Consider the following 55426-nt stretch of genomic DNA (forward strand, 5'->3'; position numbering starts at 1 on the left):
CGCAGTGGGCCGGGCACCGTGGACAGTACCCGGCGGCGCCGCTCGCCCTCCACGTCGCGCAGCAGCCACGAATAGTACGGTCGAAGACCGCGTAAACCGATGCGGCGGCGCATCTCTCGGTCCAGCAGTGACCATTCTCGATCGTTGATCAACGGCAGTGTTTGCTGCTCTTCGTGCTGCAGGTGGTTGTGCAATAGCTCCGACAATGCCACCAGCGTCGGTCGCGCGGCTTCCGGTCCTGCGGTGTCGAAGGCCCGATTCGCTTGGGCCAGTAGGGGATCGATGCGGTCGTGTTCGGCGGCCATCGCCTCGACCAGCTGCGCGTCCACGCCTCGGCGGCGCAGGCTCGGCCAGAGCACGACGTCCTCCGCGGTGTGGTGGACCGACAGTTGGGTTCGGAACTGCGTCCAGCGTTCATGATCCGGGGTGGTGGACAGGGCGCGGAGGTCGCGCCGGAACGCATCGTGTGCTGCGTACATCATGGTCATATCGCGTTCGGACATCTGCCTGGCCCTTCGTCGTGCGGGGTGATCCGCGTCTTGGATCAATTACATCCGCGTGGGAGGAGGCAGAACATCGTTCATTCGCCCACAGACATGCGTGAGCGTCTCTGGGCATGAGTTGACTGTCGTCAGCGGGTAGGCGGCACCGAAATACCGCGCGCAAGAGGGCATTCTTCGACAAGCTGGTGCTGCCGACGACCTGAGAATCAGGGGAGGTGGCGAGGGTCGACTTCGACAGGACGTTCGCTTCTCCATTGTCGGACAGTGGTGACCGTTTCGACATCGAACGATTCGGCAGCGTCGCGGACTGTCGCGACGACCTGATCGAGTCGGCGAACCTGGGTGAACAGGCCGGGTACCTCGGGAACCGAGATGGCCCACCATCCACCGCTGCGGGAGGCGTGTGCGGTGACGTCCATAGGGTTAACCCTACGTTCGGCAACCGCAAGCGTGGCGTGCTGTGAGTTTTGCGGTGGGGGATTTGCCTGATTCGAACGGCTGTTCGAAAATTGATAGTCTCGCCGCATGATCAGCTCATCGCATGAGGCGATGCACGGGATCTTCACCTACGACGCGGCCGCAGTCGGACGCGCCTTCCGTGTGCTCCGTCTTCCGTTCCCCGATCCCATTGCCGTGGAACAGATTTCGGTCGATCTCACTACGACGGCACCGGTCGAGCGGCGTGCGGACACGATCTTGCGGGTCACGACCGCGGAGGACGAGTTCCTGCTGATCGTCGAAGCGCAGTCGTGCAGGGATCTCACCAGGATCGCCGCGTGGTCGTATTACGTGACGTTCCTGCACAACAAGTACGAGCTGCCGGTGGTGTTGGTGGTGGTCTGCCATGACAAAGAGACCGCCGCGTGGGCGAGTAAGCCATTGACGCTGACCTACCGGGGCTGGACTACCTTCACCTTGCAGCCGATGGTTCTCGGGCCGCACAATGTGCCCGCGATCACTGACCCCGCGGAGGTGCTCGCCGACCTGCCGCTGGCCGCGCTGTCAGCGATTACTCATGCCCGCGAGCCGGAGATCAATGCGATACTGGAGGCGATCATCGTGGCTTTCCGGAGACGGGGGTCCGATGATGAGACCGAGTTCTACGCCGAACTGATCGAACAGGGAATCTCGCACACCGACGCTGCCCAGCTCTGGAGGGACAAAATGGACATGGATCTGGCGTTCTTCCGGTCGGAGTCTGCGCAGCGGTTGCGGGCTCAGGGGCGTGAGCAGGGTCGTGAGGAAGGGCGCGCCGAGGTGCGAGTCGAGGAAGCTGCACGCGCTGTGGTGACCGTGCTGACCGGCCGTGGAATCGAGCTTTCCGTCGCCCAGCGCACAGTGCTTGCCGAAACTGTCGACGTCGATCAGCTTCATGCATGGCTGCTGCAGGCCGTGACCGCGACTTGCGCGGGCGAACTGTTCGACTGACGATCGGCCGTCATAGGGTGCCAACCCGCGATGATCACACCCCCGTCTGCATCCGAGGATCCTCGGTGGGGTCGGAGTATTGCGGTGGGCAGCCGTCGGTGATGGCTTCGGGGCGCAGTTCGTAGTGCCAGGGTTCGTTGTCGTAGATCTGGCACAGGCCGTAGGTGGCGCGGCACCGAACGCGTGCGTACCCACCACACCGGCGACGGACTCGGCCTGGCCATCGTCAACAGCATCACCCGAGCCCACGACGGAACTCTCACCTTGACCCCGCGCGAGGGTGGGGGGTTGCGGGTGACTGTGCGACTGCCGTCCGGCGGGGCTTTCCTGCGCAACACTGAAATGATCCGCTGAGCGGGTGCCTTGCCTCCACAATGGGTACATGAATTCCGTTGTGCAGCAGTTGATTACCGTGGCTGGGGTCCTTCTGGGGGCGGGGGCGACGTTCGCGGGGGCGGCGTTGACCGAGCGGTCGAAGTGGCGGCGTTCGCAGCGAAGTCGGTGGGATGATCGGCGGCTGGTGGCGTACAGCGAGTTCGCTCATGCGCTGAAGCACTTCTCGGTGGTGTCGCAGCGGATGGCGGCGTCGAGGGGATTTCCTCATGCGGGACAACCAATTTCAGCTGAGGATGGTGCGTTGCTGCTGGCTGACGCGGATTCCGAGAAGACGTTGAAGTGGGAGATGGTGCTGCTGCTCGGGTCACCGGAAGCGGTTGCGGCGGCGCGGGTTTGGAACAAGGCTGTGTGGGAGCTGAGTCTGGTCGCGCTGGGTGAGGAGATGAGCCATGCCGACTACCTCAGCGCATACGAGGGCACGGGTCACAAGCGGAACGCCTTTTACGAATGCGCCCGCAAAGACCTCGGGGTTCGGAGTGGGGAGCTGCCGTTCGGTGATGGACCGTGGTTGCCGCGGAGTGTGCAGTTGACGCCTGGAGATGTTGATGTTCCAGCGACAACAGGGTCGGGTCGCTGTGAGGATCCCGGCTACTCGGCGGCCGTCCGTTCGTTCGGCAACGGTTCCATCACGCGAAACTGGTACGAGGTACGCGACTGCGGATCGTTGTCAGCGACAGCCTGGAACTCGTATCCGCCTGGGGGCGTAGGCATTCCTGCCGGAATCTGAACCGCGAATTGGATCCGGACGGATTCGTACTCTGCCAGATCGTCGGCGCGGCCACCGTCCAATCCGACGTCGACGCGGATCACCTCCTCGTCGAGATCTCCCCTGAACGGGTTGCCCGCGCCGTCGCAGAGAGTGATCACTATTTTGTGTGGTCGGTCCGCTTCGTCACGCCCGAGCTCGGCGAAACCTAGGACGACGAATCCCCGGACTGGGTGAGATATCCGTGTCCAGCCGGCGCCGAGCGCGCTGATCTTGCCGTTCGGCGCGTCTTGAGCCGCATCGGCGAGCAGGATCGTCAACTTCACCGGAGCCCTCCGGTCGACGTTGTGGTGTCGTTCGTGTGTGCGGGTAGGTGTCCGCGCAACGGCACCCAATGGTCGGCGATGTGGCGGTTCGTGACCGGCTCATCCGTGGAGCGAGCGTTGCCGCGGCGTCGTCGGTGGGAGCTCTGGGGATACGACGGCGTGCCGTCCTCGATAGGCGTCAGGGTAAGGCTCAGCGTGTAGCCATACGCACGCGCATACTTTGCCAACGCGGCCACAGTGACGTTGCCGTCGCCGTTGAGGACCTGTGAAACGCGACCTTCCGACACTTTCAGCAAGTCGGCGATCTGCTTCTGTTTCGGGCCTGACCTCGTGCTCAGCCAGCGGAACAGTCGAGACACCTCCGCTGTCGCAGACGCTGCCGCCAGTTCGATCGCGCCCTGTGCCGTGGCCGCGTACCGCGCGTACTCGGTGTCATTGTTTGTCATGACCGAGGTCCTCCGTCCGTACTTTTCGTGCGAACCCGATGTCGCTGGGCTTCGCGAGTCTGCCCTTCTTCGGCCAGCCGTTACACAGTCTGATCTGTGGATCGAGGTCTGGGATGAACCAGGTCGCACTGTCGGGATAGGGGGCGCTGTCTCGATCGCGAAGCTTTCGCTTCGGGGTGTGTGACCCGTCGCCGGGTGTGTCGTAGAAGGCGATTCGAGCTCGACCGGCTTTGAACTCGAATATGCCGTCTTCGAGTCCGTTCATCGACTCGCTTCGGTCGCCTTCGCCGTGCTCGGCGTAGTACTGCATCGTGTGCATCAGTTTGGCGTAGGTGTCGACTTGCTCGTCTGCGTGCATCCCATTTTCCTCGCCGCCTGCCCAGGTTCCCTCGCTGAGGTACGACATCACCTCCTTGGCGGGTGCCGTTGTTCCATCCGTACGCACTGCGTACGAGATGCGGCACCAATTGCCCTCGCAGACGGCCTCGCGCTCGAGCGGAACTTTAGTCAAGGCTAAACCATTTCTGCACGATTTCGCACGATCGTGACGAGATCGACCCGTGCCACCGCGCGCCTAGTTGTGTGAGTGTTCTGATCTTCAGCTTGCGAGTGCGGCGAGTTGGCCGACGCTGCCGCCGAGTAGGTGGCGGGCGCGGACCATATGGTCTGCGGCGGCGACGATTCGGTCGTGGTACGTGGTCGTGTCAGGAATTCCGTAGTGCTCGGCAAACCATCGGGCGACTTCGGTCCATGAGTACAGCGAGTAGCCATCGCCGCTCATCGGTGCAGGGAAGCCGCCGGGCCCGCGCTCTCCTTGTGCGAGGCGGCGGACGCCTTCGTATGTGCGGGCGGTTCGGCCTGCGATGGTCTTCAGGGCGACCAGGTTCTCTGTGCGGACGCCGACAACGGTGAAACCGGCAGCCTCGGCTTGGCTGATCGTGCTGACGATGGCCGACGCCAAAGAGTCGTCGCTGCGGTGAATATGCAGGACCGGGACGGTTCGGGGGCCGAATTCGGGTGTCGAGTCGTCGAGTCCGGCATCGTGCAGTGAGTCGAGTTCATCGTCGGTGGGTGTGCGATCGAGAACCAGGGTGAATTCATGGTCGCTCATGTGGTGTGACTGTACACCAGATGGTGCATAGTCACACCACATTGCTCTACTGGGTCACACCACCTTCGCGAAGAAGTCGCGGATGTCCTGGGCCAGTAGGGCGGGGACCTGGTAGGCGGCCCAGTGGCCGCCTGCGGTGTATTCGCGCCAGTGGACGAGGTTGGTGTGGTCGCGGTCGGCGAATTTGCGGGGTGGGGTGAAGTCGTCGCCGAAGGCGGCCAGGCCGATCGGGACGGTGGTGGGGGTGGTGGGGGTGGGGGCGTGGGCGCTTTCGAAGTAGAAGCGGGCTGAGGAGGCTGAGGTGTTGGTGTGCCAGTAGAGGGTGGCGTTGGTGAGCAGGGCTTCGTCGGAGACGTTGTGGGCGAGAAGTTGTGCAAGCCAAGCGAGTTGGCCCGCGGGGGAGTCGGATAGGGCGTGGGAGAGGGTGTGGGGTTGGGCGCGTTGGGAGCTGTCGTGGATGGCGCGCTGGAGGTAGTTCTGGCCGAATTCCAGGGCGGCGTAGTCGTCGGGGCCCAGGTCGTCGAATTCGCCGGGGGCGCCTACGGGGAAGGAGAAGATCTGGTCGACGTGGATGCCGATCACGTTTTCCGGTGCGCGCCTGCCGATTTCGGGGGCGATGATGGCGCCGGCATCGTTGCCGTGCACGCCGTAGCGGTCGTAGCCCAGGCGTTCCATCAGGGTGGTCATCGCGGCGGCCATCCGCTGGGGGTTCCAGCCGCTTTCGGTGGTCGGGCCGGACAGGGGGAAGCCGGGGTAGGACGCGATGACCAGGTGGAAGGCGCAGGACGGGTCGAGGTCGGCGGCGCGGGGGTCGGTGAGTTCCGGGATGAGATCCAGGAATTCGACGAAGGAGCTGGGCCAGCCGTGCAGCATCAGCAGCGGTACCGCGTCAGGCTCGGGTGAGCGCACGTGCGCGAAATGCACTGTCTGGCCGTCGATTTCGGTGACGAACTGCGGCACGGCGTTGAGGCGCTGTTCTACTGCGCGCCAATCGAATTCGCGCCACTTGTCCAGCAGTGGTCGCAGGTAGGCGACGGGGACGCCGTATTCCCAGCCTGCGGGGATGGGAATACCGACATCGACGGCGGCGGGGTCGGGGATGTCGCTCAGCAGGCGCGTGTTGGCGAGGCGCCGGGTCAGGTCGTGCAGGTCGGCGTCGGGGATGTGGAGGGTGAAGGGGGTGATGTCGGTAGTCATGGGACAACGGTGCGCCGGGGGGAATTCTCGAACAACGGGCAGAACCGTTGCGTGGGGATCACTTTCGCTTATCGGTGCTCTTCGCGAAGGTGCCGGCCCGCTCCATCGCCTCGTCGGCGTCGGGCAGAATCGACCAGAACGCGTGGAAAACGTGCTCTTCGGCGGCATAGGTTTCCAAGGTGATGTCGACGCCGCACGCGGTGGCTCGCTCGACCAGGGTGCGGGTCCGGTGACTGTGGATGTCGCCGCTGGCGATCTGCACCAGCAGCGGCGGCAGGCCCGTCAGGTCGGCGGTGATCGGGTCGTCGCGCTCCCATTGGGTGCGGTCGGCGCCGAGGTAGGCGGCTGTCGTTCGAAGGTAGAGGCGTTGCTCCCAGGACAGTTCGGCGGAATCATCCTGTTGCGCAACATGTCCCGCGGCTGGACACAAAAGAATGGCGGATCGGGGCATCTGCCCGCCCGACGCGGCGATGCGCAGCAGGGTCGACAGCACCAACGCCCCACCGGTCGAATCACCCACCAGCACAATGTCATCGGGGTCGGTGCCGCGTTCGCACACCCACTCGTACGTGCGCACAGCGTCGTCGAGTCCCGCCGGAAACGGGTGCTCGGGGGCGAGCCGGTAGTCGGGGACGATGGCGGTGGCGTCGGCTGCCACTGCCAGGCGACCGGCCAGGCCGCGATAGCCGTACGCGGAGCCGAAAACCATTCCGCCGCCGTGCAAGTAGACGATCGTCAAGCCGGTGCGCCGCGCGGGGCGCAGCTCGACGCCGGGCACGCCGCCCGCGTTCACGGGGCGAATTTCCACGGAATCGGGTGGGGGATAGTGCGCGTAGATGCGCTCCAGCTCCGAGCGGATTCGCGAGAATTCCGCGTCGGCTTCACACATTCGCGCGATCGGCTCCCACAGTTGCCGCACGAGCACCGCGGCTTCGCCCGCGGCATCGCGCACCGCCGAGACCGCGGTATCGAGATCGGCCAGGACCAAGCGGGCGTGCGGCAGCAGGGCATTGCCTGCGGCGGTCATGCTCACGCTGTGGCTGTCACGGGCGAACAGTTGCGTGCCCAGCAGGCGCTCCAGCTGCCGGATCTGCCTGCTCAGCGAGGGCTGCGTGAGGTGCAGGCTGCGCGCGGCTCGGCCGAAATTGAGCGCTTCGGCCACCGCGATGAATGCGCGCAGGTGACGTAATTCGAGGCCGGAGGGGGTGAACATCGTGGGCACCGCCGTTTCTGGAATGGCCGAACGCTATCACCGTAGACGGCTATACGCGCGGCGTATCGCAACAGTGCGCGATCGGAACTTCCTGCACGTCGCGGTCGGTGCGACAGTGGAGAAGACAAGGGAGCACACGATGGAACTACGCGATATCGAGATCCTGCTGACGCTGGCCGAGGAACTGCATTTCGGCCGCACCGCAACGCGATTGCACCTGTCGCAGGCGCGGATCAGCCAGTCGGTGAAAAGCCAGGAACGACGGATCGGCGCACCACTGGTGGACCGGGTCAACCCGCGCGCGGTGGGGCTCACGCCGCTGGGAATCCAGCTGGTCACCGAACTGCGACCCGCCTACCACCGCATCGTCCGCACGATCGACCACGCCCGCCTGACCGCGCACGGCGTCACCGGGGTGTTGCGGATCGGGTTCCAGCCGGGCGCCGAATACGAACATTCACCGGCCGTGATCGCGGACTTCACCCGTCGAAATCCGGCGTGGCAGGTGATGCTGCGGCAGGTGGGGTTCGCTGATCCGATCGCCGCGCTCGAGGCAGGCGAGGCGGATGTGGTGTTCGCTCGGGCGCCGTTCGAACGGCAGCAGCACTATCGCGTGACAGTGGTGGCGACTGAACCGCGGTGGGTGATTCTGCCTGTCGGACACCGGCTTTCGACCGCACCGTCGGTGCCGTTCACCGAACTGCTCGATGAGGCGTTCGTCGCGCTGTCGCGCGAGACCGGGTGCGCGCGGGCGTTCTGGTTGGCCGAGGCCGACCGTGGGCGCGCGCCGGTGCGGGTGGCCACCGAGGTGAACGGGATCGGGGAGCTCGTCGCGGCGGTGGCGCACGGGGCGGGGATCGGGCTGACCGCGGAGTCCACGCGACTGTTTCATCGTGATCCCGGGGTGGTCTTTCGGCCGGTCGACGGGATCGGGCCGTGTGAGTTGGTGGTGGTGTCGCGGCCCGCGGACGATCGGCCGGTGGTCGCGGATTTCCTCGGGGCCTGTGCGGGAGTCAATGCCATGGAGATCACGATCTGAGGCGTTGGTCGGGCGATTGTGATCGTTTGGGATGTCGGCGATCGACCCGATCTCTCCTAGTCTGGTTGACGGTTCACCAAGTAATCAGCCTGGGTCGGGACTAGGACTGAAAGCAATGCGGAATCTTCGGAAAACGCTGGTCATCGTGGGTTTGTCGGCCGCGCTCGCTTCGCCTGCGGCGGCTGTGTCGGCCTTGCCGTTGCCCATTCCGATTCCACCGTTCGGGTCGGCGGGAGCGGGGTCGGCGGGTGCTGGATCGTCGGGGTCGGCTGATCAGATGCCGCCTGGGTCGGCGGAGGAACCACAACAGCCGATGGCCGTGCAGGACGCGGGGACCATGCGTGCGCAGGTGCTCGGCCTCGTTAACGCCGAACGTGGGCAGCACGGGTGTGCGCCCTTGCAGGAGGACTCCCGGTTGGCGGCCGCGGCGCAGGCGCACGCCGATGACATGGCCGCTCGGGGGTACTTCAGTCACAGCTCACCGGAAGGTCTCGCGGCCGCGGATCGGGTCGCGGCCGCTGGTTACGCGCCCGCGCAGATCGTCGCGGAGAACCTGGCGGGTGGACAACAGACTGCACAAGACGTGGTCGCTACGTGGATGGGCAGCGTCGAACACCGCGCCAACATCGTGAACTGTCAGCTGGTCGACACCGGTGTCGGCGTGGGATTCGGTGCGCAGGGCCCGCAGTGGGTGCAGGACTTCGGCACGCTCTAGGGCTGCGCCTCGCGGACCTTGATCGCGTCGCGGGAGATGTAGACGTCGTACTCGCCGGGGGTGGCGATGACGGCGTTGCCGTAGGCGGAGCGGATGAAAGGGTTGGTGTACCAGCGGTTTTCGTTCATGTCCTCGAAGAAGTCGCGGTCGCCGCCGTTGAGCAGGACGTGGTCCTGGTTGGTGGCCTTGCCGTCGGTGCGTTGGCCGTAGAGGCGGCTGATCTTGTAGCCGGAGTGGAAGCCCAGGGCGTTGACCCAGGGTTCCAGTTCGACGATGTTGGACTGCAGGGTCCACTGGTCGCCGGTGATGCGGTGGGTGGACTGGGTGGTGGTGCCGTCTTCGTTGAACTGGGTCAGTTCGATGTCGAGTTGATGATCTTGGCCCGCAACGGGTTTCGCGATCACGTGCGCGGCTTTGATTTCGCCGGTCAATCCGAGATAGGTCTGCAGCAGGGTGGCGATCCAGAGCAGAACCACCGCCACCAGCAGCAGGGCGAGGCCGGGAAGTGCGCGGCCCGCAACAGCTTTGGGGCCGCGGCGGCGGGCGGACACGGCCATGATCAGCAGGGCGACGGCGAGGACGATCAGTGCCAGGAGACCGACCTGGGCGAACCCGAAGGACACCGGGAAACTCATGATCTGGGTATACCCGAAAACAGCTGTCGCAGGCGCGGTCTCGCCGTTCCGGGATGGTCGATTCGGCAAGGAGGGTTACGGCTGCGGTGTCGCGGGGCGGTGGTGCATCAGCGACCACACCGCGATCGCGCAGCCCAGCGCGACCACCATCGCGACCGCCCCGGGGCCGAATCCGCGATCCACCTCGGAGGTGCGGTACCACGACGAGGAGTAGGCCAGATGGCCGAAATCGCTGTCGCTGAGCGCGACTCCCACCGACGGCACGAACAGGGTCGCCAGGCCCACGACGCCCGCGGTGGGACTGATCGGCACCGACGTGCCCAGGCAGTAACCGGCGACCGCGCCCAGTGCCAGGCAGCCCAGCGCGGCGGTCAGGCCCGCGTGCGGGTGGACGATGTCGGTGGCGAACACGAAGCAGGCCAGGGCGAACACGCCGGCCGCGGCCACCAGCGGACGGGGCGTGCGGATGCCGAACCAGAGGGCGACGGCGGTGGTGGCCAAGGTGGCCAGGTCGATCCAGCCCGAGCGCGGCAGCGTGACGACCAAGCTGCCCGCCACCGAGAAACCGCTCATCAACAGCAGCAGAATGCCGTCACGGCCGGGCAGGATCAGCGCGGCCACGACCGCGGCGGCGATGACCACGATCGAGGCGATGATCAGATACGGGGCGCTGGTCTTGTGCGCGGCCACGGCCAACGCGGTGACGATAGTGGTGGTGAAGGCGATCAGGGCGGCGAAAACCGGCGCCAGCGGGATGGCGTTTTCGGCGGTGGTGCGGGGTGGTGCCGGGGTGGTGAGCGCGAAATAGGCCAGGGTGAGCACGCTGGCCGCGATGAACCACAGCGGCATCGTGCCGCCCAGTGCGCCGCTCAGACCGTCGGAGTCCGCGTCGGTGGGGGACTGGGTGAGGTCACCGAGGATGGTGGCGCCGAGCATGGCGAAGATGTGCACCGTGCGCAGCAGCGGCTCGCCCCACACCGCCACCGCCAGCGCGCCCACGACGATGCCCGCGAGCAGGGCATCGATGAAATTCAGAGTGGGCAGCGACAGCCCGTCGAGGCCGTCGGTGCTGCTGTTGGCCAGGGTCAGGTGGTTCAACAGGATGCAGGCAAGGGCCAGCAGCGCGGTCCAGCGGGCCGTGCGCACCCCGCCGATCGCCACGGTGACCGCGCCGGTGATCACCGCCATGAACGCACCGCCGGTCATCGCGCGCGGAACATTGAACACCAGCAGATCCACGTGCACCGACGACGCCAACGACGCGAAACTGATCGGCAGCATGATCGCCAACACGGCCACCGACGTGGCGACGAAGATCGTCACGGCCTCCACGGCGCAGCGAACGGTCGAAGGGCGCACCGAATCTCCGTTCTCGCGCAGACCCGGTCCTGCGTGGACCGTACTTCGAGCTTATCCAGTGCGCGACCGGGGACAACGCTGTCGGCGATCCCCGGTCTTTCGTGTCGGACGCCCCGACGTGCGACGATGGACGAAACAGGCTGGCAGGCACAGGAATCGGAAGGTCGGTTGATGCCAAGCGGGGTCGTGACCTGGTTCGACAGCGGCAAGGGGTTCGGTTTCATCACCCCCGACGCCGGTGGTCCCGACGTGTTCGTCGAGTACACCGAGCTCGTGGGCGAGGGTTTCCGCACGTTGCGCGACGGTCAGCGGGTGGAATACACCGTCACCGAGACCCGGCGCGGCCCGGAGGCGCACAACGTGCAGGCCGGTTAGTTCTGGCCGCTGGGCCAGAAGCGGCTCGCGCGCTGACGGTGGGCAGGCCTTGTCAGGCTGGGGTCCTCGGCTTCGGTGATGCCGACCTGCATCAGCAGGATCATCGTGATCATGCTGATGCAGATGATCAGTGGGGTCAGCAGCTGCGCGGCGGTGGCGCCGGAAGCGTGGTTGACCGTGGCGGTGGTGTGCGCGCTCATCGAGAACATGCCGGTGTAGTGCATGCCGCACACGGCCACGCCCATCAGCAGCGCGGCGGCGACGGTGGCCAGGATGCCGTGCACGTGCAGGGCGAACCACAGCGCCGCGGTGGAGGCGACCACCGCGATCACCATCGACACCGCGACCACGAGCGGGTCGTAGACGATGGCGATGTCGGTTTTCATCGCGTACATGCCCGAGTAGTGCATCGCGCCGACGCCCAGTCCGGTGATCGTGCCGCCCACCGGCAACGCGGCGCTGTCCCAGCTGCGACGCACCACGATCGACAGTCCCAACCACACCACGCCCATCGCCACCGCGGCGCTGAACAGGGTGACCGGGACGTTGTAGCGGATGGTCGCGCCGTGCACGGAAAAACCGAGCATGGCAATGAAATGCATGACCCAGATACCGGTTCCACCCAGTGCGATCGCGGCGGCGGTGAGCCAGCCTCCGTGGCTACCGGAAGCGCGCGAGCGAACCATGCAACGTAGCGCCAGCATCGACCCGATGACCGACATCAGATAGGCCAGCAGGGGCGTTACCCAGCCGTAAGTGAAATGGTTGATATGCAGCACTGTCAGCTCCTAGCGTGATTTTCCGTGAGCCGTGCGATCCCTCACGAACTCGGAAAATACGCTGGTAGAGAATTTGCCGTACTGGGTTTCTGGAAAATGTAAAGGGCCGCTGACGATGATGCGTCACTAATGCATAGGTTTCTCGATGGTGAAGCGTGCCAGTCGGTTTGGTGTGTGCGGCCGGCTAATCCGGCATCCGGGGAGCAACTACCTCGGCATACGCCCAGCATCCACCTCCATAGCGAGCTGGGTCACCTTCTGTGACACCTCCAGCTGGCAGCATCTGCGGGGGTTGCCTTGCTCACAGTTCGCACACTTTGCACAGTGGGATGTGGAGGAATTCGCAGATTCGTGGCAGAGTGGTCATCGAGACCAGGGCCGGACTATTAGGACCTAGCTCATCTACAGAAGGTTTTTGAAATGGCACAGGGTGTTGTTAAGTGGTTCAACGGCGAAAAGGGCTTCGGCTTCATCGCACAAGACGGAGGCGGCCCGGACGTCTTCGTGCATTACTCCGCGATCGGCGGCTCCGGCTTCAAGTCCCTCGAAGAGGGCCAGCGCGTGGAGTTCGAGGTCGGGCAGGGTCAGAAGGGCCCCCAGGCTCAGGACGTTCGCGCCATCTGATTCTGCGCTGAACAGCGTACGAATGTGAAGCTCCGCACCTGTTGGTGCGGAGTTTCTGCTTTGTCGGGGTAGGTCTACTACCTCAGCGCCTCCGCCCGGAAGAACTCGTCGGTGATCGCCCTGGCCGCAGTCAGGTCACGCGGACCGCGCGAGGCGAACTCCGCGGTCGCCCGTTCGAACTCGTCGGCGATGAACGCCGCGATCACCGCGGGCGGTTCCGCCATCCCCATCTCCCTGGTCCGTGACTTCAGCTCGGTCAGGTCGGCGATCGCGGCGACCAGATCGGCGGGCAGCTCGCACTGTGCGAGCAGCGTCGGCAGGTGCATCGGCGCCACCGCGGCGCCGGGATGCTCGTGCAACCAGCGCAACGCCATCGCCGGACGCAACGAATAGAACACTTTCTTCAAGCCGCCCTTCTGTGCCTGCAGTGCCCACTGGCGCATCCCGAGGTGCAGGTAGTGCCGCGCGATGCGGTCGCGGTCGGCCACCTCGGTGGCTACTTCGCGTAGTCGGGTGCGAAACGACTCGTCGCCGCGGTAGACGATCGGCGACATCAACCACTCCACCAGCACGGCGTTGCCCGCGACCAGCAGACGCAGGGCCTTGGCCAGATCCCAGCCGTTCACGTCGAGCAGGCCGATCAGCGGGGTTTCGATGACATCGCGGGTGCGCCACGGCGACAGGTAGGTTTCCAGGCCTGCCACATAGACGAAACGGCAGTCGTAATCGGAGTCCGGGGAGGGGAAACCCCAAGCGCGACTGCCACTTTCGATGGCCAACCGCACAGTCACGTTGTGCTGCGCGCACACCTGGTCGAGCACGGTGTCGACGGCGGCCACCACGGCCGGATCCATCGAGTCGGGGACAGTGCGCAAGGACATGAGGTGAGGTTAGCGGCGACAGGGCCCAGCGTTCACCCGGTTTTCGGGCAGGGGGGTAAGGACAGCCTGCGGTGGGCGACTATTCTGGGCGGCGGTAACTGCCGACCCCTCTCTTCACCAGGAGTACCCCACTGTGAGCCAAGCAGGCCGTCCAGTAGTTCTGATCGCCGACAAGCTCGCCCAGTCGACCGTCGACGCACTCGGTGACGGTGTCGAGGTTCGCTGGGTCGACGGCCCGGACCGCGCCGCCCTGCTCGCCGCGGTGCCCGACGCCGACGCGATTCTCGTGCGCTCCGCCACCACCGTCGACGCCGAAGTACTCGAAGCGGGCAAGAAACTGCAGATCGTCGCACGTGCGGGCGTCGGCCTGGACAACGTCGACGTGCCCGCCGCCACCGAGCGTGGAGTGATGGTCGTCAACGCGCCGACCTCCAACATCCACACCGCCGCCGAGCACGCGGTCACGCTGCTGCTCTCGGCCGCGCGGCAGATCCCCGCCGCCGACGCCACCCTGCGTGAGAAGACCTGGGCGCGAAGCAAGTTCAACGGTGTCGAGATCTTCGGCAAGACCGTCGGCGTGATCGGCCTCGGCCGCATCGGCCAGCTGTTCGCACAGCGTCTTGCCGCCTTCGAGACCAAGATCGTCGCGTACGACCCCTACACCTCGCCCGCGCGCGCCGCCCAGCTCGGCATCGAGCTGCTGACCCTGGACGAGGTGCTCGAGCGCGCCGACTTCCTGTCGATCCACCTGCCCAAGACCCCCGAGACCAAGGGGATGCTCAACGCGACCACCCTGGCCAAGACCAAGCCGGGCGTCATCATCGTCAACGCCGCGCGCGGTGGCCTGATCGACGAGCAGGCGCTGGCCGACGCGATCAAGTCCGGCCACGTGCGTGCCGCCGGCCTGGACGTGTTCGAGACCGAGCCGTGCACCGACTCGCCGCTGTTCGACCTGCCGCAGGTCGTGGTGACCCCGCACCTGGGCGCCTCCACCTCCGAGGCGCAGGACCGCGCGGGCACCGATGTCGCCAAGTCGGTGCTGCTGGCACTGGCCGGGGAGTTCGTGCCCGGCGCGGTGAACGTCACCGGTGGTGCTGTGACCGATGAGGTCGCGCCGTGGCTGGATGTTGTGCGCAAGCAGGGTGCGCTGCTGGGTGCCATCGCCAACGAGCTGCCCGTCAGCGTCGAGGTGCAGGTGCGCGGCGAGCTGTCCTCGCAGGATGTGGGCGTGCTGGAGCTGTCCGCGCTGCGCGGGGTGTTCTCGGCTCTGGTCGAGGACCAGGTCACCTTCGTCAACGCGCCGGCGCTGGCCAAGGAGCGTGGGATCACCGCTACGGTCACCACCGCTTCGGAGAGCCCGACTCACCGCAGTGTTGTCGACCTGCGTGCGGTGTTCGGCGACGGGTCCACGTTGAATGTGGCCGGCACCCTGACCGAGCCGAACCTTGTTGAGAAGATTGTCAACATCAACGGGCGTAACTACGACATGCGTGCCGAGGGGTTGAACCTGGCGGTGCTGAACTACAGCGACAAGCCGGGTGCGCTGGGCAAGATCGGCACGCTGTTGGGTGAGGCCGAGATCGATATTCTGGCTGCGCAGTTGAGCCAGGATGTGGATGCCGAGGGTGCGACCGTGGTGTTGCGCGTGAACGCCGATGTTCCGGCCGCGGTGCAGACCGCGATCGCCGAGGCTGTCGGTGCTGCCAAGGTCGTTCTCGTAGACCTGGTCTGAGTTGTTCGTCCCGGTCAGCCGGGACATCGGCAGCTGCGCGCCGTCACCTCACGGTGGCGGCGCGCACCTGTATCCCGGCGCGGCATCGTCCGCCCCGACTTCGAACGGAGCTAGTTCATGAAGCTTGCAGTTATCGCCGGTGACGGCATCGGTCCTGAGGTTATTGCTGAGGCGCTCAAGGTGCTCGATGTGGTGTCGCCGGGGGTTGAGCGGACCGAGTACGACCTTGGTGCGGCTCGCTACCACCGGACTGGGGAGATTCTGCCCGAGTCGGTGCTGCCCGAGTTGAAGCTGCACGATGCGATTCTGTTGGGCGCGATCGGTGATCCGTCGGTGCCCAGTGGCGTGCTCGAGCGTGGGTTGTTGCTGAAGACGCGTTTCGCGCTGGATCACCATGTGAACCTGCGGCCGTCGAAGCTGCACTCGGGCGTCACCAGTCCGCTGGCCGGCAACCCGGATATCGACTTCGTGGTTGTGCGTGAAGGTACTGAAGGTCCGTACACGGGGACCGGTGGTGCGATTCGGGTCGGCACGCCGCACGAGGTGGCTACCGAGGTTTCCAACAACACTCGCTTCGGGATCGAGCGGGTGGTGCGGTACGCGTTCGCGACCGCGCAGGCTCGTCGTAAGCATCTGACGCTGGTGCACAAGAACAATGTGCTCACGTTCGCCGGGTCGCTGTGGCAGCGGACCGTCGACGAGGTCGCGGCCGAATTCCCTGATGTGACAACGGCTTACCAGCACATCGACGCCGCCACCATCCACATGGTGACCGATCCGGGTCGCTTCGATGTGATCGTCACCGACAATCTGTTCGGCGACATCATCACCGACCTGGCCGCCGCGGTCAGCGGTGGTATCGGCCTGGCCGCCTCGGGCAATATCGACGCCTCGGGTGTGAACCCGTCGATGTTCGAGCCGGTGCACGGCAGTGCTCCCGATATCGCGGGCCAGTCCAAGGCCGATCCGACCGCCGCGATCCTGTCGGTGTCGCTGATGCTGAACCACCTGGGTAACACCGAGGGTGCGGCACGCATCGAGTCCGCTGTCGCCAAGGACCTGGCGTCGCGCACCGGCACCGCCTCCACTGTCGAGGTCGGCGACCGGATCGCCGCTATCGTCTGATCCTGTACGTCAAAGGCTCGCTCCGGCTGAACGTCGGGGCGAGCCTTTGTCGTTCGCGGGTATCTCTGCGAATTGTCTTCGGCGAGTATCGAATACGGGTATTCAGCTGTGCTGGAGAGGATTTCGGATGGGGTGATGAAAGTAGTTGGTGGGCAGCTACTTTCGTGGGCTGCGCGGTACCAGCGGGATCGCGGCCGCGGCGCCCACCGCAGCCAAGGCGTAGACGGTGGGGAAGCCGGTGGCGGCGATGACGGCGCCGAAAACTGGTGGGACGAAGGCTATTGCGAGGTTTTGGCCGGTGTTCTGGATGCCCAGGCCTCGGCCGGACCAGAAGGGGCCCGCGATTTCGGCTACGGCGGTGAAGGCTAATCCGTTGTCGGAGACCGAGATCACCGAGGCGGCGACCATCAGGGGGACCGCGGCCCACCACCAGTCGGTCCAGGTGGTTACTGCCAGGGCGGCCATGGTGATGGCGGCGGCGATCGCTACCTGGCGCAGGGGAGTCAGGCGGGAGCCGACTCGGTCGGACCAGGCGCCCGCGCCGATTCTTCCTGCGGCGCCCAGGAATTGGGTCACCGTCATCAAAGCGCCTGCGGCGGCCAGTGACCAGCCCAGGTCGCTGTGCAGCCACAGCAGACCGAAGGTCCACAGGGTGCCCTGGGGGATGACGAGCAGGATCGAGACGGCGTGGATGCGCCACAGGGTGGAATCGCCGCGGTAGGGATTGGCGCGATCGGCGGCCTTGGTGGGTGGGCGGGCCGGGTCGATCACGCCGATCAGGCAGCCGATCGCGGCGAGGCCGCCCATGATCGCGGGGACCAGCAGCGCGGACGAGATGCCGTGGTGTTGGGCGACCCACGGGATGGTCATCGCGCCGATGCCGACGCCCAGCGGCTGCGCGGCCTGGCGGATTCCCATGGCCACGCCGCGTCGGTCCGGCGGGAACCAGCCCACGATCAACCGGCCGCTGGCGCTGTTGGAGCTGCCGGCGCCCATACCGCCCACGAACAGCAGCGCGGCGAAGGCGATCGGGCTGTCCACCAGGGCCGCGCCGATGCCCGCGACGCACATCAGCAGTGCTCCCGCCACCAGCGCGACCCGTTCGCCGATCTTGTCGACCACGTACCCCCAAGCGATCAGGGTGCAGACCAGACCCATGGTCGGCAGCGCCACCAAAGCCCCCGCCGACGCCAGCGAATCACCGCGAGCGGTCAGTGCGGGCAGCAGGAAGGGTGTGCCGTGGATGAAGATCGAACTCGAGGTCTGCGCGAACACGCCGAGCGCGAGCATCAGCCACCGTCTGGCATCACGGATCTGCGACACGTCCACGATCATCACCTCGCTGAATTGCACGATTGCGTCTCAATATTTGAGATTGCAGTCTCATTGGCTGAACATCGATGCTCACGGTACACCGATGACCCGTGGATGTGTCGCGTGCCCGAGGTGTCTGACAGGTCACACTGCGCGGTGCGCGAATTGCGTAGGCGGGCAGCGTCTTCGAATCACATCGGTGTGAGCTTGCCCGCACCGCGCGTGCGTCGCTATCGACCGTGCCGTGTCCCGTCGCGGGCGCGTTCGGGCAGGTAGTCGCGCCTCGATAGACTCCCTGCCATGCGCTTAGGTCGAGTAGCCAGTCCCGATGGAGTCGCGTTCGTCAGCATCGAAGGCGACGGAAGCGATGCCACCGCCAAGGAGATCGCCGAACACCCGTTCGGCTCGCCGACGTTCACCGGACGGAGTTGGCCGCTGGCCGACGTCCGCCTGCTGGCGCCGATCCTGGCCAGCAAAGTGATCTGCATCGGCAAGAACTACGCCGCCCACGCGGCCGAAATGGGCGGTGTGGCACCGGTGGATCCGGTGATCTTCATCAAGCCCAACACGTCGATCATCGGTCCCAACGCGTCGATCATCCTGCCGCCCAGCTCATCTCAGGTCGACTACGAGGGCGAGCTGGCCGTGGTGATCGGCCGTCCGTGCAAGGACGTGCCCGCTGCCAAGGCCGCCGAGGTGATCCTGGGTTACACCGTCGCCAACGACGTGACCGCCCGCGATCAGCAGCGCCACGACGGTCAGTGGACGCGGGCCAAGGGCTACGACACGTTCTGCCCGCTGGGCCCGTGGATCGAAACCGCCCTTGACCCAACCGATCTGGAGATCACCACCGAAGTCGACGGTGAAGTTCGTCAACGCAGCCGCACTTCGCTGTTCCTGCACGACATTCCGGAGATCATCGAGTGGATCAGCTCGGTGATGACGCTGCTGCCCGGTGACGTGATCCTCACGGGCACACCGGAAGGCGTTGGTCCGTTGCAGGCCGGTCAGAGTGTGTCGGTCACCGTCGAGGGCATCGGCACCCTCACCAATCCTGTTGCCACCAAGCGCTGAATCCAGCGGAGAAGGAAGTCATGACTGAAGTTCGCGTCCGTTTCTGCCCGTCGCCGACCGGCACGCCGCACGTGGGCCTGGTCCGCACGGCGCTGTTCAACTGGGCGTACGCGCGCCACCACGGCGGCAGCTTCGTGTTCCGCATCGAAGACACCGATGCCGCACGCGATTCCGAGGATTCCTACCAGGCACTGCTGGACGCGCTGCGCTGGTTGGGACTGAACTGGGACGAGGGCCCGGAGGTCGGTGGCCCGTACGAGCCGTACCGGCAGTCGCTGCGCCGCGACCAGCACCTGGACGTGGTGCGCAAGCTGCTCGAGGCGGGCGAGGCCTATGAGGCGTACTCGACACCGGACGAAGTCGAGGCCAGGCACCGCGCGATCGGTCGCGATCCGAAACTGGGTTACGACAATTTCGACCGCGATCTCACCGCCGAACAGATTGCCGCCTATAAAGCCGAAGGACGCCCCGCGGTGGTGCGTTTGCGGATGCCCGACGAAGATCTCGGGTGGAACGATCTGGTGCGCGGAGAAACCACGTTCAAAGCCGGAACCATCCCCGATTTCGCGCTCACCCGCGGCAATGGCGACCCGCTCTATACCCTGGTCAATCCCGTCGACGACGCCATGATGCGGATCACTCACGTGTTGCGCGGCGAGGATCTGCTGTCGTCGACGCCGCGTCAGCTGGCGCTGTACGCGGCGCTGCAGCGCATCGGGGTGGCCGAGTTCACGCCCGAGTTCGGTCATCTGCCGTTCGTGATGGGCCAGGGCAACAAAAAGCTGTCCAAGCGCGATCCGGAATCGAATCTGTTCCTGCATCGCGACCGCGGATTCATTCCCGAGGGTTTGCTGAATTACCTCGCGCTGCTGGGTTGGAGTATCGGCGAGGACCGCGATGTCTTCTCGATGGCGGAAATGGTCGCGGCATTCGATATCTCGACCGTGAATTCCAATCCCGCGCGTTTCGATCAGAAGAAGGCCGACGCGATCAATGCCGAGCAGATCCGTCTGCTCGAGCCTGCTGATTTCGCGGAACGTTTGCGCGAATATCTGACCGCGCAGGGTCACATCGGCGCCGACATCGACGAGAAGAGCTTCGCGGTTGCCGCCGATCTCGTGCAGACCCGGATCGTGGTTCTGGGTGACGCGTGGGGCCTGTTGAAGTTCCTGTTCGTGGCGCCCGTGGAGTTCGCGATCGATCAGGCGGCAGGCAGCAAGAACCTCGGTGCCGAAGCCGACGCGGTTCTCGACGCCGCTATCGCTGCTGTGGAGCCCTTGGGCGAGTGGACCACCCCTGCCCTAGAGGAGGCGCTCAAAAAGGCGCTCATCGACGATCTGGGGCTCAAGCCGCGTAAGGCCTTCGCGCCGGTGCGGGTGGCGGTGACGGGTTCGCACATCAGCCCGCCGCTGTACGAGTCGATGGAACTGCTGGGCCGCGAGGCTTCGCTGGAACGTCTGCGGGCCGCCCGTGGTTGGGTGCCTGCCGCGCAGTAGCTGCGGGAGCGGGTGCGGCGAGTGCGTCGCATCCGCTCGGATGGCCCGAAAACGGCCGAAAAGGGCCTTCTGACCAGGCGATTTGTAGTTTACCCCCTAGTGTTTGGTAATCTTCTCATCGCCGCGGAACACGGCCTCGCAACACCGACAACCACTCGGTGGAGATTGCAAGGTGGGCGTTTCGGTCTTTGGGGTATGGTGTAATTGGCAACACAGCTGTTTCTGGTACAGCCATTCTAGGTTCGAGTCCTGGTACCCCAGCAAGGTTTCACACTCGGTTAGATTTGTGAGATCGTCCTGGCCCCGTCGTCTAGCGGCCTAGGACGCCGCCCTCTCAAGGCGGTAGCGCGGGTTCGAATCCCGTCGGGGCTACAAAGCAAAGTAAGGCCCCCGGTCGAATCCGACCGGGGGCCTTCTTCGCGTTTACAGTCGCTTGTGCAGTGCCTCGGCCGCCGCGACCAGATCCGCCGCCCAGCGCGCACCCGGCCGGCGACCCATCCGGTCGATGGGTCCCGAGACCGACACCGCGGCCACGATCGCCCCGTTGGCATCGCGCACCGGCGCCGAGACGCTGGCCACACCCTGCGCGCGCTCGGCCGCACTTTGCGCCCAGCCGCGCTTGCGCACCTCGGCCAGCGCGCGATCGCCGAACACGGCGTCGGCCAGGACGGTTCGCTGCAGTTCCGGATCGGCCCACGCCAGCAACACCTTCGCGGCCGAACCCGCGGTCAACGGCAGTCGGGAACCGACCGGCACCGTGTCACGCAGGCCGACCGGGGGTTCCAGCGCGGCCACGCAGACGCGGGCGTGCCCGTCGCGGCAGTACAGCTGCACGCTCTCGCCGGTGATCTCGCGCAGGCGGGGCAGAATGACCCCCGCGGCCTCCACCAGTGGATCGGCCGCCCCCGCCGACAACTCGGTGAGCGCGGGACCGGGACGCCACAATCCGTTGCCGTCGCGGGCCAGCAGCCGATGCGTTTCCAGCCCGACCGCCAGCCGGTGCGCGGTGGCGCGTGGCAGGCCGGTGCGGGTGCACAGGTCGTTGAGACCGCATGGTTCGTCGGCGACGGCGTAGAGCACCGCCACGGCTTTGTCGAGAACACCGATACCGCTATGCTGTCTCATAGAACGATACTAACGTCTCAAATGCTGAGATACCAAGTATGCCCGTCGAAAGGTGATCAAGCAATGGCCGAGCGCGCTCGCACACTGGCCGAGAAGGTGTGGGAACAGCACGTCGTCGTCACAGGCGAAGGCGAGGGTTCTTCCCGCGAACCTGATCTGATCTACATCGATCTGCACCTCGTGCACGAGGTGACCAGCCCGCAGGCCTTCGACGGGCTACGCGCGGCAGGCCGTCCGGTGCGCCGCACCGATCTCACCATCGCCACCGAGGACCACAACGTCCCCACCGCCGATATCGACAAGCCGATCGCGGATCTCGTGTCGCGCACCCAGGTGGAAACGCTGCGCCGCAACTGCGCCGAATTCGGCGTGCGGCTGCACTCGATGGGCGATGTGGAACAGGGCATCGTGCACGTGGTCGGCCCGCAGTTGGGTCTTACCCAGCCCGGTATGACCGTCGTCTGCGGTGACAGTCACACCTCCACGCACGGCGCGTTCGGCGCGCTGGCGATGGGCATCGGCACCAGCGAGGTCGAGCATGTGCTCGCCACCCAGACGCTGTCGCTGCGCCCGTTCAAGACCATGGCCATCACCGTGGACGGCGAATTGGCGCCCGGCGTCACGAGCAAGGACCTGATCCTGGCCGTGATCGCCGAGATCGGCACCGGCGGCGGCCAGGGCTATGTGCTGGAGTACCGCGGCGAGGCCATTCGCAAGCTGTCGATGGAAGCGCGGATGACCATCTGCAACATGTCCATCGAAGCGGGCGCGCGCGCGGGCATGATCGGCCCCGACGAGACCACGTACGAATTCCTGAAGGGCCGCCCGCACGCCCCGCAGGGGGCCGACTGGGATGCCGCAGTGGCGTCCTGGGACGCGCTGGTCACCGACGAGGGCGCGGAATTCGACGCCGAGGTCCACATCGACGCCTCGACGCTGACCCCGTTCGTCACCTGGGGCACCAACCCCGGACAGGGTCTGCCGTTGGGCGCGAACGTGCCCGACCCGGCGCAGATCGTCGACGAGAACGAGCGCGAGTCCGCCGAGAAGGCGTTGCGCTACATGGACCTGACGCCGGGTATGCCGCTGCGTGAGGTGAGCGTGGACACGGTGTTCGTCGGTTCGTGCACCAACGGCCGGATCGAGGATCTGCGCGCGGTGGCCGACGTGCTGAAGGGCCGTCAGGTCGCCGACGGCGTGCGCATGTTGGTCGTGCCCGGTTCGATGCGGGTGCGCGCGCAGGCGGAAAAGGAAGGTCTGGGCGAGATTTTCACCGCCGCGGGCGCGGAATGGCGGCAGGCAGGCTGCTCGATGTGCTTGGGCATGAACCCCGATCAGCTGGAGCCGGGGCAGCGGTGCGCGTCGACGTCGAACCGCAATTTCGAAGGCAGGCAGGGCAAGGGCGGTCGCACGCACCTGGTCTCGCCGCTGGTCGCCGCCGCCACGGCAGTGCGAGGAACCCTGTCCTCGCCCGCTGATCTGGCCTGAGTCACCGATCACCGACAGATCGAAAGGGAATCGTTATGGAAGCCTTCACCGTTCACAAGGGCATCGGTGTACCGCTGCGCCGGTCCAATGTCGACACCGATCAGATCATCCCCGCCGTTTACCTGAAGCGCGTGACCAGAACGGGTTTCGAGGACGGCCTGTTCGCCGGATGGCGTGCCGACCCGCAGTTCATTCTCAACACGCAGCCGTACAGCCGGGGCAGCGTGCTGGTGGCCGGACCGGATTTCGGCACCGGCTCTTCGCGTGAGCACGCGGTGTGGGCGCTGTCGGACTACGGATTTCGGGTGGTCATCTCGTCGCGTTTCGCCGACATCTTCCGCGGAAATGCTGGCAAGGGTGGGCTGTTGGCCGCGCAGATGTCACAGAACGATGTCGAAATGTTGTGGAAGTTGATCGAGGAACAGCCGGGTCTGGAATTGGTTGTTGACCTGTCCTCGCGCACCGTCACAGCGGGAACCGTCGTGTTGCCGTTCGATATTGACGACTACACCCGCTGGCGTCTGCTGGAGGGTTTGGACGATGTCGGCCTCACGCTGCGCCGCGCCGACGAGATCGGTGAGTTCGAAAAGGGAAGGCCGTCATGGAAACCCGTGACGCTACCGGAGCCTATTTCGCAGGCGTAATCACCTGCGGTGCGCAGTCGCTGTTCGGCGTTCCGAGGTAGCTGGACGTGTGCTAAACCACATGAATTTTGGCGTGGCACATAGACTCTTGCTCAAACTGGGTTTACCGTGGTACCTAGTCGGTCCGACGACGGGCCATTAGTCTGCGGAGGATTCAATGAACAAGGCGGAACTGATCGACGTTCTGACCGAAAAGTTGGGTACGGACAGGCGGACGGCTACCGCGGCTGTCGAGAATGTTGTCGACACCATCGTCCGTGCCGTGCACAAGGGTCAAAGCGTCACCATCACCGGATTCGGTGTGTTCGAACAGCGCAAGCGTGCTCCCCGGGTCGCTCGTAACCCGCGCACCGGTGAAACCGTGAAGGTGAAGGCCACTTCGGTGCCTGCCTTCCGACCGGGCGCACAGTTCAAGGCGGTCATCGCGGGCAAGCAGAAGCTGACCGCGTCCGGGCCTGCCGTCAAGCGTGGCGCGAATGCCCCGGTGGCGGCGAAGAAGGCGGCAGCCAAGAAGACCGCGGCGAAGAAGACCGCGGCCAAGAAGGCGACGCCCTCGAAGGGTCCGGCCAAGACCACGGCCCGCAAGGCCGCGACCAAGGCACCCGCCGCCAAGAAGACCACGCCGGCCAAGAAGGCCACGGCGGCAAAGAAAGTGACGGCGGCCAAGAAGGCGCCTGCCAAGAAGGTGACCGCCGCCAAGACCACGGCGGCCAAGAAGACCACAGCTGCGAAGAAGGCTCCTGCAAAGAAGACTGCTGCTAAGAAGACTGCCGCCCGTCGTGCTCGTTGATCCTGCCGCAGCGGGATCAGGTCGGGGAATGTGCATGTAAGCATCACCCACCACTGGACCGAGAACGGCCCCGGGAATCCCGGGGCCGTTTCGGCTGTTTCGAGGCTGATCGCCGGGGTCAGGTGGTCACGATTGCTGTCGACAGCGCCCGGTCCATATGGTTCGCCGCGACTAATCGGTCGCCCACGAACGACAATGCCCACACGCTGCCCTTGCGATTGCGCACCGAGGGCAAGGTGAGGTCGCCTTCGGACGCCAGCCACTGCATCAGATCGGGAATCACCCCGCCCTGACTGCACACCACCGGCACGCCGGTATCGGTGACCAACGACAGAAAACGTTGGCGCGCCGCACTTTTCGCGAATTCGTAACCTTGCTCGGAAAACAGTGGCTCGCAAATGATTTCGGTATCGAGCTGTTCCGCCAGCGGGGTCATCGTTTGGACGCAGCGCAGTGGATCGGCGGAAAAGATCTCAGATGCGCCGAACGCCAACAGATTCGGCGTCAATGCCTTGGACTGCTGTTGCCCGTCGGCCTCGAGTGGGCGCAGCTCGTCGGGGCCGTCGAAGTGGCCGCGCTTGCCCGCCTTGGCGTGGCGCACCAGCAGCACGGTGCTGGTGCGGGCGGGCAGGCGCGCGAAGATCCGCACGACCTGGCGGTCCATCGGATACGACAGCTGGTCCATCACCTGCGACAGCGGGATCCAGCGCAGATCGTCGACCTCGTCGTTGATCGCGAAATCGCCCTCGGGGGCCTCGGCGGCCCAGTAGTCCACCCGCTTGAGCTGACGGTGCCCGGGGATCGGATAGGTGACGTGGCCCAGATAGCGCCCCAGCGTGGCAGGCAGGCCGGTTTCCTCGCCTACCTCGCGCACGGCCGCGACCACCGGGGTCTCGCCCGGATCGAGCTTGCCCTTGGGCAGCGACCAGTCACCGTATTTCGGGCGGTGGATCACGCCGATCTCGGGTCCGTCGGCGCCCTCGCGCCACAGAACCGCCCCTGCCGCATGGATATTGGGTCGAACTCGCGGATCGCGCAACGTCTCCCGCCCCTTCGCGTTCACGGCTGATCGGGTCGACGCAGTCGCATGAGGAAGGTTTGGTGATCGCGCACCTGATCGGCCTCGGCGTCGGTGGGACTGGCCTGCCAGGTCCCGTCGGGCAGCAGGATCCAGCAACGCGTCATCGGGTCCAGCGCGGAATCGAACATCTGCGCCAGCTGATCCACCAGCTTGGGATCTTTCACCTGCACCATCACTTCGACGCGGCGGTCGAGGTTGCGGTGCATCATGTCGGCGCTGCCGATCCAAGTCTGTTGCTGCGCACCGAATTCCATCACGCGAGAGTGCTCGAGGAACCGGCCCAGGATCGAGCGCACCTCGATGTTCTCGCTCAGGCCGGGCACGCCCGCGCGCAGCCCGCAGATACCGCGCACCACGATCTGCACCGGCACGCCGGCCTGGGAGGCGCGGTAGAGGGCGTCGATGATCTGCTCGTCGACGATCGCGTTGGCCTTGATCCGAATCCGCGCGTCCAAACCCTGTCCGGCCAGCTCGATTTCGCGATCGATACGCTCGATGATGCCCGCGCGCACACCAAGTGGCGCGACCATCAGGTTGCGGTAGTCGTCCTTGCGGGAGTACCCGGTCAGCGAGTTGAACAGGTCGGTGAGGTCGGCGCCGATTTCCGGTGCGGCAGTGAACAACCCGACGTCCTCGTACAGGCGCGCGGTCTTGGGGTTGTAGTTGCCGGTGCCGATGTGGCAGTAGCGACGGATCGTGGAACCCTCGCGGCGCACCACCAGGCAGGTCTTGCAGTGAGTCTTCAAGCCGACCAGGCCGTAGACCACGTGCACGCCCGCCTGTTCCAGTTCGCGCGCCCACTTGATGTTGGCCTGCTCGTCGAAACGAGCCTTGATCTCGACCAGCGCCACGACCTGCTTGCCCGCCTCGGCGGCCTCGATCAGTGAGTTGATGATGGGGGAGTCGCCGGAGGTGCGGTACAGGGTCTGCTTGATCGCCAGCACCTGCGGGTCGGCGGCGGCCTGTTCGATGAAGCGCTGCACGCTGGTGGAGAACGAGTCGTAGGGGTGGTGCACCAGCACGTCGCCCTCGCGCAGCGCGGTGAACACATTGCGCGGGGTCTCGCGCTCGCCGAACGCGGCCGGGGTGGCCGGAACGTACGGGGCGTCCTTGAGTTCGGGACGGTCCACGCCGTAGACCTGCCACAGGCAGGACAGGTCCAGCAGGCCGGGGACCTGGATGACGTCGGCGGGGTCGACCTCCAGCTCACGTAACAGCAGTTCCAGCATGTGCTCGGTCATGTCGTCGGACACCTCGAGACGCACCGGCTTGCCGAAGCGGCGGCGCGCGAGTTCGCGTTCCATGGCCTGCAGCAGGTCTTCGTCGCGGTCCTCGTCGACCTCGAAATCGGCGTTGCGGGTGATCCGGAACGAATGTGTCTCCACCACGGTCAGACCGGGGAACAGCAGGTCCAGGTGGGCGGCGATGAGGTCTTCCATCGGCAGGAAGGCCGCGATCGCCGACGGTGCGTCGGTGCGGCGCACGCGCACGAACCGGTCGACGTTGTCGGGGACCTTCACGCGGGCGAAGTGTTCGCCGCCGGTGCCGTTGTCGCGCACGGTCACGGCCAGGTTCAGGCTCAGGCCGGAGATGTACGGGAACGGGTGCGCGGGGTCAACGGCCAGCGGGGTCAGGACCGGGAAGACCTGGTCGGTGAAGTAGCCCGAAAGGCGTTCGCGCTCAGTGTCGTCCAGATCGTTCCAGCCGATGATGTCGATGCCCTCGGCCGACAGAGCCGGGTTCACCTCATCGATGAAGACCTTCGCGTGCCGCTTCTGCAATTCCTGGGCGCGGGCGGTGATCATCTCGAGCTGTTCCGACGGGGAGCGACCGTCGGCCGAGCGCACCGAGAGACCGGTTTCGGCACGGCGTTTCAAACCGGCCACGCGCACCATGTAGAACTCGTCGAGATTGGACGCGAAGATCGCGAGGAACTTGGCCCGCTCCAGCAACGGCAGCGACGCGTCCTCGGCGAGGGCCAGCACGCGGGCGTTGAAGTCCAGCCAGCTCAGCTCGCGATTGAGGTAGCGATCGCGGGGCAACCGCTGCGACGTGGCGTCACCGCCCGCGGTGATGGCGGCCGCGGGTGGCGGGGAAATCGGGGGCAGCTGCTTGATGGTTTCCGTATCGCTCACGGGATCAATCATCCCTCGAGGAAGGGTCGCCGCGCATCACGACATCGTACGGTTCGTCCGATCTGCGACGAATCCGGCGATCGGTCAGCACACGGTGCGAACGGGATCACTTCTGTGCGCGGCGAATCCGAATTCGCGCAGCGTCGAGGTGGTGCATTCGCCGACGCCCAGCGCGGCGACGGTGTCCAGATCCTCGGGGGTGTCGACGTCGCTGCGCAGGCCAGGCCAGTGACCTTCCAGCACTACGGCACCGCTCTCACGGTGCGCGCGGGCGGAATCGGCGCCGAAACGGGGGGCCAGCGGGGCGGCGGGGTCGTGGATCAGCAATGCGGCGGTACCGGTGCCCGTGTGATCGATCACCACGCAACGACCACCGCGCGGCGCGACGGCGAGAACGTCGGCCAGTTCGGCCGGGCGCAGGGCAGGCAGGTCCGCTTGGAGGGCGAGCAGGCGGCTGGGGCCGTGGCGATCGCGCACGTTCTGCGCGCCCGCGGCCAGGGCGGTGTTGAGCGGGTCGTGGCCCGCGGGGGGTTCGTCCAACACATGTGCGCCCAGTTCCCTGGCACGCGCGGCAACCAGCGGATCAGGGGTGACCACGGTCAGCGACACCAGCTGCGGCACGGCCATGGCGGCCACGACCGTATCGGTGAACATGGCCAGCACCAGCTGCGCGCGCTGCGAGCTACTGAGCACGCTGCCCAGCCTGCTCTTGGCCCTGTCGATCTGCTTGACCGCCATCACGGCGTGCACGGTGTGCATGGGCTCGATCCTTGCATGGCATATTGGGCTGATGACGAGGGCGGCAGTAATGGGTGCGGGGTCGTGGGGTACGGCGTTCGCGAAGGTGTTGGCCGAAGCGGGCACCGACGTCACGATCTGGGCCAGGCGGGCGGAGGTGGCGCAGGCGCTGGACACCGAACACCGCAATCCGTTCTACCTGCCGGGGGTGCAGTTGCCGCCGGTGCGCGCCACCGACGATCACCGGGTCGCGTTGGACGGGGCGGATCTGGTGGTGCTCGCGGTGCCGTCACAGTCGCTGCGCGGGAATCTGGATGCGTGGAAAGGCGATATCGGGTCCGACGCCACCCTGCTGAGCCTGGCCAAGGGGATCGAGACCGGGACGCTGCTGCGGATGAGTCAGGTGATCGCGGAGGTCACCGGGGCGCAACCGGGGCGCATCGCGGTGCTGTCGGGGCCGAATCTGGCGCACGAGATCGTCGAACGGCAACCGGCTGCCACGGTGATCGCCTGCACCGACACCGAGCGGGCCGGAGCCGCGCAAAGAGCTTGTGCGACTGGGTATTTCCGGCCGTATACCAACACCGATGTGATCGGGTGCGAGATCGGCGGGGCGTGTAAGAACGTCATCGCGCTGGCCTGCGGCATCGCCTCGGGGATGGGGTTGGGCGACAACACCGTGGCCAGTCTGATCACGCGCGGGCTGGCCGAAGTGATCCGGCTCGGGGTCGCGTTGGGGGCACAACCGGTGACGTTGGCCGGGCTGGCCGGGGTGGGCGATCTGGTGGCCACCTGCACCTCGCCGCTGTCGCGCAACCGCTCGTTCGGATTCGCGCTGGGCGCGGGTGGCACCATGGCCGCCGCGCAGGAAGCCACCAATGGGCAAGTGGCCGAAGGTGTGAAGTCGTGCACATCGGTGCGGGCGCTGGCCGCCGCGCACGGGGTGGAGATGCCGCTCACCGACGCCGTGCACAAGGTGTGCCACGAGGGACTGTCGGTGAACGAGGCGGTCGGCAGCCTGCTCGGGCGACGCATCAAGCCCGAATAAGGGCGATAGCGCCACCACGGCGCGAACCTACTACGGTGACGTTCATGACGGAACGGATCAAGGTAGCTGTGGTGTTCGGCGGGCGCAGCAGCGAGCACGCGGTCTCGTGCGTATCGGCGAGCAGCGTGCTGCGCAACCTCGATCCGGCGCGCTACGAGGTGGTGCCGGTGGGCATCACCGCCACCGGCAGTTGGGTGCTGGCCGACGGGATCGGTGAGTTGGCGCTGAGTCACGGCGTCGAGCCGCAGGTCGACGCGTCGGGAACCGCACTCACCCTGGCCGCCGACCCCGGTCGTTCCGGTGCGCTGGTTGCCCTGGATTCCGGCGCCGTGCTGAGCAATGTCGACGTGGTGTTCCCGATCCTGCACGGGCCCTTCGGCGAGGACGGCACGCTGCAGGGGATGCTTGAGCTGGCCGGGATTCCCTATGTGGGTGCGGGCGTTCTCGCCAGTGCCGCGGGGATGGACAAAGAGTTCACCAAGAAGTTGCTGGCTGCCGAGAATTTACCCGTGGGTGTGCAGATTGTGCTGCGGCCGGGGATCGAGACTCTGTCCGATGACGACCGTGCGCGGATCGGGCTGCCCGCCTTCGTGAAGCCGGCGCGCGGTGGGTCGTCGATCGGCATCACCAAGATCACTGACTGGGCCGACCTGCCCGCGGCGATCGCCGCCGCGCGGGTTCACGACCCGAAGGTGATCATCGAAGCGGGCATCGTCGGACGCGAAGTCGAGTGTGGCGTACTGGAATTCGCCGACGGTGAAGTGCGCGGCAGTGTGGTCTCCGAGATCCGGATGCCCGATGCCGACGCGGCCGCGCCGCAGTTCTACGACTTCGCCACCAAATACCTCGACGACGTGTGCGAATTCGACGTGCCGGCCAAGCTCGACGACGAGGTCGCCGACGAGATCCGCGAGCTGTCGGTGCGCGCGTTCCGTGCGCTGGACTGCCAGGGGCTGGCGCGAGTGGACTTCTTCGTCACCGAGAACGGGCCGGTGATCAACGAGATCAACACGATGCCCGGATTCACGCCGATCTCGCAGTACCCGCGGATGTGGGAGGCCAGTGGTGTGGACTATCCGACGCTGGTGTCGACGCTGATCGAGACGGCGCTGTCGCGTGGGACCGGGCTGCGCTAGTTCTGTTCGGGCGCTTGGGTTTCGGGGTGCCGTTCCTGTAATGGGTTCGGGCTCAGGCTGTTAGCTCAGAGTTCGCCCGGAGTCGGTTCGCGCGCAGGCAGATTCGCGGTGATGGTGTCGGACACGATCTGCACCGCGCTGGTGCCCGAGTTGTCGGGGACTGTCAGGGCGATGTAGGTCTCGCGGTCCACCGCGAACCACGTGCCGGTCTTGCCGACCTCGTCGCGGACCTGGAACCACTTCACGCCGTCGATCTCCGTCAACGGGGACGCCCGGTTGAATTCCAGTGGGCGGTCCAGGCCGCAGCGCAGGGTGATCGGGTCGCCGCCGTCGGGCAGCTGCCAGGCGCGGGTGGCCGGCGGGGCGGGTTCGACGAGGGTGGCCTTGGTGTAGTCGCCGAGATCGGCGGGCAGGGCCGGGAGCAGGGTGTGGCAGGCGGGGCCGTCGGCGGCGGGGGCCGGGACGGGGCCCAGCGCGAGGGGTTCGCGTTCGACGGGGGCGCGTAGGGCGACGAAGGCGGCCACCAGGACTGCGACGATCAGGACGATGGGCAGGGCGACCGCCGTGGCGATGAGCGCGGGGGAGTGGGTCGGCTCGAGGTCGGTGTCGTCGGAGTCCGATTCGTTCGCGTCTGTGTCGGAGGCCGCACCGGCGCCTGCGTTCGCGGCGTCGCCCGATGTCGACTTGTCGCCGACCGCTTTCGCATCAGCAGTGACGGTGTCGTCGGGGGTGGTCGCCTGGTCGCGATCCTCCGGGTTCGAGTCCGCCATAGCTGTGTGGTCCTTCCGTTCGCGGGTTCGCCTGCACCGTCGGTGGTGCCCGATCGCCTTCGAAAGGGTACCGTCGGGGCGATTTCGTCGGTTCGCAGCACAGTGGGAAGGGGTCGGTCATCAGCGAGGACAGCCGTCCGCAGACAGTGCGTGAGCTGGGCGAATTCGCCCTGATCGACCGAATCAACGCCGGTCGCGAACAGGCCGCGCACGTGCTGCTGGGTCCCGGTGACGATGCCGCGCTGGTGGCCGCGCCCGACGGGCGGTTCGTGGTGAGCACCGACATGCTCGTGGAAGGCAGGCACTTCCGCCTGGACTGGTCCTCGCCGGTGGACATCGGCCGCAAGGCCATCGCCCAGAACGCCGCCGACGTCGTGGCGATGGGAGCCCGCCCGACGGCGTTCGTGGTCGCGCTGGGCTGCCCGGCCGATACTCCCGTGGCGGTGGTCGAGGGGATCGCCGACGGGATGTGGATCGAAGCCGCCCGCGCCGGTGGGTCCATCGCCGGTGGGGACCTGGTGCGCAGCGAACAGTTGGTCGTCTCGGTGACCGCGTTCGGCGACCTCGGCGGACAGGCCGCGATCACCCGCTCTGGCGCCGGAGTCGGCGACATCGTCGCGGTCGCAGGCGAACTCGGCTGGTCCGGCGCGGGGCTTGCCGTATTGACCAGCGGTGCAGACACATCCGACCCCGAGTTCGCCTATGCGCTTGCCACCCACCGTGTTCCGCAACCGCCCTACGCCGCGGTCGTCGACGCGTTCGGCACCGACATCCCGACCAGCCTCACCGACATCTCCGACGGCCTGCTCGCCGACCTCGGACATCTGGCCGCCGCCTCACATGTCGCCATCGACGTCCACAGCACGGCACTGACCGACCCGGAACTGTCCGCGGTCGCCAAGCGCCTGGACGCCGACGCCGCGCACTGGGTGCTGGCGGGCGGCGAAGACCACGCCTTCGCCGGAACCTGGCCCGCCGGTGTCGCATTGCCCGCGGGCTGGCGGCCGATCGGCGTGGTCACCGCAGGCAGCGGCGTCACCGTCGACGGCGCGGCACCCACCGGCGGCACCGGCTGGGAATCGTTCCGTGGGGCGGACGCCACCCGCACCGACGACGAACGATAGGTTGTGCGGTCATGGGTGCCAAACCACTGTCGGAGATCATCGATCCGGGCTGGGCCCGGGCACTGGAGCCGGTCCGCGACCGCATCAGCGAAATGGGCGAGTTCCTGCGCGAAGAGAACGCGGCAGGTCGCGGCTACCTGCCTGAAGGGGAGAACGTGCTGCGCGCGTTCACACGCCCGTTCGAGAAGGTGCGGGTGCTCATCGTCGGCCAGGACCCGTACCCCACGCCCGGCCACGCGATGGGGCTGAGTTTCTCTGTCACACCGCAGGTTTCGCCGGTCCCGCGTAGCCTGTCCAACATCTTCGCCGAATACAGCAAGGACCTCGGATTCGATACGCCGACCTGCGGTGACCTGAGTCCGTGGTCGGATCAGGGTGTGCTGCTGTTGAATCGGGTACTCACCGTCACTCCCGGCGCACCCGCGTCGCATCGTGGCAAGGGCTGGGAGGCGGTCACCGAACAGGCGATCCGGGCGCTGGTCGCCCGCGACGAACCGCTGGTGGCCGTGCTGTGGGGCAACGACGCCCGCGCGCTCAAGCCCACACTCGTCGACGCCGAGGTGCCCTATGTCGAATCGGCGCACCCCTCACCGCTTTCCGCCTCGCGCGGGTTCTTCGGTTCGCGACCCTTCTCCCGGGTCAACGAACTGCTCGACGAACTCGGCGCGGACCCCGTCGACTGGCGGCTGCCCTGACCCGGGGCGTCGCCCGCACCAGAAAATGATGAAGGAGCACAACCGGATGTACATCTCCACCGTTCGCGCCGCGCTTGCCACCGCCGCCGTCGCCGCCGCCATCACCGCGGGCGCGGGCGCGGCCTCGGCGCAGGGCCTGCAGCTCGAGCCCTACAACGAGCAGGCCGCCCCCGTCGCCACCACCCAGGTCGGCGAGGAATGGACCTCCACCGGCACCTCCACGATCTCCTCGGGCGTGAACGCGAAGGTGACCTGCCTGCTGCAGAACACCTTCAGCGCCCTCGGTGCCGCCTGCTGAAGGTGATTCAGCTCAGCCCGCGGTAATCGGGCTTGCGCTTGGCTACGAAGGCGTCGACGCCTTCGCGCCCGGTGCTGTTGTTCGCGGCGGCGGCGATGCCGTCGCGTTCGGCGTCCAGCTGCTGGTCCAGTGTCGCTGTCGGCGACTGGGCCAGCAGCTTTTTCATGGCCGTGTAGGTGGCGCGGGGGCCGGTGACGAAGGACTGGGCCACGCGCAGGGCCTCGGCGCGGATGTCGTCGTCTTCGACTGTGCGGCTGAGGATTCCGAGTTGAACAGCTTCGGTGGCATCCAGGACCGCGTCGGTGAGCAGGATCTCGCGGGCGCGGCTCAGGCCCACGATCCGCGGGAGGGTCCAGGACATGCCGCCGTCGGGGGTCAGGCCGATGCCGGGGTAGGCGGGGCGCAGTTTGGTGGACGGGCCGCCGATGGCGATGTCGGCGGCGCAGACCAGGCTCATGCCCGCGCCCGCCGCCCAGCCCTGCACGGCGGCGACCACGGGCACGGGGGCCTGCACCAGCGCGCGGACGTAGTCGTGCAGTACGGCGGCCTTGTCGAACAGGTAGGCGCCACGATCATCGGCGGCGGCGAAGTTGCGGACATTGCCGCCCGCGCAGAAGTTCGCGCCCGCGCCGGTGAGCAGGATCGCGCCGACCGACGGGTCGAGGGTGCGCAGGGCGGCGGTGCCCGCATCGATCAGATCGAAATCCATCGAGGTGCCCGCGGCGGCGGTGGCGATGGTCAGCTGCAGCACGCCGTCGATGATCTGGGCGGCGGGGACCGGTTCGGTGGTACTCATGGGCGTCACACTAACCGGGCTTCGATGCGCAACATTCGCGGGCTGCGTATGGCGCGCAGCGCCCGACGCGCAGTGGTCACTGTCCGCAGCACACGCGCGGGTACGCGCCGACTTCCGGCGTAATCGCCCAAAACGCTGCCTGAAAATCAGTTTTCTGACTATTCGGAGGCGTTCTGGGCGATTACGCCGGGTGCCGGGCAGTTCTCGGCGGTGTGCGCTGGCGCGGAGCCTCTTCGACCGCGCATGGTCGGTGGCGCAGGTGCGTCTAACCGGGGGCGCGGCGCCACAGTTGTTCGGGCAGCAGGGTGAACGGGTCGAGGCGGTGGATGCCGGTGTCGGTGAAGCCGTGGCGGCGGTAGAAGGCGTGGGCGCGCGGGTAGTCGGCGAAGACCCAGAGGGTGCACGGTGATCCGGGTGCGGCCGATTCGATCAGGGCGTCGGCGATGCCGGTGCCGTGCCAGGCGCTGCGGATGTAGAGGGCCTCGAGTTCGGTCTCGCCGGGTGCGGTCTCGGTCTCGCCGGGTGCGGGAGCGGTCTTGCTGACCGCGCATGACTTGTCGGCGATCTCGGTGATTTCGTCGTGGTCGCGATCGACGTGGGCGAGGGTTCGGCGGCGGTCGGTCGCGGAGGCGAAGCCGATCACACGGTCGTCGACGAGGGCGACGGGCAGCCGGTGGGTGCCTTCGGCGCGGCGACGTTCCCAGGTGATCGCCGAGCGATCCAGGTCGAAGCCGTCCAGGATGTGGGCGGGGACCAGGGTGTCGTAGGACTCGCGCCAGGTGGCGATATGGCAGGCGGCCAGTTCGGTGACCCGGTTCGCTGTCAGCGGCGCGATCCGCCAGTCACTCACGGACGACAAAACCCCCGATCACCCACAAGGGGGTGCCGGGGGACTGTCGGCAGAACGTATGGGCTGAAAATCAGCCGCGGGCGACCTTGCCGGCCTTCAGGCAGGAGGTGCACACATTCATCCGGCGAGTGTTGCCAGGGGCAACCTGCGCACGCACGGTCTGGATGTTCGGGTTCCAGCGACGGTTGGTGCGCCGGTGCGAGTGCGAAACCGACTTCCCGAAACCGGGGCCCTTGGCGCAGACGTCGCAAACGGCAGCCATGTCGCGAGCTCCTTCATGTCATAAGCGGCTAACGGCGCACGAATGCCCGTTGAACCGGAAACTGATTCAGTCAAATGCCTTGCCGACTGATGTCGGCCAGCGCAGACCCACGTGGGCCGCACGAGGCAACCCTGCAAGACTAGCGGGCCGGGCCTCGAACTTCCAAACCGGGTATCCCGGTCGAATCGCCGAGCACAGCCCGGACGAGGGCCCTTCCGGGAAACAGCATACCTGTTGCGGTTCTGCCGCTGAAACCGGTCGGGGGCCGGTGGCCACGAGCGTTCGACCGGAAGGACCCCACCCGCTGGGGTGGTGGTGGCGCGTGCGCAGGCCAGGCACGGTAGGCCGCCGCGTTCGCGTGGAGTGGTGGCGGCGGCGCGTGCCGCAGGCCAGGCACGGTAGGCCGCTGCGTTCGGGTGGAGTGGTGGCGGCGGCGCGTGCCGCAGGCCAGGCACGGTATGCCGCCGCGTTCGCGTGGAGTGGCGGCGGCGGCGCGTGCCGCAGGCCAGGCACGGTAGGCCGTCGCGCTCGGGTGGGGAGACGTCGGTGGCTGCCGCTAATCTGGCGTGCGTGCTCGGCGCGCGGGCACGCAGAACGGGGAGCGAGGTGGCGGTGGCGCACGTGCGGGACTGTCTCGACGGTGGTGACCTGCTGGTCTGGGCCCGTCATTGCCGCACCGACCTGGAACTGCGCCGCGCCGAAATCGACGCCCTCAACGTGTTTCCCATCGCCGACTCCGACACCGGAACCAACCTGCTCGCCACCATGCGGGCCGCGGTCGCCGCCGCCGAACGTGCGGTGCTCGAGACGCGATCCGACGCCGACGAAACCGGGGAGGTGACTTCGGGCACTCCGGCCGCAGGATCGGCGGATACCGGCGAACAGGTGTTCGATATCGCCGACCGAACGGGTGTCGACGCGGTCGCCCAGATGCGCACCGACCGGACGGCGGTCAACGCGCATCAGGCTGCTCAGGCGGGCGCCGACCGGACGGCGGTCAACGCGCATCTGCCCGCCCAAGCGCCCACCGACCGGACGCCCGTCAACGCGCATCTGCCCGCCCAAGCGCCCACCGACCGCACGCCCGTCAACGCGCATCTGGTCGCCCAGGCACTGGCTCGCGGTGCGACCACCGGTGCACGCGGGAATTCGGGGATCATCCTGTCCCAGGTGCTGCGCGGGATCGCCGAGGCAGTCATCGCAGGACCGCTGACCGGCGAGCGACTACAGGCCGCACTGCGCCGGTCGGCGATTCTGGTGCGAACCGGATTGAGTGCCCCGGTCGAAGGCACGATCCTGACCGTCCTCGACCGGGCCGCAGTAGCCGCCGCCGAATCCGCCGACCCATCGCTGGCCACCGTTGCCCGAAGCGCTGCCGACGGCGCTGCCCGCGCCCTGAGCGAAACTCCGGCCCAACTGGGCGTTCTGCGCGCGGCCGGCGTGGTCGACGCGGGCGCGCGCGGCCTGTTGGTGCTGCTGGACTGCCTGGTGACCGAAGTCTGCGGCGAAGCACCCACCCGGGTCAGGTACACGCGTGGAGACCGAGGCGAGCACGGCCCGCACCCTCGGTCCGGCGGTGACGGGGAGGCGTGCCCTACCGAGGAGCGACGCGACGACGACCCGGCACCGCGACTCGACTCGGCTGCGGCCGTCAGCGCCGACGCTGCGACAAGGGCGATCGACCGCGGATCGGGGCGGCGAATCGAGCCTTCGGACGATGATGGTGAGTTCCGTCATGCAGCCGCCGTGGGCGGAACGCGCGCGATGTCGGACACGCAATGCCGGGGGGCGAATGCCGATCAGGATCGCACCGATCCGCACTTCGAAGTCATGTACGTGATCTCCGGCACCGATGACGCGGCCGCTGGCGGTCTGCGGGATCGTCTCGCCGTTCTCGGCGACTCCGTGGTCGTCGTCGGTGACGGCGACACCACCTGGTCCGCCCACGTGCACTGTCGCGATGCCGGTGCCGCGATCGAGGCAGGGCTGGCGGTGGGGACGGTCACCGGGATTCGCATCGAGAGTTTCGCGGTGACCGCGCCGCTGGGCGGCCACCACGAGCTGCGCACCGAAGGGCGCGCCGACCATCACGGCCGGGACAATTCCGCGTCGCACGCGAGCGCCGGTGATCGGCTGCCGGACTCCGCGGGCCGCGATGGTGTGCCGGTAACCGGCGACGACCCCGTCCTCGGAGAGGTTGCGCGTGATGTCCTCGCGGACCGCGGCGTCCTGGCGGTTGCCGCCGGCGCAGCTGCCGCGCGCTTGTTCGAGGACGCCGGAGCAGTGGTGGTGCGGGGCGATCGGCAGGTCGATACGGACACCCTGCTGCGGGCGATCCGCGCGATGCCGAATCGGGAAGTGTTGGTGTTGCCCAACGGAGCCTTGCCCGCGCAGGAGTTGGTGGCCGCGGGTGTGGCCGCGCGTGACGGGTCACGTGACGTGTTGTTGTTGCCCAGTGCCTCGATGGTGCAGGGGTTGGCGGCGTTGGCGGTGCATGATCGGGGGCGGATCGCGGTCGATGACGCGTTCGCCATGTCGGAGGCGGCGGCGACCACCCGGTGGGGTGCGTTGCGGGCGGCTCGGGTGCGTGCGTTGACCATGGTCGGAATGTGTTCGCCCGGTGACGGATTGGGGCTGGTCGGCCATGATGTGGTGGTGATCGACCCGGACGTGGTCGGCGCGGGACGCATCCTGCTGGACCGAATGCTGGGTCTGGGTGGGGAATTGGTGACCCTGCTGATGGGTGCCGATGCGGGGCCCGAGTTGGCGCAGGTGCTCGCCGATCATGTGACGGCCGGTTTCCCCGGTGTCGAGGTGGTCGTGTATTCCGGTGGACAGCAAGCGGATCTGGTGCAGATAGGGGTCGAGTAGATGGCGACATTGAGTGACCGGCTCGACCACGTGTTGGGCGTGAAGGCGGCCGACCGGCTGACCGAGGCGTTCGACATGACCACCGTCGAGGACCTGCTGCGCCACTACCCGGCGCGCTACGCCACCCAGGGCCAGCCTCTCACCGAGGAGGAGCCGGAGGAGGGCGCGCACATCACGGTCATCGGCCGCGTGACGAAAACCGAACTGCGCCCGATGAAGAACCGCCGCGGCTCGCTGTTGAAAGTGCAGCTGGACACCGGCGCGCAACGTCCGATGGAGGTCACCTTCTTCAACGGTGACAAGGTGCGCTATCTGGTGAAAGAGGGTGTGCGAGCGATGATGTCGGGCACCGTGCACTGGTGGCGGCCCGATCGCTGGAACCTGTCGCACCCCGATTACCTGATCCTGCCCGACAAGGCCGAAGCGGGCGTGGAGGAACTGACCTCCGTGCGCGGCAGCGGTGCATTGCGTGGGCTGGCGCAGAGCGCGAAAGGCGCTGGGGGAGTGGATGCCTCGTTCTTCGAGCGCGAGTTCGTCCCCGTGTACCCGGCGACTGCGAAGGTCCAGAGCTGGGACCTGCTCGCGTGCATCCGTCAGGTCCTGGACCAACTCGACCCCATCGAGGACCCGCTACCCGAAGACCTGCGCGACGAACGCCAACTGCTCCCGATCTCCGACGCCCTGCGTCTGATCCACTTGCCCGAACACAAGCTCGACATCGAAAAAGCCAGGGACAGACTGCGTTTCGATGAAGCGCTCGCCCTGCAACTGGTGCTGGCCGAACGCCGTCACGAGGTAGAGGGTCGCACCGCCCCGGCCTGCCCGCCCACCCCCGACGGCATCGCCGCGACCTTCGACCAGCGTTTGCCGTTCGAGCTCACCGAAGGCCAGCTGCAGGTGCTCGAGGACATCTCGTCAGACCTGTCACGCACCCGCCCGATGCACCGCCTGCTGCAGGGCGAAGTGGGTTCGGGCAAGACGATCGTGGCACTGAACGCCATGCTGCAAGTAGTGGACTCGGGCAGGCAGTGCGCCTTGCTTGCCCCCACCGAAGTCCTTGCCTCCCAGCACTATCGCTCACTGCGCGCCATGCTCGGCGAACTCGGCAACGCGGGCGAACTCGGCGCCGCCGACAAGTCGACCAAGATCGTGCTGCTCACCGGATCCATGTCGACCGCCGCGAAGAAGGCCGCACTGCTGGACGCGATGACCGGCGAGGCGGGCATCGTCATCGGCACCCACGCGCTGATCCAGGACTCCGTGGAGTTCTTCGACCTCGGCCTGGTCGTGGTCGACGAACAGCACCGCTTCGGCGTCGAACAGCGAGATGCGTTGCGCGCCAAGGCCAAAGACGGCATCAGCCCGCACTTGCTCGTCATGACCGCCACTCCTATCCCGCGCACCATCGCGATGACCACCCTGGGTGACCTCGAAACCTCCACGCTCACGCAGCTTCCCAAGGGGCGCTCACCGATCGTGTCGAAAGTCGTTCCGCGCAAAGCACATCCGGGTTGGGTGGATCGCGCCTGGGAACGCATCGTCGAAGAGGTCGGACAGGGTCGGCAGGCGTACGTGGTCTGCTCGCGCATCGGCGAGGACCCCGACGCGCCACCGGCCAAGGGTAAGAAGGAGAAGGAGCCACCCACCACCGCCGCGGCCGTCGAGATGTACGAGACGTTGAGCGCCGGTCCGCTGTCCGGCGTGCGCGTCGGCCTGCTGCACGGCAGGCTCCCGTCCGACGAAAAAGACCACGTGATGCGCCAATTCAACGACGGCGCTATCGACGTGCTGGTCTGCACCACCGTCGTCGAGGTCGGTGTCGACGTCCCCAACGCCACGGTGATGGTGATCGTGGACGCCGACCGGTTCGGCGTGAGCCAGCTGCACCAGCTGCGCGGCCGCATCGGACGCGGCAAGCATCCCGGCCTGTGCCTGCTGGTCACCGATGCCGCACCCGGCGGCACGGCGATGGCCCGGCTCGACGCGGTCGCCGCCACCACCGACGGTTTCGAATTGTCGGTACTCGACCTGCGTCAACGCCGTGAGGGCGACGTCCTCGGCTCGGCACAGTCGGGCACCGCGCGCTCGCTACGTCTGCTGTCGCTGCTCGACGACCTCGAAGTCATCACCGCCGCACAGGAATTGGCCAGACAGGTCGTGGCCGAGGATCCCGGCTTGGTCAACCACCCCGGCCTGGCGGGCATGATGCACGCCGCCGTCGACGGCGAACGCCTCGAATACCTCGCCAAATCCTGAACTACGAAGGCACGGCTCGCGCCACCGCGTTCGTGGCACTGTACGGCAACCGCGGATACGGCAGATCGGTGCTGGTGTGCTCGACCACCGCCAGCGGCCGCCCGATCTGCGGAAACGCCCGCTGCGGGCACGCGGGCCGCTCGCACACCTTGCATCCGGCCCCGATCGGCACCGTCACCATGGAGTCGTCCAGCTGCAGCCCCTGCGAATACACCAGCCGGTCGGCGTATTCGATATCGCAGCCCAGCGCGATGACGAAGTTCTTCGCCGCCGTCCCGTGCCCCTGCGGCGCGGCCGGGGTGGTGCGCGCGATCCACAGGTAGCGGCGCCCGTCGGGCATCTCCGAGATCTGGGTCAGGATGCGGCCCGGTTGGGCGAAGGCCTCGTGCGTGACCCACAGCGGGCAGCTGCCGCCGACGCGAGAGAAGTGAAAAGCCGTGGCGGACTGACGTTTCGAGATGTTGCCCGCTCGGTCGGTGCGCACGAGGAAGAACGGCACTCCGCGCTGTCCCTGCCGCTGCAGGGTGGCCAGTCGATGGCAGATCGTCTCGAACCCGACCTCGAAACGCAGCGCGAGCAGGTCCACGTCGTAGCGCAGTTCCTCGGCCGATCGCAGGAACCGCCCGTACGGCAGGATCAGCGCGCCCGCGAAGTAGTTGGCCAGCCCCACCCTGGCCAGGGTGCGGGATTCGCCGGTCAGCGCCCGCGATTCGGCGAGCACCGTGTCGATCTCGCGGCTGTAGAGCAGTAGCCCGAGCGTGACCGCGATCTGGAACGCGCGCTGGCCCGGACGCAGCCGTCGGGCCAGGGTCAGGGTGCGGGTGTCGGGGTCGTAGTGGCGTTTGGGGATGGTCGGGTCCGCGCCGTCGCCGCGCACCAGCACCGTCACCCCGGCGCGTTCCTCGGCGATGCGGGCCAGCTGACGATCCAGCGAACCGATGCTCAGACCCGATTCCTCGAACAGTTGCTCGGCGGCGTGGTCGAGGGTCGAGATGTGGTTGCGGTGGTCGTAGAAGAAGTCGCGCACGTCTTCGTAGGGCATGGGGGTGCCCGGCGAGCCGGTCGGGGTGTCCACGCGTGAGGACAGCAAGTCGAGTTGGTCGGTGGCCGCGCGCAGCCGCCGGTGCATCGCGATCACGATCCGGGCCACCTCCGGCAGCCGCGTGGCCAGTTCCTCGACCTCGGTGATCGGTGCGGTATCGCCGCCCCCCGCGGCTTCCACCAGCACCTCGTGCAGGTCCGAGACCAGCCGCGCGTCGGAATCGGCGGCGAAGAACTGCACGTCCAGGTCGAAGGTCGAGTTCAGTTTCAGCAGAACGGGAATGGTCAGCGGACGCTGATCGCGCTCTAGCTGGTTGAGATAGCTGGGTGACAGATCCAGCGATTTCGCGAGAGCTGCCTGAGTCATTCGCCGTTCTTCGCGCAGCCTTCGTAGCCTGGCCCCCGCGTACATCTTCCGCACGAGCAAGATACTAACGCGCACTGTTCGCAATATTCGCTGAATGCGGACATTGCGTGCGGAGAAGTCCAGTGCTGCAAGGGATTCTACGCAAACCTACCCGTGCGTAACGTGCGAAGTAAGGCTCCCGAACGCACCGCGCAATCCCCGGTGACCTGCGTACACCGAGGTAAATCCGCGTGCTCGTGCATCTTTCGCACGCCGCGCCCTAAAAAATACGCCTGTTCAGGCAGTTTCGGTAGGTGTAGCCGTGCGGTTGCGTGTGAAAACGCCATCGGGAGTTCGCCCGGCCGCCCGCGCTGTGTAGTACTGCCACCCGACCCGCGCACCGCGCACCGCCGCGGTGGGTGAGATGTGACGGTCGGATTACCGCGACTTCGCAGGTGGACGCCCTGCGGTGTGAACAATGCCGCGAACCCACCTTGCCTGTTCGGCCCGCGCTCACAGCCGGGTACCGTAGGCCAATGTTCTCGAAAGTCTTGGTCGCCAATCGCGGCGAGATCGCTATCCGTGCCTTCCGTGCGGCCTATGAACTAGGCATCGGAACGGTCGCGGTGTTCCCGTACGAAGATCGCAATTCCGTGCATCGCCTCAAGGCGGCCGAGTCCTATCAGATCGGCGAAGAAGGCCATCCGGTTCGCGCGTACCTGTCGATCGCCGCGATCATCGAAGCCGCCAAGAGCGCCGGTGCCGACGCGATCTACCCCGGTTACGGCTTCCTGTCGGAGAACCCCGACCTCGCCGCGGCCTGTGCCGCCGAGGGCATCACCTTTATCGGCCCCACCGCCGAGATCCTCGAGATGGCGGGCAACAAGGCCACCGCGATCGCCGCGGCCAAGGCGGCCGGGCTGCCGACGCTGAAGTCCAGCGAGCCCTCGGCCGATCTCGACGAATTGATCGCTGCCTCAGCCGAACTCGAATACCCCATCTTCGTCAAGGCCGTCGCCGGTGGTGGCGGTCGCGGCATGCGCCGGGTCGCCGCACCCGAGCAGCTGCGCGAGTCGATCGAAGCGGCGTCGCGCGAAGCGGAGTCGGCGTTCGGCGATCCGACCGTGTTCCTCGAGCAGGCCGTGGTCAACCCGCGCCACATCGAGGTGCAGATCCTGGCCGACCAGCACGGCAATGTCATGCACCTGTTCGAACGCGACTGCTCGCTGCAGCGCCGCCACCAGAAGGTGATCGAGCTCGCGCCCGCCCCGAACCTGTCGCCGGAGCTGCGCGAACGCATCTGCGCCGACGCGGTGGCCTTCGCCCGGCAGATCGGGTACATCAACGCAGGCACCGTGGAATTCCTGCTCGACGAGCGCGGCAACCACGTGTTCATCGAGATGAACCCGCGCATCCAGGTCGAGCACACGGTCACCGAGGAGATCACCGACGTCGACCTGGTGCAGTCGCAGCTGCGCATCGCGGCGGGGGAGTCCCTGGCCGATCTGGGTCTGAGCCAGGAAACGGTGCAGATCCGCGGTGCCGCGCTGCAGTGCCGCATCACCACCGAGGACCCGGCCAACGGTTTCCGCCCCGATACCGGCCGCATCACCGCCTACCGCACCCCCGGCGGCGCGGGCATTCGCCTGGACGGCGGCGCGAACCTGGGCGCGGAGATCGGCGCCTACTTCGATTCGATGCTGGTGAAGCTCACCTGCCGCGGTCGCGACCTGCCCGCCGCCGCGGCCCGCGCCCAGCGCGCGCTGGCGGAGTTCCGCATCCGTGGCGTGACGACCAACATCCCGTTCCTGATGTCGGTGCTCGACGACCCCGACTTCCAGGCGGGCCGGGTGACCACCTCGTTCATCGACGAGCGTCCCGAACTGCTCACCTCGCGGGCCTCGGCCGACCGTGGCACCAAGATCCTGACCTACCTGGCCGACGTCACCGTCAACAAGCCCAACGGTGACCGCCCGACCACGGTGTACCCGTACGACAAGCTGCCCGCCGTGGACCTGACGCTGCCGCCGCCGGCCGGTTCGCGCCAGCGGCTGCTCACCCTCGGCCCGGACGGTTTCGCCAAGGCCCTGCGCGAACAGAAGGCACTGGGCGTCACCGACACCACCTTCCGTGACGCGCACCAGTCGCTGCTGGCCACGCGCGTGCGCACCAACGGTCTGCTCGGTGTGGCCGGGCACGTCGCGCGCCTGACCCCCGAACTGCTCTCGATCGAAGCGTGGGGCGGCGCGACTTACGATGTGGCACTGCGCTTCCTGCACGAGGACCCGTGGGAACGCTTGGCCGCCTTGCGCGAAGCCGTGCCGAACATCTGTTTGCAGATGCTGCTGCGCGGTCGCAACACCGTGGGCTACACGCCCTACCCCGAACAGGTAACGCGCGCTTTCGTTTCCGAGGCCGCCACCACCGGTATCGACATCTTCCGCATCTTCGACGCGCTGAACAATGTCGACCAGATGCGCCCGGCCATCGACGCGGTCCGCGAAACCGGAACTGCCGTAGCCGAAGTCGCGCTCAGCTACACCGGCGACCTCATGGACCCGAACGAATCCCTGTACACGCTGGACTACTACCTGAAGCTGGCCGAACAGATCGTCGACGCGGGTGCCCACGTGCTCGCCATCAAGGACATGGCCGGTCTGCTGCGCGCCCCCGCCGCCGCGAAACTCGTTACCGCCCTTCGCAGTAACTTCGATCTACCGGTGCACGTGCACACCCACGACACCCCCGGCGGTCAGCTGGCCACATACCTGGCTGCCTGGCAAGCCGGTGCCGACGCGGTCGACGGCGCCTCCGCGGCGATGGCGGGCACCACGAGTCAGCCCGCGCTGTCGGCGATCGTCGCGGCCACCGCGCACACCGACCGTGACACCGGTTTGAACTTGCAGAACGTGTGCGATCTCGAGCCGTATTGGGAAGCGCTGCGCAAGGTCTACGCACCGTTCGAATCGGGTCTGCCCGCGCCGACCGGGCGCGTGTACACCCACGAGATCCCCGGCGGTCAGCTGTCGAACCTGCGTCAGCAGGCGATCGCGCTGGGCCTGGGCGACCGGTTCGAAGAGGTCGAGGCCAAGTACGCGGCCGCGGACCGGCTGCTGGGTCGCCTGATCAAGGTGACCCCGTCGTCGAAGGTCGTCGGCGATCTCGCCCTTGCCCTGGTGGGCACCGGCGTCGATATCGAGGACTTCGCCGCCGATCCGGGCCGCTACGACATCCCCGATTCGGTGATCGGCTTCCTGCGCGGCGAACTCGGCGAACCCGCGGGCGGCTGGCCCGAGCCGTTCCGTACCAAGGCGCTGGCCGGACGCAACCAGCCCAAGCCCGAAACCCCGCTCACCGCAGCGGAACAGGCAGGTCTGGACGGCACGTCGGCGCAGCGTCGCGAAACGCTGAACCGGCTGCTGTTCCCCGGCCCGACCGCGGAGTTCAACGCCCACCGCGAGAAGTACGGCGACACCACCGGGCTGTCGGAGAACCAGTTCTTCTACGGTCTGCGCCGCGGCGAAGAGCACCGCGTGCAGTTGGAGAAGGGCGTGACCCTGCTCATCGGCCTCGAGGCGATCTCCGAGCCCGACGAGAAGGGCATGCGCACGGTCATGTGCATCATGAACGGGCAATTGCGGCCGGTAGCGGTGCGTGACCGGTCCGTCGCGTCGGAGGTGCCCGTCGCGGAGAAGGCCGACAAGAACAACGCCGGCCACATCGCGGCACCGTTCGCCGGCGTGGTCACCCTGGCGGTGTCCGAAGGCGACGAGATCCACGCCGGTGACACCGTGGGCACCATCGAGGCGATGAAGATGGAAGCCGCCATCACCGCCCCGCGCGGTGGCGTGGTCGGCCGGATCGCGACCACCAAGGTCGCGCAGGTAGAGGGCGGCGACCTGTTGGTGGAACTGGTCGCCCGCGAGTCCGAATGACCCGCATCGTCGCGGGTGTAGCCGGTGGGCGGCGCTTGAAAGTGCCGCCCGCCGGAACCCGGCCTACTTCGGATCGGGTGCGCGAAGCGCTGTTCAGCGCGATCGATTCGCGCCTTGATCTGGACGGAACACTGGTCCTGGACCTGTACGCGGGCTCGGGAGCGCTCGGCTTGGAAGCGCTGTCCCGCGGGGCCGCGCAGGCACTGCTGGTCGAATCCGACCGCAAGGCCGCCGACATCGTGCGCGCCAACATCGCCGAAATCGGCCTACCGGGCGCGGAATTGCGCCTGGGCAGCGTGGCCTCGGTGCTGAAACAGACGGCGCCGAGGGCCTACGACGTGGTGTTCTCGGACCCGCCGTACGACGTGAGCACCGACGACGTGATCGCCGACCTCACCGCACTGGCGAACAACGGCTGGCTCGCACCCGACGCGCTGGTGGTAGTGGAACGGTCGAGCCGTTCACCCGAAATCGTCTGGCCCGCAGGCTATGTGGCGTTGAAGACCCGCAAGTACGGGGAGACGAGGGTCGAATTGGCTGAATTCGGTGCTACAGCGTGTCCGGAAACCTAAAGGGTCCCGGACACCGCCCTTCTCGGGCGTCGTTGGTTCACGCCACAAGCGTGGCGTGAACCTCGGTTCCCGCGTCTACCAGGACGGTTTCGCCGATACCCACAGGGGTTCGGTCAGCGCCTTCCCGTCGGCGGACATTGGTAACCCGGCCTCCTGCTTGGGGGTCCGGGGATCGTGAAAAGTCTTGTTCGATGGTCGGCCACAGTGCGAGGTTGACCGCCGCGTTATGGTCGCGATCAGCGCGAAACCCGCACCCGCAGACGAACACTCGATCCGTCAACGCCAGCCTTTGGTTGAGTGAGCCGCAGGTCGAGCACCTTTTACTCGATGGAAACCAACGATCCGCGACGGTGACCGCGCCACCATGCCAGGCCTGCTTGTAGACCAACAGCCGCGCGAAATCCGCCCATCCGACATCGCTGATCGCACGTGCCAAACGTCGGTTGCCGAGCATTCCTGCCACGTGCAAGTCTTCGACAACCAGCCGGTCGTGGGTCTTGACCAGCTGGTTAGCGACCTGATGAGCGAAATGACGGCGAATATTTGCGACCCTGTGATGGTGGCGGGCCAACTGGGCGACCGCCTGCTGATGGTTGTGGGATCCTCTCTGTTTCCGAGACACCGACTTCGCGAGCCGTCGTTGCCGATCCAGCCCAGCGGCCAGTGGTTTAGGCGCGGTATTGATGCGGGCAACCTCAGTACCGTCAGCGTTCGCGGCGACAGCGAAGGCGGTCAACCCGCGGTCGATCCCGACCCAGCCACCGTCATCACCATGGTTGCGGGGCCGGTGATGGTGGGATGTGTGGAGATCGGAAGCTTCGACGGTCAGACTGATCCACCAGCGTCGCACCCGATAGGCAACGGTGACGTAGAGGATCCTCGCCCTGCCCTTGGTGAGCATCCGCCGCAAACGGCGGGTGTCCTCGCGAACCCGGATCGCGCCGAACCCAGGCAAGGTCACTGACCGAGCGCAGCCCTGGTCACCGACTCGGGTCGATGCTCGCCCCGTCTTGGCTGGTTTGTTGCGGATCCGGAACGCCGGGACGGTTTTAGCCTTCGCCTTGAACCGGGGAAACCCGACCGGTTTGCCCGCGTGTTTGCCGGTTCTGGAGTCAGAGAACGCGGCCAGCGCGCGACCACAGTCGACGGCGGCTTCCTCGAAAACTTGCTGAGACACCTGGCCACGCCATGCCAACCCGGTCACCTGGACTTCGGCGATTCCGGCCGCGTCGACAGTGAAGACCCGTCCTGCGGCTTCGGTCTTCTTCCAGGTGTTGAACGTTTTGATCAGGTCGAACCGGGTCCATGGGACCGGATGTGCTGGGCTGGTTTTGCGTTGAGCGAGAGCGGTTTTCACGAAGTCGAGGCTTTGGTTGAACGCGAAACGGGCCGCGCCAGCATGCCTTGAGAGCATGTCGGACTGCTCGACTGTGGGGTCGAGGCAGTACCGGAAAGTCGTGTGGCGGCTCATCATTGACGAGTGTGACACACGCCACCGACACTTCTTCGCCTGCCCGGTTCAGCGGCGGCGCGGCTTCCGCTGACACTTCGGACAGGAAAACGACGACCGATTCATGAACTGTTCCCGAACCAATGCCGTACCGCACCGATCGCACGGTTCGTCCTCGCGCCCGTAAGCGGCCAGCGACCGGGAGAAATAACCGGATTCGCCGTTCACATTCACATACAGGGCATCGAAGGACGTGCCACCGACGGCCAGTGCCTCGGTCATCACCGCGGTGACCCCGTCGAGCAGGTTCCGCACAACCGGCCGGGTGAGTTCGGCGGCGATTCGGGTGCCGTGGAGTCCGGCGCGCCACAGCGCTTCATCGGCGTAGATATTGCCGATGCCCGAGATCACCGTCTGATCCAGCAGGACGCGTTTGATCTCGGTGTTCTTGGCGCGAATAGCCGCGACCACGGCTTCGCGGTCGAACAGCGGGTCCAGCGGATCGCGTGCGATATGGGCGACAGAATCGGGCACCACGGACCCGTCGACCTCGACGAGTCCACCCAGCGCCCAGCCGCCGAAGGTGCGCTGATCCACGAATCGCAACTCGGCACCGTCACCGAGCACGGCCCGGATGTGCGCGTGTTTTTCGACGGGTGCGGCAGCGGGTTGCACGAGCATCTGCCCGCTCATGCCCAGATGCACGACCAACGCCAGATCGGGTTCGTCGAAGGTGAGCCAGAGATATTTTCCGCGACGCTGGGCGGAGTCGATCCGCAACCCGGTCAGTCGTGCCGCCAAATCAGCACCACCCGCGGCGTGCCTGCGCACAGCTCGCGGGTGGGTGACTTCGACGGAGTCGATGGCGCGACCAACAGCGTGATCGGCCAAACCGCGCCGAACCACCTCTACTTCGGGCAGTTCAGGCACGGATCAAGCTTCGGGAGTAGCAATTTCGTCGGTCAGCGCCTTGTAGGCCGCACCGGCTGCCTTCTGCTCGGCTTCCTTCTTGGAGCGGCCGACACCGGTTCCGTACGGACGACCGGCGATCATCGCGGTGGCGGTGAACTCCTTGTTGTGGTCCGGACCGGTCGAGGTGATCTCGTAGGCGGGCACGCCCAGACCGCGTTCGGCGGTGAGCTCCTGCAGGCTGGTCTTCCAGTCCAGGCCCGCGCCCATGCGCGGACCACGGTCCAGCAGATCGGCGAACAGGCGAAGCACTACCTCGCGCGCGGTTTCGATGCCGTGCTCGAGGTGCACCGCACCGAGCAGCGACTCCATGCCGTCGGCGAGAATGCTGGGCTTGTCACGGCCGCCGGTGAGCTCTTCGCCCTTACCGAGCAGCAGGTACTGGCCCAGGCCGCCGTCGCCGAGTTCACGCGCGACCTCGGCCAGTGCGTGCATGTTCACCACACTGGCGCGCAGCTTCGCGAGCTCACCCTCGGACTTCTCGGGGTGCTCGGTATACAGGCGCTCGGTGATGCTGAGGCCGAGTACCGAGTCGCCGAGGAATTCCAGGCGCTCGTTGGTCGGCAGACCGCCGTTCTCGTACGCGTACGACCGGTGCGTCAGCGCTAGGCGCAGAAGCTCCGGTCGTACGTCGACACCGAGGGCGGTGAGCAGGCTGGCGTGATCCGCCGCGCCCACTGGTTCTTTGCTTGCTGTCACGTTGCTAATGATCTGGCGATCAGACAGCAGAGATGACCTGGCGGCCCTTGTAGGTACCGCAAGACGGGCAAGCGATGTGCGGGAGGGTCTTCTCACCACACGCGCGGTTCGGGCAGGTGACCAGGGTCGGCGCAACGGCCTTCCACTGGCTGCGCCGCGACCGGGTGTTGGAACGGGACATCCGGCGCTTGGGAACAGCCACGGTACTTCTCCTCTTGGTTTTCGCTGATCACGCAGGCAGGTGCTGCCGCGTGAGCGGATCGGTTTAAGGGGTGGAACCCTCAGCGGGGTCGCCGGTGCCGGGCTCGTCAGTGGCGAACTTCGCCAACTTCGCCCAGCGAGGGTCCAGTATCTCATGCCCATGGTCGGGATCCGCAATCGCCATCCGCACACCGCACTCGGGGCACAGGCCCGCACAGTCCGGGGAGCACAGCGGCTGCAGCGGAAGCTCCAGCCCGATGGCGTCGAAGATCACCGGCTCGAGATCGACGAGATCGTCCACCATGCGGTAGACCTCGGCGTCCTCGGTCGTCTTCTCGGTGTTGCTGTCCGGATACGCGAACAGCTCGGTCAGACGAATCCGCACCTGGTCGTCGAACGGTTCGAGGCAGCGCGAGCACTCCCCGACCGTCGGCCCGGACGCCGTGCCGGTGACCAGCACACCTTCCGAGACCGCCTGCAGTTGCAGATCGAGTTCCACCTCGGCGTCAGCCGGGATGGCGATCAGGTCGAGACCCAGCCGCTCGTGGTCGGTGACCGTGCGATGCAGCTCCCGCATGGTCCCGGCGCGACGGCCGAGATTGCGGACATCCAGCACAAAACCGGCCTCCGACACAGGACCATTGGTCTTGCGTGGACGCGCGGGCGAACCGGAACCGGCGGACATCACTGACTCACTTACCGTCGAGGGGACAAGGGGCAACCACTCCACAGTACGGCAGGACCCTGCCGGAACTCAAAACGCGCGTGCTGGTCAGCGGCGGTGGTCGGCAGCGTATTCGGGGTATTCCGCGCCCGGTGCGCCGCGCATGTGCTGGCGACCGCGGCTGATCGAGCGCCGGGTGGTGTTGAGCGTCTCCTCCATCGATGCCAGCTTGTTGCCGAAATCGGCCATCTGCTCGTCGATGTAGTCGTCGCATTCGGTGCGCACCCGGTCGGACTCGGCCTGCGCCTCGTCGATCAGGCGGGCGGATTCGGCGTGCGCGACCCGCACCACTTCGGTCTGCGCGACCAGGCGCGCCTGTTCGGCCTTGCCGTCGGCGACCGAGCGTTCGTAGGAGGCCTTGCCCGCTTCGATGGCCCGGTCGGCGTCGATCTGGGCGCGACCGGTGAGTTCGTCGTATTCGGCGTTGCCGTCGGCGATCACGCGGTCGGCCTCGGCCTGCGCGGCGGACACCAGGCGGTCGGCGTGCGCGGTGGCCTCGGCGACCATGCGGTCGGCGTGGGCCTTGGCGTCGGCGAGGATGCGGTCGGCCTCCGCGCGCGAGGAGTCGATGGTGGTGCGCGCCTGCTCGTTGGCGGTGGTGACCGTGGTTTCGGCGCCGGTGCGGGCGTCGCCGACGATCTTGTCGCGGTGGTCGAGGACGTCTTGCGCGTCGTCGAGTTCGCCGGGCAGGGCGTCGCGGACGTCGTCGAGCAGCTCCAGCACGTCACCGCGCGGCACGATGCAGCTGCGGGTCGGCGGGATGCCACGCGCCTCTTCGACGATGGCGACCAGTTCGTCGAGTGCTTCGAATACGCGATACATGCTCACTACCCTCCTGCTCACTCACGGCGAAACCCACTACCGCCGACGCCCAGTGTGCCCCGTGTCGAGCGCCACTGCCCAATGTCGGCGCGGTGTGTCGCGACAGTGTCCAAGATCGCACACATATCAAGTGGAGTGAACCCCTCCACTTCGGCTACCATCGGTAAGCACGACAACGCCGTCCGCCGGGAAGCACCGCACACCCTTTGCTGTTGTAACTCTCGACGTCTGTTCATGGGATCGGAGTCGAAACATGACCCTCCTGGAGAGTCCTAGGAGTCCGGTGTCGCACGTGGCGGGCATGTTCACTCCCTGGACCGGCCCGTTCCCCGTGGTGGCACCGAGTGAAGTCACACCCGCGCTGCGCCCGCAGTTCACGGGCGCGTTGACGTACCTGCGCGGCGATCGCGCATTACCCCAACTTTTCCGATTCGCGCTGGTCGGCGGATCGAGCAATATCGCCTACGTGCTGCTGTTCTTCACGATGTACGGCGTCGGCCCACTGGTCGCCAATGTGGCCGGCTCGGTGGTCAGCACGGTGATCGCCAACGAGTTCCACCGCCAGCTCACGTTCCACGCCACCGACCGAGTCACCTGGTTCACCGCACAGTGGGAGGGTGGCGGGATCGCGCTGATCGGGCTCGCGATCACCACCGCGTGTCTGGCCGGATTGGACTTCTGGGCGCCCGGTTTGGGCGACGGGGTCCAAGCGCTCCTAGTTCTCGGCATCACCGCCGCTGTTGGCTTGATGCGCTTCCTCGCCCTCCGAGGACTCTTTCGCCTGCCCGTGGCTTAGCCGCCATGGCCGGAGGCGTCATTAGTGAGCGCAAACTGTGCGGTCCGATTTGCTCGAACCGGCCTGCGCACCGTCGACCGCGCCGTCTAGACATGCACTAAGCTGGCCGACAATCAGCGGTTGACTAAAGCAGTGGGGGAAGACTGATGGGCGGGGATTCCAGCGGGATCGGCGGTGTTCTGCCGATCATTCTCGATATCGGGCCAGTGCCGACCGACGCGGGGCAGCAGATTGTCGAGCAGCTCGGAGCGACCCAGCAACGAGTAAAGGCTGCCACCGAAGCCCTCGTGGGCAAGGGTGCGGGCACGGATTCGGATTACGCGGTCACCGACGAACGATTTGAAGGTATGCCTGCTCAACAGCTCTACAACTCGGTGCATGGGCCGGGTGGCATGGAAGTCGCCGGCCTGGAAACCATTCGTGGAGTGTGGAATTCGGCGACATCGGACCTCGGGACAGTGTCGATCGGAATGCAAACTCGCGTATTGGCATTGCTGAACGACGGCGCACTCACCGGACAAGCGGGAGACGCAGCGGCGGCGGCAGCGACTCGGCTCGGGCAGGTCGCCAACCAAATCTCGCAGGTGTTCTCGGCAGTCACCGGTCGCGCCGAACAGCTCTATTACACGGCCGAAGCCGTGCGCACCGCCGTGCAGCAGCTTCCGACGCCGATGCTCACCGTCGACCCGAACAACCCCGCACAGTCCCTCATCCCTGGCATACCCAATCCAGCGACCGTCACCACGGACCGGGAAGCCGAAAAACAAGTCAAAGCCGCGAATGTGGCCGCGATGAACTCGATCTACAAGCCCGGATATCCGCCTGCGGGATCGGGCGTTCCCGCGTATAGCTTCGTTCCTGCTGCATTGACAGGAGACGGTGGCGCGCAAGGCAATTCGAGCGGTCCGGGCAGTGCCGGCGCTCCTGGTGGCACTGGTGGTACTGATGGCTCGTGGAACAACTCGCCCGAAAATGGGTCACCCGCGACGCCGGGTGGCGAGGACGGCACGCCCACCGACACGGGCGAGCAGGCAGATGCAGGCGATTCGTCCAGTGCCGTTTCAGGTCAGTCCAGCGCGGGATCTGATGGCGCCACTTCGGAGGAGCCAGCGCAGACCGCACCAGCGGGCACCGCACCGGCGACACTTTCGCCGAGTTCGGCACCCCAGGGCAGTCCAGGGGCAACATCGCTCGGCAGTGGATCTGCAGGTATGGGCTCTGGAGTTGGTGGGTCGCTGGGTGTCGGTGCGCCGGCTGCTCCAGTGCCTGGCCAACCCGCACCTGGCAATGTGGCGTCGACCGCCGCTGCTGGCGGCGGCTCGGCCGCACGCCCGGCTGGTTCGCCGATGATGGGGCCGATGGGGGGCGCCGGAGCGGGCCAACGACGCGGCGAACCCGACGAAGAACATACCTCGCCGGGGTATCTCCGCGGAGTTAAGCCTGACTGGCTCGAAGGAATCACCGCCTACGATTCAGTCCTCGGTGGCGAAACTATTGCTGCCGAAGCGAATTCAGCTCAGGGGTATACTTCAGAGCCCGCGCCGACGGCAGCAGTATCGATGCCGGTCTCGCACCAACCAGTCTCGGTCTCGCCTGAACCGGCACCGAATAACCCTGCACCGACACTGGTTGGCAACGTCGAGCGCCCGGCGCGGGATCGCGAAGACACTCCGGCATCCCCGTCAACGACTACGGAGACCTCGCAGGGAACCGGGTCCACCGCCACAGTTGAGCCCGCGATGTCCGCGGAGGTCGCGGCACTGCTGAGCCAATATGACTGGGGCCCAACCGAAACCGATACCGGCACCGCCGCTGGTGTCGCTGAGCCCGAGCCTGGTACGCGGTGACTGCACGCACATCTTTGGACCTCTCCGCGGATGAATTCGCCTGGTTGTGGCGCACCGTCGCAGACGGTGACGAGTTCGGATTCCCTGACCCGTTACGAATCCAGGAGACCGCGACGACCGTCGCGGAATACACCCTGCAAACGCGGGCATTCGGTCAACGTTTCGCCACCCCTGCCATCGCAGCATTGCGACCCGTCTTCGAAACACTCGCACGCCCGACCAGTCGGATTCGCTGCTTCGGCACTACATCCAACGGCTACGAGATCAGGACCCATGCCGCCATCGACGAGCGGGTGGCGGTCATCCTGCACCAACAGCCAGGACCCCGTGAGCACAGCGGACCCATCCGCCTCGTCTTGGCCGACCCGTTCGCTGCTGCCGCGCACGTAGTGGCGACCATGCCATCCGCCGAACCTGGCGGCGCCGGGTCGATGCTGGGCTACACGCCGCGAGTTCGTGGCGATGAGCCACCCACCAGCTGGGGCCGGACCGGCGACGGGCGCCTCCCGGTGGACGAAAGAATTCGCAAACTCGCCCGGATACCCCGCAGCGCCGAAGGCCAACTCATCATCGAGCGGGACTTGACCAGCAACCGACCGTGGCCGCCCCACTACCTGTCCTGGATCGATATCCCATCCGGGCAGTTCGCGTCCGGGCGCTACCTGGTCGAGGTGCGCAACCACGAAACCATCGTCACCGCGGCATCGACTGCCCGGATCGCCCAGGAACTCCGCCGACATGCTGGTTTGCGATCCGACAATCAGCGAAGGAGTGTGTCATGAGTGGGCAGCTACCGAAGATCGATTACGGGCAGGCACAGATCGGTGCGTTTCGGGAAGTCGCCGCGAGCGGCACATTCGAGTACAACGAGCACGGGGTGCGCGCGATCGTTGAATGGTATGGATTGATGATTGACGAGATCGTCGCGATACGGGATTCGTTGGATGAGGCTGAGGCAGCAGGAAGTTTCGGCGGGTTCGACTCAGCCAAAGAGCTGCGCGCGGGGTTCATCTGGAAGGCCACCGAAGGCAAGCATGTGCTGAACCAGCTCATCGACGGCATCTACGAGATCCAGACAGGATTTCTGACCGCCGGCAAAATGACCACCGAAGCCGACGACCTGAACAAGCGACGACTACAACACCAGGCTGGCATGTTGGGCGGCCAATCATGAGCCTACGCAAGCTGATTGGTGCTGGCGGAGCCTGTTGTGCAGCAGTCGTTCTCGCCGCCTGCGGAACCGGCGACTCGCAGCCATCTGGCCCGTCCGGGACTCCCTCGACAGCTGCGGTTTCGATGCGAGTGACAGTGGAGCCCGCGCCACATCAGCCAGCCCGTGCCGGGATTACCGTCGAGCACGACCCGTGTTTCTCCGTCCCGGATTCAGTGCCGGAAGGTCTCGGCTTCGCGCCACTGAGTCGCGAACGGAACGACTACGTCTTC

55 protein-coding genes and 2 tRNA genes (2 of these 57 only partly in view) are annotated in these 55426 nt (G+C 66.6%); 29 read left to right on the top strand and 28 right to left on the bottom strand.

Annotated features, from left to right (window positions below):
* A protein-coding gene (locus ACFWVD_RS04805) for a hemerythrin domain-containing protein (RefSeq protein ID WP_379240597.1) crosses the window boundary here: on the bottom strand, positions 1-503 show its 5' portion. Its footprint begins 16 nt before the window's first position; only the first 503 of its 519 coding nucleotides appear in the window; the start codon lies at positions 501-503; the stop codon falls past the left edge of the window.
* A 206-nt stretch (positions 504-709) separates the two neighbouring features.
* Positions 710-922, bottom strand: a complete 213-nt coding sequence (locus tag ACFWVD_RS04810; protein ID WP_379240598.1) for a hypothetical protein — start codon at positions 920-922, stop codon at positions 710-712.
* A 106-nt stretch (positions 923-1028) separates the two neighbouring features.
* Here ACFWVD_RS04810 and ACFWVD_RS04815 point away from each other — a divergent pair, with 106 nt between their 5' ends.
* Both ACFWVD_RS04815 and ACFWVD_RS04820 read left to right on the top strand, forming a co-directional pair.
* Positions 1029-1931: a hypothetical protein gene (locus ACFWVD_RS04815; RefSeq protein WP_379240599.1), complete on the top strand. Its 903-nt coding sequence runs from the start codon at positions 1029-1031 to the stop codon at positions 1929-1931.
* Between the two features lie 183 nt (positions 1932-2114).
* Positions 2115-2285, top strand: coding sequence for an ATP-binding protein (locus ACFWVD_RS04820; RefSeq protein ID WP_379240600.1), 171 nt, complete (start codon positions 2115-2117; stop codon positions 2283-2285).
* A 630-nt stretch (positions 2286-2915) separates the two neighbouring features.
* Here the strand turns inward: ACFWVD_RS04820 and ACFWVD_RS04825 are convergent.
* The 6 genes from ACFWVD_RS04825 to ACFWVD_RS04850 form a co-directional block, all read right to left on the bottom strand.
* Positions 2916-3359 carry a DUF6941 family protein gene (locus ACFWVD_RS04825; protein WP_379240601.1) on the bottom strand — a complete coding sequence of 148 codons (444 nt, stop codon included), beginning with the start codon at positions 3357-3359 and terminating at the stop codon, positions 2916-2918.
* Positions 3356-3805: a helix-turn-helix domain-containing protein gene (locus ACFWVD_RS04830; RefSeq protein WP_379240602.1), complete on the bottom strand. Its 450-nt coding sequence runs from the start codon at positions 3803-3805 to the stop codon at positions 3356-3358. The genes ACFWVD_RS04825 and ACFWVD_RS04830 overlap by 4 nt, the downstream gene beginning before the upstream one ends.
* A complete protein-coding gene (locus ACFWVD_RS04835; RefSeq protein ID WP_379240603.1) occupies positions 3792-4211 on the bottom strand; it encodes a hypothetical protein in 420 nt (139 codons plus the stop codon). Before ACFWVD_RS04835 ends, ACFWVD_RS04830 begins: the two co-directional genes overlap by 14 nt.
* 192 nt (positions 4212-4403) lie before the next feature.
* Positions 4404-4916, bottom strand: a complete 513-nt coding sequence (locus ACFWVD_RS04840; RefSeq protein ID WP_379240604.1) for a hypothetical protein — start codon at positions 4914-4916, stop codon at positions 4404-4406.
* A 54-nt stretch (positions 4917-4970) separates the two neighbouring features.
* Positions 4971-6113, bottom strand: coding sequence for an epoxide hydrolase family protein (locus ACFWVD_RS04845; protein WP_379240605.1), 1143 nt, complete (start codon positions 6111-6113; stop codon positions 4971-4973).
* 58 nt (positions 6114-6171) lie between these two features.
* The gene (locus ACFWVD_RS04850; RefSeq protein ID WP_379240606.1) at positions 6172-7326 is read right to left on the bottom strand and encodes an alpha/beta fold hydrolase; all 1155 of its coding nucleotides are present in this window, start codon (positions 7324-7326) and stop codon (positions 6172-6174) included.
* A gap of 73 nt (positions 7327-7399) precedes the next feature.
* On the opposite strand from ACFWVD_RS04850, the gene ACFWVD_RS04855 reads away from it, so the two are divergent.
* Positions 7400-8365 (top strand): LysR family transcriptional regulator, encoded by a 966-nt coding sequence (locus ACFWVD_RS04855; RefSeq protein WP_379240607.1) that lies wholly within the window; start codon positions 7400-7402, stop codon positions 8363-8365.
* Between the two features lie 115 nt (positions 8366-8480).
* Positions 8481-9080 carry a CAP domain-containing protein gene (locus tag ACFWVD_RS04860; RefSeq protein ID WP_379240608.1) on the top strand — a complete coding sequence of 200 codons (600 nt, stop codon included), beginning with the start codon at positions 8481-8483 and terminating at the stop codon, positions 9078-9080.
* Here the strand turns inward: ACFWVD_RS04860 and ACFWVD_RS04865 are convergent.
* Both ACFWVD_RS04865 and ACFWVD_RS04870 read right to left on the bottom strand, forming a co-directional pair.
* The gene (locus ACFWVD_RS04865) at positions 9077-9715 is read right to left on the bottom strand and encodes a hypothetical protein (protein ID WP_379240609.1); all 639 of its coding nucleotides are present in this window, start codon (positions 9713-9715) and stop codon (positions 9077-9079) included. The two genes, ACFWVD_RS04860 and ACFWVD_RS04865, sit on opposite strands and share 4 nt — an antisense overlap.
* 75 nt (positions 9716-9790) lie before the next feature.
* Complete coding sequence (locus tag ACFWVD_RS04870; RefSeq protein ID WP_379240610.1) at positions 9791-11074, bottom strand: hypothetical protein; 1284 nt, start codon at positions 11072-11074, stop codon at positions 9791-9793.
* Positions 11075-11245: 171 nt separating this feature from the next.
* On the opposite strand from ACFWVD_RS04870, the gene ACFWVD_RS04875 reads away from it, so the two are divergent.
* Positions 11246-11449 carry a cold-shock protein gene (locus ACFWVD_RS04875; RefSeq protein WP_379240611.1) on the top strand — a complete coding sequence of 68 codons (204 nt, stop codon included), beginning with the start codon at positions 11246-11248 and terminating at the stop codon, positions 11447-11449.
* Here ACFWVD_RS04875 and ACFWVD_RS04880 read toward each other — a convergent pair.
* Complete coding sequence (locus ACFWVD_RS04880) at positions 11446-12228, bottom strand: MHYT domain-containing protein (RefSeq protein ID WP_379240612.1); 783 nt, start codon at positions 12226-12228, stop codon at positions 11446-11448. The genes ACFWVD_RS04875 and ACFWVD_RS04880 overlap by 4 nt on opposite strands.
* A gap of 420 nt (positions 12229-12648) precedes the next feature.
* On the opposite strand from ACFWVD_RS04880, the gene ACFWVD_RS04885 reads away from it, so the two are divergent.
* Complete coding sequence (locus ACFWVD_RS04885; protein WP_056812000.1) at positions 12649-12852, top strand: cold-shock protein; 204 nt, start codon at positions 12649-12651, stop codon at positions 12850-12852.
* 77 nt (positions 12853-12929) lie between these two features.
* On the opposite strand, the gene ACFWVD_RS04890 is transcribed toward ACFWVD_RS04885, so the two are convergent.
* Positions 12930-13733, bottom strand: a complete 804-nt coding sequence (locus ACFWVD_RS04890; protein ID WP_379240613.1) for a DNA polymerase beta superfamily protein — start codon at positions 13731-13733, stop codon at positions 12930-12932.
* A 133-nt stretch (positions 13734-13866) separates the two neighbouring features.
* Between ACFWVD_RS04890 and serA the strand changes: the two genes are divergently transcribed.
* Positions 13867-15465, top strand: coding sequence for a phosphoglycerate dehydrogenase (serA, locus tag ACFWVD_RS04895; RefSeq protein ID WP_379240614.1), 1599 nt, complete (start codon positions 13867-13869; stop codon positions 15463-15465).
* 117 nt (positions 15466-15582) lie between these two features.
* On the top strand, positions 15583-16590 hold the full coding sequence (locus ACFWVD_RS04900) for a 3-isopropylmalate dehydrogenase (protein WP_379240616.1): 1008 nt from the start codon (positions 15583-15585) through the stop codon (positions 16588-16590).
* Between the two features lie 156 nt (positions 16591-16746).
* Here the strand turns inward: ACFWVD_RS04900 and ACFWVD_RS04905 are convergent, their stop codons facing one another.
* Positions 16747-17925 (bottom strand): MFS transporter, encoded by a 1179-nt coding sequence (locus ACFWVD_RS04905; RefSeq protein WP_379240973.1) that lies wholly within the window; start codon positions 17923-17925, stop codon positions 16747-16749.
* Positions 17926-18204: 279 nt separating this feature from the next.
* Between ACFWVD_RS04905 and ACFWVD_RS04910 the strand changes: the two genes are divergently transcribed.
* From ACFWVD_RS04910 to ACFWVD_RS04925, 4 genes are all read left to right on the top strand, one after another.
* Positions 18205-18978 carry a fumarylacetoacetate hydrolase family protein gene (locus ACFWVD_RS04910; RefSeq protein ID WP_379240617.1) on the top strand — a complete coding sequence of 258 codons (774 nt, stop codon included), beginning with the start codon at positions 18205-18207 and terminating at the stop codon, positions 18976-18978.
* A gap of 20 nt (positions 18979-18998) precedes the next feature.
* Positions 18999-20474 carry a glutamate--tRNA ligase gene (gene gltX / locus ACFWVD_RS04915; protein WP_379240618.1) on the top strand — a complete coding sequence of 492 codons (1476 nt, stop codon included), beginning with the start codon at positions 18999-19001 and terminating at the stop codon, positions 20472-20474.
* 189 nt (positions 20475-20663) lie between these two features.
* Positions 20664-20735, top strand: a tRNA-Gln gene (locus tag ACFWVD_RS04920).
* A gap of 38 nt (positions 20736-20773) precedes the next feature.
* Positions 20774-20846, top strand: a tRNA-Glu gene (locus ACFWVD_RS04925).
* Between the two features lie 51 nt (positions 20847-20897).
* Here ACFWVD_RS04925 and ACFWVD_RS04930 read toward each other — a convergent pair.
* Complete coding sequence (locus ACFWVD_RS04930; RefSeq protein ID WP_379240619.1) at positions 20898-21599, bottom strand: IclR family transcriptional regulator; 702 nt, start codon at positions 21597-21599, stop codon at positions 20898-20900.
* Between the two features lie 63 nt (positions 21600-21662).
* Between ACFWVD_RS04930 and leuC the strand changes: the two genes are divergently transcribed.
* The 3 genes from leuC to ACFWVD_RS04945 all read left to right on the top strand — a co-directional run bounded on the left by leuC (position 21663) and on the right by ACFWVD_RS04945 (position 24521).
* On the top strand, positions 21663-23087 hold the full coding sequence (gene leuC / locus ACFWVD_RS04935; RefSeq protein WP_379240620.1) for a 3-isopropylmalate dehydratase large subunit: 1425 nt from the start codon (positions 21663-21665) through the stop codon (positions 23085-23087).
* Positions 23088-23122: 35 nt separating this feature from the next.
* A complete protein-coding gene (leuD, locus tag ACFWVD_RS04940) occupies positions 23123-23731 on the top strand; it encodes a 3-isopropylmalate dehydratase small subunit (protein ID WP_379240622.1) in 609 nt (202 codons plus the stop codon).
* Between the two features lie 157 nt (positions 23732-23888).
* Positions 23889-24521, top strand: coding sequence for an HU family DNA-binding protein (locus ACFWVD_RS04945; RefSeq protein ID WP_379240624.1), 633 nt, complete (start codon positions 23889-23891; stop codon positions 24519-24521).
* Positions 24522-24639: 118 nt separating this feature from the next.
* On the opposite strand, the gene ACFWVD_RS04950 is transcribed toward ACFWVD_RS04945, so the two are convergent.
* From ACFWVD_RS04950 to cofC, 3 genes are all read right to left on the bottom strand, one after another.
* The gene (locus tag ACFWVD_RS04950) at positions 24640-25584 is read right to left on the bottom strand and encodes an NUDIX domain-containing protein (RefSeq protein WP_379240625.1); all 945 of its coding nucleotides are present in this window, start codon (positions 25582-25584) and stop codon (positions 24640-24642) included.
* Positions 25581-27749, bottom strand: coding sequence for an RNA degradosome polyphosphate kinase (locus ACFWVD_RS04955; protein WP_379240626.1), 2169 nt, complete (start codon positions 27747-27749; stop codon positions 25581-25583). The genes ACFWVD_RS04950 and ACFWVD_RS04955 overlap by 4 nt, the downstream gene beginning before the upstream one ends.
* Before the next feature lie 72 nt (positions 27750-27821).
* Positions 27822-28496: a 2-phospho-L-lactate guanylyltransferase gene (cofC, locus tag ACFWVD_RS04960; RefSeq protein ID WP_379240628.1), complete on the bottom strand. Its 675-nt coding sequence runs from the start codon at positions 28494-28496 to the stop codon at positions 27822-27824.
* A 31-nt stretch (positions 28497-28527) separates the two neighbouring features.
* Between cofC and ACFWVD_RS04965 the strand changes: the two genes are divergently transcribed.
* Positions 28528-29523 (top strand): NAD(P)H-dependent glycerol-3-phosphate dehydrogenase, encoded by a 996-nt coding sequence (locus tag ACFWVD_RS04965; RefSeq protein ID WP_379240629.1) that lies wholly within the window; start codon positions 28528-28530, stop codon positions 29521-29523.
* Between the two features lie 44 nt (positions 29524-29567).
* Positions 29568-30659, top strand: a complete 1092-nt coding sequence (locus ACFWVD_RS04970) for a D-alanine--D-alanine ligase family protein (protein ID WP_379240631.1) — start codon at positions 29568-29570, stop codon at positions 30657-30659.
* A gap of 65 nt (positions 30660-30724) precedes the next feature.
* Here the strand turns inward: ACFWVD_RS04970 and ACFWVD_RS04975 are convergent, their stop codons facing one another.
* Entirely contained in the window at positions 30725-31429 is a 705-nt protein-coding gene (locus ACFWVD_RS04975; protein ID WP_379240633.1) for a DUF3515 domain-containing protein, read from the bottom strand.
* 119 nt (positions 31430-31548) lie between these two features.
* Here ACFWVD_RS04975 and ACFWVD_RS04980 point away from each other — a divergent pair, with 119 nt between their 5' ends.
* The 3 genes from ACFWVD_RS04980 to ACFWVD_RS04990 are packed head-to-tail and all read left to right on the top strand — an operon-like array spanning position 31549 to position 33546.
* On the top strand, positions 31549-32553 hold the full coding sequence (locus ACFWVD_RS04980; protein WP_379240974.1) for a thiamine-phosphate kinase: 1005 nt from the start codon (positions 31549-31551) through the stop codon (positions 32551-32553).
* A gap of 11 nt (positions 32554-32564) precedes the next feature.
* Positions 32565-33248, top strand: a complete 684-nt coding sequence (locus ACFWVD_RS04985) for a uracil-DNA glycosylase (RefSeq protein WP_379240635.1) — start codon at positions 32565-32567, stop codon at positions 33246-33248.
* A 46-nt stretch (positions 33249-33294) separates the two neighbouring features.
* Entirely contained in the window at positions 33295-33546 is a 252-nt protein-coding gene (locus ACFWVD_RS04990; protein WP_379240636.1) for a hypothetical protein, read from the top strand.
* A 7-nt stretch (positions 33547-33553) separates the two neighbouring features.
* Here ACFWVD_RS04990 and ACFWVD_RS04995 read toward each other — a convergent pair whose 3' ends face one another.
* The 3 genes from ACFWVD_RS04995 to rpmB all read right to left on the bottom strand — a co-directional run bounded on the left by ACFWVD_RS04995 (position 33554) and on the right by rpmB (position 35454).
* Entirely contained in the window at positions 33554-34342 is a 789-nt protein-coding gene (locus tag ACFWVD_RS04995) for an enoyl-CoA hydratase/isomerase family protein (RefSeq protein ID WP_379240638.1), read from the bottom strand.
* 265 nt (positions 34343-34607) lie between these two features.
* Positions 34608-35192: a GNAT family N-acetyltransferase gene (locus tag ACFWVD_RS05000; RefSeq protein ID WP_379240639.1), complete on the bottom strand. Its 585-nt coding sequence runs from the start codon at positions 35190-35192 to the stop codon at positions 34608-34610.
* A 70-nt stretch (positions 35193-35262) separates the two neighbouring features.
* Complete coding sequence (gene rpmB, locus ACFWVD_RS05005; RefSeq protein WP_039799620.1) at positions 35263-35454, bottom strand: 50S ribosomal protein L28; 192 nt, start codon at positions 35452-35454, stop codon at positions 35263-35265.
* Between the two features lie 930 nt (positions 35455-36384).
* On the opposite strand from rpmB, the gene ACFWVD_RS05010 reads away from it, so the two are divergent.
* Complete coding sequence (locus tag ACFWVD_RS05010; protein WP_379240975.1) at positions 36385-38325, top strand: DAK2 domain-containing protein; 1941 nt, start codon at positions 36385-36387, stop codon at positions 38323-38325.
* Complete coding sequence (gene recG, locus ACFWVD_RS05015; protein ID WP_379240640.1) at positions 38326-40581, top strand: ATP-dependent DNA helicase RecG; 2256 nt, start codon at positions 38326-38328, stop codon at positions 40579-40581.
* Position 40582: 1 nt separating this feature from the next.
* On the opposite strand, the gene ACFWVD_RS05020 is transcribed toward recG, so the two are convergent.
* Positions 40583-42043, bottom strand: coding sequence for a short-chain fatty acyl-CoA regulator family protein (locus ACFWVD_RS05020; protein WP_379240641.1), 1461 nt, complete (start codon positions 42041-42043; stop codon positions 40583-40585).
* Positions 42044-42504: 461 nt separating this feature from the next.
* On the opposite strand from ACFWVD_RS05020, the gene ACFWVD_RS05025 reads away from it, so the two are divergent.
* Both ACFWVD_RS05025 and rsmD read left to right on the top strand, forming a co-directional pair.
* Complete coding sequence (locus tag ACFWVD_RS05025; RefSeq protein ID WP_379240642.1) at positions 42505-45903, top strand: pyruvate carboxylase; 3399 nt, start codon at positions 42505-42507, stop codon at positions 45901-45903.
* The gene (gene rsmD, locus ACFWVD_RS05030; protein ID WP_379240643.1) at positions 45900-46475 is read left to right on the top strand and encodes a 16S rRNA (guanine(966)-N(2))-methyltransferase RsmD; all 576 of its coding nucleotides are present in this window, start codon (positions 45900-45902) and stop codon (positions 46473-46475) included. Before ACFWVD_RS05025 ends, rsmD begins: the two co-directional genes overlap by 4 nt.
* Before the next feature lie 37 nt (positions 46476-46512).
* Here the strand turns inward: rsmD and ACFWVD_RS05035 are convergent, their stop codons facing one another.
* From ACFWVD_RS05035 to ACFWVD_RS05060, 6 genes are all read right to left on the bottom strand, one after another.
* Positions 46513-47946, bottom strand: a complete 1434-nt coding sequence (locus ACFWVD_RS05035; RefSeq protein WP_379240644.1) for an RNA-guided endonuclease TnpB family protein — start codon at positions 47944-47946, stop codon at positions 46513-46515.
* A 48-nt stretch (positions 47947-47994) separates the two neighbouring features.
* Positions 47995-48855: a bifunctional DNA-formamidopyrimidine glycosylase/DNA-(apurinic or apyrimidinic site) lyase gene (mutM, locus tag ACFWVD_RS05040; RefSeq protein WP_379240645.1), complete on the bottom strand. Its 861-nt coding sequence runs from the start codon at positions 48853-48855 to the stop codon at positions 47995-47997.
* A gap of 3 nt (positions 48856-48858) precedes the next feature.
* Positions 48859-49593 carry a ribonuclease III gene (gene rnc / locus ACFWVD_RS05045; protein WP_379240646.1) on the bottom strand — a complete coding sequence of 245 codons (735 nt, stop codon included), beginning with the start codon at positions 49591-49593 and terminating at the stop codon, positions 48859-48861.
* 19 nt (positions 49594-49612) lie between these two features.
* Positions 49613-49795 (bottom strand): 50S ribosomal protein L32, encoded by a 183-nt coding sequence (gene rpmF, locus ACFWVD_RS05050; RefSeq protein ID WP_379240647.1) that lies wholly within the window; start codon positions 49793-49795, stop codon positions 49613-49615.
* Between the two features lie 63 nt (positions 49796-49858).
* The gene (locus ACFWVD_RS05055) at positions 49859-50479 is read right to left on the bottom strand and encodes a YceD family protein (protein WP_379240648.1); all 621 of its coding nucleotides are present in this window, start codon (positions 50477-50479) and stop codon (positions 49859-49861) included.
* An 87-nt stretch (positions 50480-50566) separates the two neighbouring features.
* Complete coding sequence (locus tag ACFWVD_RS05060; protein ID WP_379240976.1) at positions 50567-51340, bottom strand: DivIVA domain-containing protein; 774 nt, start codon at positions 51338-51340, stop codon at positions 50567-50569.
* Positions 51341-51593: 253 nt separating this feature from the next.
* Here ACFWVD_RS05060 and ACFWVD_RS05065 point away from each other — a divergent pair, with 253 nt between their 5' ends.
* The 5 genes from ACFWVD_RS05065 to ACFWVD_RS05085 form a co-directional block, all read left to right on the top strand.
* Positions 51594-52136 carry a GtrA family protein gene (locus tag ACFWVD_RS05065; protein WP_379240649.1) on the top strand — a complete coding sequence of 181 codons (543 nt, stop codon included), beginning with the start codon at positions 51594-51596 and terminating at the stop codon, positions 52134-52136.
* 146 nt (positions 52137-52282) lie between these two features.
* Positions 52283-53983, top strand: a complete 1701-nt coding sequence (locus tag ACFWVD_RS05070; RefSeq protein ID WP_379240650.1) for a hypothetical protein — start codon at positions 52283-52285, stop codon at positions 53981-53983.
* The gene (locus ACFWVD_RS05075; protein ID WP_379240651.1) at positions 53980-54765 is read left to right on the top strand and encodes an ESX secretion-associated protein EspG; all 786 of its coding nucleotides are present in this window, start codon (positions 53980-53982) and stop codon (positions 54763-54765) included. The genes ACFWVD_RS05070 and ACFWVD_RS05075 overlap by 4 nt, the downstream gene beginning before the upstream one ends.
* Complete coding sequence (locus tag ACFWVD_RS05080) at positions 54762-55157, top strand: hypothetical protein (protein WP_379240652.1); 396 nt, start codon at positions 54762-54764, stop codon at positions 55155-55157. The genes ACFWVD_RS05075 and ACFWVD_RS05080 overlap by 4 nt, the downstream gene beginning before the upstream one ends.
* Positions 55154-55426, top strand: partial view of a DUF3558 family protein gene (locus ACFWVD_RS05085; protein WP_379240653.1) — the 5' end (the start) only. 339 nt of this gene lie beyond the right edge of the window; only the first 273 of its 612 coding nucleotides appear in the window; its start codon is at positions 55154-55156; its stop codon lies beyond the right edge, outside the window. The genes ACFWVD_RS05080 and ACFWVD_RS05085 overlap by 4 nt, the downstream gene beginning before the upstream one ends.

Source organism: Nocardia sp. NPDC058666 (assembly GCF_042714895.1).
Classification (GTDB): domain Bacteria; phylum Actinomycetota; class Actinomycetes; order Mycobacteriales; family Mycobacteriaceae; genus Nocardia.

What these genes read in the sequence shown, in the direction of transcription:
- ACFWVD_RS04865 (WP_379240609.1), bottom strand. Translation starts at nt 9,715, where the DNA reads ATGAGTTTCCCGGTGTCCTTCGGGTTCGCCCAGGTCGGTCTCCTGGCA.
- ACFWVD_RS04955 (WP_379240626.1), bottom strand. Translation starts at nt 27,749, where the DNA reads ATGATTGATCCCGTGAGCGATACGGAAACCATCAAGCAGCTGCCCCCG.
- ACFWVD_RS04905 (WP_379240973.1), bottom strand. Translation starts at nt 17,925, where the DNA reads ATGATCGTGGACGTGTCGCAGATCCGTGATGCCAGACGGTGGCTGATG.
- ACFWVD_RS04990 (WP_379240636.1), top strand. Translation starts at nt 33,295, where the DNA reads ATGTACATCTCCACCGTTCGCGCCGCGCTTGCCACCGCCGCCGTCGCC.
- ACFWVD_RS04985 (WP_379240635.1), top strand. Translation starts at nt 32,565, where the DNA reads ATGGGTGCCAAACCACTGTCGGAGATCATCGATCCGGGCTGGGCCCGG.
- ACFWVD_RS04965 (WP_379240629.1), top strand. Translation starts at nt 28,528, where the DNA reads ATGACGAGGGCGGCAGTAATGGGTGCGGGGTCGTGGGGTACGGCGTTC.
- ACFWVD_RS05025 (WP_379240642.1), top strand. Translation starts at nt 42,505, where the DNA reads ATGTTCTCGAAAGTCTTGGTCGCCAATCGCGGCGAGATCGCTATCCGT.
- ACFWVD_RS04885 (WP_056812000.1), top strand. Translation starts at nt 12,649, where the DNA reads ATGGCACAGGGTGTTGTTAAGTGGTTCAACGGCGAAAAGGGCTTCGGC.
- ACFWVD_RS04840 (WP_379240604.1), bottom strand. Translation starts at nt 4,916, where the DNA reads ATGAGCGACCATGAATTCACCCTGGTTCTCGATCGCACACCCACCGAC.
- rsmD (WP_379240643.1), top strand. Translation starts at nt 45,900, where the DNA reads ATGACCCGCATCGTCGCGGGTGTAGCCGGTGGGCGGCGCTTGAAAGTG.
- ACFWVD_RS04995 (WP_379240638.1), bottom strand. Translation starts at nt 34,342, where the DNA reads ATGAGTACCACCGAACCGGTCCCCGCCGCCCAGATCATCGACGGCGTG.
- ACFWVD_RS04875 (WP_379240611.1), top strand. Translation starts at nt 11,246, where the DNA reads ATGCCAAGCGGGGTCGTGACCTGGTTCGACAGCGGCAAGGGGTTCGGT.
- ACFWVD_RS04930 (WP_379240619.1), bottom strand. Translation starts at nt 21,599, where the DNA reads ATGAGACAGCATAGCGGTATCGGTGTTCTCGACAAAGCCGTGGCGGTG.
- ACFWVD_RS05055 (WP_379240648.1), bottom strand. Translation starts at nt 50,479, where the DNA reads ATGTCCGCCGGTTCCGGTTCGCCCGCGCGTCCACGCAAGACCAATGGT.
- ACFWVD_RS04970 (WP_379240631.1), top strand. Translation starts at nt 29,568, where the DNA reads ATGACGGAACGGATCAAGGTAGCTGTGGTGTTCGGCGGGCGCAGCAGC.
- ACFWVD_RS04945 (WP_379240624.1), top strand. Translation starts at nt 23,889, where the DNA reads ATGAACAAGGCGGAACTGATCGACGTTCTGACCGAAAAGTTGGGTACG.
- ACFWVD_RS04975 (WP_379240633.1), bottom strand. Translation starts at nt 31,429, where the DNA reads ATGGCGGACTCGAACCCGGAGGATCGCGACCAGGCGACCACCCCCGAC.
- ACFWVD_RS04810 (WP_379240598.1), bottom strand. Translation starts at nt 922, where the DNA reads ATGGACGTCACCGCACACGCCTCCCGCAGCGGTGGATGGTGGGCCATC.
- recG (WP_379240640.1), top strand. Translation starts at nt 38,326, where the DNA reads ATGGCGACATTGAGTGACCGGCTCGACCACGTGTTGGGCGTGAAGGCG.
- ACFWVD_RS05010 (WP_379240975.1), top strand. Translation starts at nt 36,385, where the DNA reads ATGCGCACCGACCGGACGGCGGTCAACGCGCATCAGGCTGCTCAGGCG.
- ACFWVD_RS05080 (WP_379240652.1), top strand. Translation starts at nt 54,762, where the DNA reads ATGAGTGGGCAGCTACCGAAGATCGATTACGGGCAGGCACAGATCGGT.
- cofC (WP_379240628.1), bottom strand. Translation starts at nt 28,496, where the DNA reads ATGCACACCGTGCACGCCGTGATGGCGGTCAAGCAGATCGACAGGGCC.
- ACFWVD_RS05060 (WP_379240976.1), bottom strand. Translation starts at nt 51,340, where the DNA reads ATGTATCGCGTATTCGAAGCACTCGACGAACTGGTCGCCATCGTCGAA.
- ACFWVD_RS04850 (WP_379240606.1), bottom strand. Translation starts at nt 7,326, where the DNA reads ATGTTCACCCCCTCCGGCCTCGAATTACGTCACCTGCGCGCATTCATC.
- ACFWVD_RS04910 (WP_379240617.1), top strand. Translation starts at nt 18,205, where the DNA reads ATGCGCTTAGGTCGAGTAGCCAGTCCCGATGGAGTCGCGTTCGTCAGC.
- ACFWVD_RS04860 (WP_379240608.1), top strand. Translation starts at nt 8,481, where the DNA reads ATGCGGAATCTTCGGAAAACGCTGGTCATCGTGGGTTTGTCGGCCGCG.
- ACFWVD_RS05035 (WP_379240644.1), bottom strand. Translation starts at nt 47,946, where the DNA reads ATGAGCCGCCACACGACTTTCCGGTACTGCCTCGACCCCACAGTCGAG.
- ACFWVD_RS04900 (WP_379240616.1), top strand. Translation starts at nt 15,583, where the DNA reads ATGAAGCTTGCAGTTATCGCCGGTGACGGCATCGGTCCTGAGGTTATT.
- ACFWVD_RS04830 (WP_379240602.1), bottom strand. Translation starts at nt 3,805, where the DNA reads ATGACAAACAATGACACCGAGTACGCGCGGTACGCGGCCACGGCACAG.
- ACFWVD_RS04890 (WP_379240613.1), bottom strand. Translation starts at nt 13,733, where the DNA reads ATGTCCTTGCGCACTGTCCCCGACTCGATGGATCCGGCCGTGGTGGCC.
- rpmB (WP_039799620.1), bottom strand. Translation starts at nt 35,454, where the DNA reads ATGGCTGCCGTTTGCGACGTCTGCGCCAAGGGCCCCGGTTTCGGGAAG.
- leuC (WP_379240620.1), top strand. Translation starts at nt 21,663, where the DNA reads ATGGCCGAGCGCGCTCGCACACTGGCCGAGAAGGTGTGGGAACAGCAC.
- ACFWVD_RS05070 (WP_379240650.1), top strand. Translation starts at nt 52,283, where the DNA reads ATGGGCGGGGATTCCAGCGGGATCGGCGGTGTTCTGCCGATCATTCTC.
- gltX (WP_379240618.1), top strand. Translation starts at nt 18,999, where the DNA reads ATGACTGAAGTTCGCGTCCGTTTCTGCCCGTCGCCGACCGGCACGCCG.
- leuD (WP_379240622.1), top strand. Translation starts at nt 23,123, where the DNA reads ATGGAAGCCTTCACCGTTCACAAGGGCATCGGTGTACCGCTGCGCCGG.
- ACFWVD_RS04815 (WP_379240599.1), top strand. Translation starts at nt 1,029, where the DNA reads ATGATCAGCTCATCGCATGAGGCGATGCACGGGATCTTCACCTACGAC.
- ACFWVD_RS05065 (WP_379240649.1), top strand. Translation starts at nt 51,594, where the DNA reads ATGACCCTCCTGGAGAGTCCTAGGAGTCCGGTGTCGCACGTGGCGGGC.
- ACFWVD_RS04835 (WP_379240603.1), bottom strand. Translation starts at nt 4,211, where the DNA reads ATGTCGTACCTCAGCGAGGGAACCTGGGCAGGCGGCGAGGAAAATGGG.
- ACFWVD_RS04845 (WP_379240605.1), bottom strand. Translation starts at nt 6,113, where the DNA reads ATGACTACCGACATCACCCCCTTCACCCTCCACATCCCCGACGCCGAC.